Genomic DNA, 47256 nt, shown 5'->3' on the forward strand with positions numbered 1-47256 from the left:
ATCGATGCTCTGACTCTTCCGCTGGTCGGCTCCCCTCTCCCACTTGTGGGAGAGCAGCCGGGGGAGAGGGCGGGCGCTCGCAAGAGCGCGAGATCTCATTGACCGTGCCTCAATCTCCCTCTCCGGACGCCAGCACCTGCTGGCTCTCGCGTTTGGCCTCCGTGCCGCTCGCGTGCTCACGTCCCTCGCGCCGTGCCTGCCGCCGTTCCTTGCGGTTCATATACCAATAGTGCGCGCGATCCAGGTAGAGATACACCACGGGCGTGGTGAACAGCGTCAGCGCTTGCGACAGCACCAGTCCCCCCACCATCGCAAAGCCCAATGGCCGCCGCAGCTCCGAGCCAGCGCCATGCCCGAGCATCAGCGGCAGTCCGGACAGCAGCGCGCACATGGTGGTCATCATGATCGGCCGGAAGCGCAGCAGGCACGCCTGGTAGATGGCTTCTTCCGGTTTCATGCCGTGGTCGCGCTCGGCGGTGAGCGCGAAGTCGACCATCATGATGCCGTTCTTCTTGACGATGCCGATCAGCAAGATGATGCCGATCAGCGCGATCACGCTGAGGTCATAGCCGCCGGCCAGCAGGATCAGCAGCGCGCCCACGCCGGCAGACGGCAGGGTGGAGAGGATGGTGAGCGGGTGGATGTAGCTTTCGTACAGCAGCCCCAGCACGATATACACGGCGACCAGCGCGGCGGCGATCAGGTAGGGCTGCGAGGCAAGCGAGGCGCCGAAAGCCTGTGCCGTGCCTTGGAACGAGCCGGAGAGTGTCTGCGGGCGGCCCATGCCGGACAGCGTGCTGTTGATGGCCTTGACGGCATCGCCCAGCGCCACGCCCTTGGCCAGGTTGAATGAGATCGTGACGGCCGGGAACTGCCCCTGGTGGCTGATCGACAGGTAGGCGGTGCTGTCGGTGTCGATCTTGACGAAGGTGGACAGCGGCACTTGCTCGCCGGTCAGCGGCGAGGTCACATACAGCTTGCTGAACAAGCGCGGGTCGTCCTGCAGCGCTGGCGTGGCTTCCAGGATCACGTGGTAGCTGTTGATCTGGGTGAAGTACTGCGCGACCTGGCGCTGCCCGATCGCGTCGTACAGCGTGGAGTCGATCAGCGCGGGCGTGATGCCGAAGCTCGAGGCGCGTGCGCGGTCGATGGTCAGGCGCGCCGCTGCCGCGGCGTTCTGCTGGTCGGACGCCACGTCAGCGAGCTGGGGCAGGGCGCGCAGGCGCTCCAGGATGCGCGGCGCCCACTGGTTGAGCTCGTCCAGGTTGGAGTCCATCAGCGTGTACTGGTATTGCGTGCGCGACAGCCGCCCGCCCACGTTGATGTCCTGCCCGGCCTGCAGGAAGAGGTTGGCGCCCTGCACCTGCGCCAGCTTGGGCCGCAGCCGCGCGATCACTTCGTCGGCGCTGACGGTGCGGCCCGCGTCCTTGGGTTTCAGGCTGATGAAGAAGTTGCCGGTGTTGAGCGTATTCTGCCCGCCGGTCATGCCCACCGCGGCGACATCGGGGTCGGCACGCACGATATCGGCAAGCTGCACCATGCGCGCGTTCATCGACTTGAACGATGCGTCCTGCGCGGACTCCGCGATGCCAAACATAAAGCCGGTGTCCTGCTGCGGGAAGAAGCCCTTGGGTATGTAGATGAACAGCGCCACCGTGGTGGCGACCGTGGCGATGAACACGCACAGGGTGAAGAACTGGTGGCGCATCACCACGTCCAGTCCGCGCTTGTAGCTCGCCAGCATGGCGTCGAAGCCATGCTCGAACCACTGGTAGATGCGGCCGTGATGATGGCCGCGCGGCGGGGTCAGGTAGCGCGAGCACAGCATCGGCGTGAGCGTCAGCGAGACCAGCACCGATACCACGATGGTGAGCGTGACTGTCACGGCGAACTCGCGGAACAGCCGCCCCACGATGCCGCCCATCAGCAGCAGCGGTATGAACACCGCCACCAGCGAGACCGAGATCGACACGATGGTGAAGCTGATTTCGGCGGCGCCCTTGAGCGCGGCTTCCATGGGCTCCATGCCGTCTTCCACGTGGCGGTAGATGTTCTCCAGCATCACGATGGCATCGTCCACCACGAACCCCACCGCAATGGTGAGCGCCATCAGCGACAGGTTGTCGCGGCTGTAGCCCAGCAGGTACATGCCGCCGGCGGTGCCCATCAGCGCCAGCGGCACGGTCACACTGGGAATCACCGTGGCGGCCACGTTGCGCAGGAACACGAAGATGATCATCACCACCAGCGCGATGGTGAGCATCAGCGTGAACTCCACATCGGCCACCGAGGCGCGGATGGTCTGGGTGCGGTCGGCCAGTGTGTTGACGTTGACGGTGGGCGGGATCGCGGCCTGCAGGCGCGGCAGCGCGGCGCGGATGCGGTCCACGGTCTCGATCACGTTGGCGCCCGGCTGCTTGGTGATGGCCAGGATGATGGCGCGCCCGTTGTGAAAGGTGTTGTCCGCCGGCGCGGCGGCGCCGGCAAAGCCCCAGCCGGCCAGCTTGGCGTTCTCCGGCCCGTCCACCGCGACGCCGACATCGCGCACGCGCACCGGCGCGCCGTTGCGGTAGGCCAGCACCATGTCGTTCCACGCCGCCGCCTTGGTGACCTGGTCGTTGGTGTAGACGTTGAAGGCCTTGGTGGCGCCATCGGTGCTGCCGGTGGGCTGGTTGACCGTGGTGGCGGCAATCACGCCGCGCAGGTCTTCCAGGCTCATGCCCATGGCCGAGAGCTTCTGCGGATCCACCTGGATGCGCACCGACGGCTTTTGCTGGCCGCCGATGTTGACCAGCCCGACGCCGGAGATCTGCGAGATCTGCTGCGCCAGCACATTGTCGGCGAAGTCGTTGACCTCGGTCAGCGGCAGCGTGTCGGACTGCACCGCCAGCACCAGGATCGGCGAATCGGCCGGGTTGATCTTGCGGAAGGTGGGGGGCGTGGGCAGGTTGCTGGGCAACTGGCCGCTGGCGGCGTTGACGGCGGCCTGCACGTCCACGGCGGCGGCATCGATGCTGCGGTTGAGGTCGAACTGCAGCGTGATCTGGGCGTTGCCCTGCGCGCTGGTCGACGTCATCTGCGTGAGCCCGGCGATCAGCGAGAACTGCCGCTCCAGCGGCTGCGCCACGTTCGACGCCATGGTCTCCGGGCTGGCGCCGGGCAAGTTCGCCGACACCTGGATGGTGGGGAAATCCACCTGCGGCAGCGGCGCGATAGGCAGCAGCGGCCACGCGGCCACGCCGACCAGCAGCACGGCCAGCGCCAGCAGCGAGGTGCCGATCGGGCGCTTGATGAAGGTCGCGGAAATGCTCATGGCCGTGCATTCCCGGCGCGGTTTGCCGGGGCTGCGGCGGCAGGCGCGGAGGCGGGCGCTGCGCCGGCATCCGCTATGGTGGTGGCCGCGGTCGTCTCGTTCACGCGGGTGCCGGGCTTGAGCTTGTACTGCCCGTCCACCACGACCCGCTCGTCGACCGCCAGCCCCTTGGCCACGACGGCCTTGCCGTCCTGGGTCTCCGCCACCTCGATTGCCCGGGACGCAACCGTATGGTCCGCCTGCACCACATAGACATAGGTGCCGGTCTGGCCGCGTTGCACGGCGGCGGCCGGGATGGTCAGCGCCTGGTCGCGCTCGCCGAGCACCAGCCGCGCATTGACGTACTGGCCGGGCCACAGCGTGTGCGAGGGATTGGGAAAACGCCCTTTCAGCTGGATGGTGCCGGAGGTGGTGTCGATGGTGTTGTTGAGCAGGATCAGCTTGCCTTGTCCCAGCAACTGGCCGCTGGCGCGCTCGCTGGCCTCGACCGCGAGCGGCGCGCCGCTGGCCTGCATGGCGCGATTGATGCGCTGGAATTCGCCGTCGGGCAGCGTGAATACCACGTCGATCGGGTCGATCTGGCGGATCACCACCAGGCCGTTGGCGTCGGCGGCGTGGACGATATTGCCCGGGTCGACCAGGCGCGCGCCAACGCGCCCGGACAGCGGCGCGGTGATGGTGGTGTAGTCGAGCTGCACGCGAGCGACGTTGACCAGCGCTTCGTCGGTCTTCACCGCGGCGGCTAGCTGCGCTACCTGCGCGCGCTGGGTATCCAGCGTCTGCTGCGTGGTGGCGTTTTCCTTGATGAGGCCCTCGTAGCGTTGCAGGTCGAGGCGCGCATTGGCTAGCTGCGCTTCGTCACGCGACTTTTGCGCCATGGCTTGCTGCAGCTGCGCCTGGAACGTGCGCGGGTCGATCTGCGCCAGCAACTGCCCGGCCTTGACGTCCTCGCCTTCGACAAAGCCGACGCGGTCGAGCTGGCCGTCCACGCGTGGCTTGACCGTCACCGTGGCCATCGCCTGCACCGTGCCGACGCCAGCCAGGCCGATCGGCACGTCCTCGCGCTTGACCTGTGCGCTGGTCACGGATACCGCCGGCGCTGGCGGCGCTGCCCCGCGCGGCGCCACCATGCGCTTGAGCGGGCCGGCGGCGAACCACGCCACGGCTGCCAGCATGAGCACGGCCAGGCCGATCAGGACGGGGTTGCGGCGGGAGAACTGGGTCGCCATGGATTGCCTTGGATGTGGTCTGCCGATGTGGATCGGGGAATCAGGGAATCAGGGAATCAAGAGATCAGGGTTGCGCCAGCGCGTCGCTTTGCCAGCCGCCGCCGATCGCCTTGACCAGCGCCACGCTGGCTGCAAGCTCCCGGCCACGCAACTGGATCGCGGTCCGTTCGTTAGACAAGGAAAGGGCCTGTGCCGTTACCACCGAGAGGTAGGAAGCGGTGCCAGCGCGGTATTGCGCCAGGCTCACGCGCTCCGCCACGCGGGCGGCATCCACCGCATGGTCCTGCACCACCACTTCCTGGTCGAGCACGCGCAGCGCCGAGAGGTTGTCTTCCACCTCCTGCATGCCGCTGAGCACGGTTTGCCGGTACGCCGCGACCGCCCCGTCGTAGGCCGCCACGGCCTGGTCGTTTTGCGCGTTGCGCAGCCCGCCGTCGAAGATGGTGCCGGCCAGCGTCGCGCCCAGCGACCACACCCGGCCGGGCGGCCCGAACCAGTTGGCCAGGCTGCCGCTGCTGGCGCCGCCCACCGCGGAGAGCACCAGCGACGGGAAGTACGCAGCGCGCGCCACGCCGATATTGGCATTGGCCGCCGCCATGCGGCGCTCGGCCGCCGAGATGTCGGGGCGGCGCTCCAGCAGCGCCGAAGGCAGCCCCGGTGGCACAGCCAGCGGGCGCATCGAAAACGCCTCTGGCGCCAGCGTGAACTCGGCGGGCGCGCGCCCCAGCAGCACGGCGATGGCATGCTCCAGCTGGTTGCGCTGCACGTCGAGGTCGATCGCCTGCGCTTGCGCTGCGTTCAGCGTGACCTGCGCCAGCGCCACGTCGCCCGCGGTGGCCACTCCCGCGCGGAACTGGCTCTGGGTCAGCTTGAGGGAGTCCTCGTAGGCGGCCAGCGTGCGCGCATAGAGCGTCTTGAGTACATCGGTGACGCGCAACTGGATATAGTCCTGCACCAGCTCGCCCTGGATCGTCAGGCGCGCGGCGGCGAGGTCGGCGGCACTGGCCTGCGCGTTGTCGCGGGCCGCTTCGATGCTGCGCCGCACTTGGCCCCACAGGTCGATCTCCCAGCTGGCATCGAGGTTGGCCGAATGGGTGTTGGACACAGTCTGGATGCCCAGCGTGCTGGTGCGCGCGCGCCCCACTCCCACGCCAGCGCCGAGCGTGGGATACAAGCCGGCCCGCGCCGCCTGCGCCAGCGCGCGGGATTGCCGGTACTGGGCCTCGGCCTGGCGCAGGCTCTGGTTGGCTGCGTTGGCTTGCCCCACCAGCTCATTCAGGCGGGCATCGTCGAAGCCCGCCCACCACGCCTGTGTCAGATCCACCGGACGGGGCTCGGCGACCTTCCATTGGTGATCGTCCGGCACGGCCTCGCGATACGCGGCGGGGGTCTCGACCGGGGGGCGCTGATAGTCCGGCCCGACCGCGCAGCCGCCCACCCAGGCAGACGCCAGGGCGATGCAGAGCAGGCGCGGCGAGACCAAACGCGCGGCGTTCATGAGGGCGAGAAGCAAGCGATAGTCATGAAGGGCTTTTGTGAGGCGATGCCGTTGTTTGTCGTTTCCTGCTCGGGCTGGCGGGTTGGTTTCCGCGCGCACGCACGCCGCCTGAGCGGCGTCGCGCGGGCGGGTCTTATGGCAAGGATAGTGCGGCGCGGGAATGTGTGAAACGCGCTGCGCATTACTGAATATTTCACTCGCTTACGCCGATGCGCCGGGCGGCGCCACGGCTTGCGCCGCCAAGTGAAGCGCGAAATACACCCACGGATGCGGCAAGCGGCGGGCGCGCGTGCCTGTTACGGTATCTTGCAGCGGGTGGATGTCGGGTGGATGCCGGCTTGTGCAGCGCGGCAAAAGGCGAGCCAGCATCAGCGCCGCAGAGGACGCCACGGCGCCGCGCGAGCGGCCAAGGGCGGGCTGCCGCAGCCTGTTGTAATCTTGTGTAATTGTGCGCCAGCGAGCCCCGGCGGGTTGCATTTGCTGCGCCTGCCGCGTAGAAAGTAGGTGTCAGGCGGCCGCGGCGGAAGGACTGCGGCAATCCGCACGGCCGGCTGACGCATATATCGACATGACATCTGGACGACGAGCGGGAAGGCGTGGCCATGGAGACCGATCAAGAAAGCACACTGACGTACGCGCTGCTGACCGTGCCAGCGCGTGCCGCCATCTGCCGCGCGCTGCTGGAGGCGGGCGAAGCCGGCATGCCGGCGTTCGACCTGGCCGGCGTCGCAGGGCTGAGCCTGCCGCGCGCCAGTCACCATTTCAATGAGCTGATGCAGGCCGATGTGCTGGCCCTGGTCGTGCGTGACCGGCAGGTGATCTATGTGCTCAAGGCCCGCCGCGCGGTGAGCCTGGCGCTGGAGTATCTCGACAGCAGCGGGCTGTAACAGTCCGGCGGCCAGCATGGCTGCAGCCAGCGGCTGCTAAAATGCGCCCCTGCGCGCCAAGGGCCTCCTGTTGTCCAGGTGGCCCTTTTCGTTTTGACGTTTCCCCAGCACGAAGTCTCCCACCCATGTCAGCCCTGGAACGTTTGTTTGTTGCCCTGGAAGAGCACGGTTGGGCCGTGTCCGACGACCTCATCGACACCACGCTGGCGGCGCGGCTGCATGCCGAGAGCCGCGCGGCGTGGCAGGCCGGCCTGTTCCATCCGGCCCGCATCGGGCGGGGCGAAGCCACCGCCCGCGACGCGGGCATTCGCGGCGATTCGATCCTGTGGCTCGACGACGCGCCCGCCGGCGCGGCCAGGGCGGATTTCCAGGCCTGGGCTGCGGGTTTGCGCGAGGCCTTGAACGAGCGCTACTTCCTGGGCTTGAAGCGCGAGGAATTCCACTTCTCGCACTATCCGGTCGGCACCGCCTACAAGAAGCACATGGACCAGCATCGCGCGACACTGCATCGCAAGATTTCGCTGGTGCTCTACCTCAATCCTGAATGGAGCGAGCGCGATGGCGGCGAACTCGCGCTCTACGGACAGGACGACGGCGCCACCGAGTTGCACCGCGTGCTGCCGCAGCGCGCGCGGCTGGTCGTGTTTCGCAGCGACCTGGTTCCGCACGAAGTATTACCCTGCCACAAGACGCGCTGGGCACTCACCGGCTGGTTCCGTACCGATCAGGCCTGAACCGCCCGAGCGGCATCAGCAGCGTAACCAGCACCCCGGGGAAAAGGCATGAGCACACGACCGAAGCCGCACGAAGACGACACCGCCGCTGGACAGTTTTCGGCCGAGCTCGAAACACTGCTCCGGTCGCATGCCATGCGGCGGCAACTGGTCAAGGGCGAGGTGCTGTTTACCTACGGCTCCAACCCGGACGCGCTCTTCTGCGTCGAGCGCGGCGCCATCAAGGTCAGCAGCACGGCGCAGAACGGGCGCGAGGCCGTGGTCAGCCTGCTGGAGCCCGGGCAGTGGTTCGGGGAGGTCTCGCTCTTCATCGACGCGCATCGCGTGTACGACACACGCGCCGCAGAGGCTAGCGAACTATTGGTGATTCCCGCCGCCACCTTCCATACGCTCGTCGCGCGCGAGCCGCGCTGGCTGATGGAGTTCACGCAACTGATCTGCCGGCGCTACCGCAGCGCACTGGAGTGGATCGACGAGGTGATCCTGATGCCGTTTCCGGTGCGGCTGGCGCGGCGCCTGCTTGCCGTCGAGCATGCGCACGCGCTGTCCACCCACGGCATGCCGGGTGTGCGGACATCCGGTGCCCCCGCCGCGCTCAAGCTCTCCCAGGAAGACCTGGGCCATATGCTTGGCGTGTCCCGCCAGAGCGTCAACCGGCAGCTCAAGGACTGGGAGAAGCAGGGCGTGCTGCGCCTGGAATACGGGCGCCTGACGTTATCCGACAAGGCGGCGCTGCAGGCCATCGCCAGCGAGTCCGCGCCTGGCACGTAGCGTGGGAGCTTGCGCTTCGTCGCAAGACTGAAATAACCGGCGGCTAAGATTGTGGCGGGGCCGGCCGATACTTTTCCCTTCGCGGGGATGGCAGGTTTTTTGACGAAATCCGTGTCTGCACGGCCCCGTCCCGATTGGCGGCGATGGCTGCTTCCTCCCCTTCCTCTGCTTCCTCCCTTTCGCGCCGCTTGTCAAAATAAACGATATATACTGTTTTGATACCACTGCGATCAAAACAGGAGGATGCATGGCAACGGTTTCGAATGGGCGCACGCGTGCGCCCGCGCCCGCCGCGGCGCAGAAAAGGGCAGCCACCGCAGTGAAGCGGCCGGTCACGCGCGCCAGTAAGACGGAGACGGCAGGCAAGGCTGCCAAGGCTGAAGCGGTCAAGACCGTGGCTGCCGCACCGAAAGCCGAGAAAGCAGAGAAGACTGAGAAGGCACAGAAGCCTGCCAAGGCCAAGGTCGTGCGCGACAGCTTCACCATGCCGGAGTGGGACTATGCCAAGCTGGCGGAACTCAAGCGGCGCTGCCTGAACGGCGGCGCGCACGTGAAGAAGAGTGAGTTGCTGCGGGCCGGGCTCAAGATGCTGGAGTCGCTGCCGGAGCGGCAATTGCTGGCCGTCGTGGCTCAGGTCGAGACCGTCAAGACGGGCCGGCCCGCCAAGCGCAAGGCGCGCGATGCGGCTTCCGGGCAGTAAAGCTGCGGCGTATATTGCGTGGCCCCCGGACGTATTCCGTCCAGGGGCGCGCCGTATTTTGCGGGTTTCGTGAATAGTTGATGACAGCCTCAACCATCCGCCGATTCGGTCGTTAAGATGGGCAGGGCTTACCAATCCTGAAGCCGGACCGGCAGGGCGCTGCCTTGCTGGTCCTTCGCTTTTCAGAGCCTTCACCATTTCTTGCCGGCGCCATCGTCATCCGCAGAATGAGTCTCTTCAGGCCGTCTTTCTGGTGCCCGTTTTCTGTGTTCGCCGTCGTCACGGTGCCGCTGGCCGAGCCGCCGCGTGAGCGGCCTCCGGGCGATACGTCCGCGCGCGGTGAAGCGAATCCAGATGCGCGGCGGGACCTCCTCACGGTGCCCACGCCTGCGGTCCGCTAGCGGGGCAGCAGCGGCCCTGCCGAGGCATCGTTTCGTTGCGCCGCAAGGCGGCTCATCGCCCTCTATATATCTGGAAAGGACTCGCAAAGCGCCTATAATTATGGTGCGTCGCACCAATTCGCCCGCTGCCATCCGACTGTACAGGATGGAACCATGCCCCCTGTCAACCTGAGGTAAATCCATGTTGCCGTGTGAGCGATGCAAGCGCCAGGCCGGCAGGCCAGGACACCTGCCGCCGCACGAGGACCTCGAGGCCGCGCGCGCCAATGCGCAGGCCCAGGACGGCGCCGCCTATGCCTACCGCTGCCGCCAGTGCGGCTACACGCTGGTGCTGCGTAGTCCCAGCCGGGAAGCGCCTGACTACTGGGCTCTGGAAGGCTGGGCGCCTTCCGCCTGAAGTTGGCGGGATACCGGCCCGTGCCCGGCGTGCCCGTTATTGTTCCCGCCACACCGCCGTGCCATCATTGCCTAGCCGCCTGTGACTTGCCTGGCCGCGCTGAATCCGACACCTCCCAAACGTAACGTCAGTAACGTCAGCAAATTCCCCGGATGGATTGGAGCGATATCAAGATCTTCCTGGCGATCGCCCGCGCCGGCACCCTGGGCGGCGCCGCGCGCGCGATCGGGCAGACCCAGCCGACCATGGGGCGCAGGCTGAAGGCGCTGGAGGATGCCGTCGGGCATGCCTTGTTCCAGCGCACCAGCGACGGCTACGTGCTGACCGATGAAGGGGCTGCCGTGCTCGCCCACGCGCAGCGTATCGAGGCAGAGGCGATTGCTTTCGAGCGCCAGCTGTCCGGCCAGGCACGGGAACTGGATGGCATGCTGCGGATATCGTCGTCCGACTGGTTTGGCGTGCACATGCTGACGCCGGTGATCGCGGACTTTATCCGCGCCCATCCACGCGTCGCGGTGGAACTGGTCACCGATGCGCGCTTGCTCAGCCTGGCACGCCGCGAGGCGGACCTGGTCTTTCGCATCCGCGCGTTCGACGAGGCCGATATCGTGCAGCGCAAGCTGATGCACATGGACTACGCGCTCTACTCGGCGCCCGGCGTGGCACCGCCGCGCGCGGGCGATGGCGAGGGCCATGCCCTGCTGACGCTGGATGCGGGCTTCGCGGACCTGCCCGACGTGGCCTGGATGCGCAAGCAGCTGCCGAACGCCCGGGTGGCATTCGGCAGCAACAGCCGCGAGGCGCAGGCCAAGCTGTGCGCGGCCGGCGCGGGGCTGGCTGTCCTGCCCTGCGCGCTGGCCGAGTGCCTGGGCGGGCTGCAGGCCATCGAATTGGGCGAGGCGCCACCGGGGCGCGACGTCTGGGTGGGCTATCACCGCGACCTGCGCCGCCTGCGGCGGCTGCGCGCCTTCCTGGATGCAACCATCGAGCGCCTGGGCAATCGCGCAGACGCTTAGTCCCCGGCAATCTCCACCACCAGCTTGCCCTTGGCTGTGCCTGTCTCGATGGCGCGATGCGCATCGATGGCGCTGTCGAGCGTGAAGTGCCGCGCATCGAGCCGCACGAAGAGCTTGCCCGCATCGGCCAGCCGCGCCGCTTCGCGCAGGATCTCGCCGTGGTGCGCGCGGCCCTTGCCGGTGAGCATTGGCATCAGCGTGAACACGCCCGAATACGTGGCTGCGCGAAACGATAGCGGCGCCAGCGCGTGCACGCCCCAGCCAAGGCAGCTCACCACATGGCCGCCATAGGTGCGCGCCGCGAGGAACGCATTGTCCAGCACCGAGCCGCCCACCGTGTCGTAGACCACGTCGAAGCCCTCGCCCGCAGTGTATTGGTCGACATACTGCGCGACTGATGTCGCGGCATGGTCGATCGCGGTGGCGCCATAGCCTTCGATGATCGCCTTCTGCGCGGCCGAGCCCGTGGCATATACCTGCGCCCCAAGCGCGTGGGCGATCTGCACCGCGATATGCCCCACGCCGCCGGCGCCGCCATGCACCAGCACCTTCTGGCCAGGCTGCACGCGCGCCCGGTCGACCAGGCCTTCCCACGCGGTGATGAACACCAGCGGCAACGCGGCGGCTTCGCGCATCGACAGCGCGGCGGGCTTGCGCGCGAGCAGGTCGGCATCGACTGCCGCGTACTGCGCTAGCGATCCTTGCAGGCCACCCACGCCACCGGTCATGCCATAGACCTCGTCGCCGGGCGCGAAGGCCGTCACGCCCGCGCCCACGGCTTCGACCACGCCGGCCAGGTCCAGCCCCAGCACGGCGGGCAAGGGGTGGCGGGCGTGCCCCGCCTGGCCGGCGCGGATCTTGGTGTCGAGCGGGTTGACGCCGCTGGCCAGGATGCGCACCAGTACCTGGCCGGGGCCGGCCACTGGCCTGGGAAGCTGGACGGGCGTGAACGGCGCGCCCGCGGATTCGACGATGAGGGCCTGCATGGTGGGGTGGGACATGATGCGCTCCGGATGGGTTGGCGATGAACTAGCGAGGGGTTTGAGACGGGTTGGTGTGACCATTCTTGGCCAGGCCGGCGCGCTCGTAAATCAACGCTTCTGTACTCTTGCCATGCAGTTTTGAATGGGGTGGCTTCTTGTCACGTCGCCATGGATGTGGGTGACGTTGAGCATTGCGCAGCAGGCGAAAGTGCCGCAGGCAACACCATGGGTGGAATACGATGATCCGACCCGGAGACATTGGACTGGTGATTCATGGGTAACTTTCATGTCGGCGAAATCCGTCCGGATTCCATCAGGACGCGAATAAAGATTTCGGCGCGCGGCCAGGCCCCATAACGATTTTCACGACTCCAGGGTAAACACGTATCAAGTCGTTGACTTGAAAACGCTACCCCCCGTCCCTATAATTAGCACTCGTTGGGCATGAGTGCTAACAGACCTCTCCCAGCGTACTAATTCTGCTGGCCGTCAGTGCTGGCGGTCATTTTTGTGAACCTGAAATCACTTTTTGTACCAAGGAGTCCGTATGAATCTGCGTCCTTTGCACGACCGCGTGATCGTGAAGCGTCTGGACAATGAAACCAAGACCGCTTCCGGCATCGTGATTCCCGACAACGCTGCCGAAAAGCCTGATCAAGGTGAAGTGCTCGCCGTGGGCCCCGGCAAGAAGGACGACAAGGGCGCTTCGATCGTCCTCGACGTCAAGGTGGGTGACCGCGTGCTGTTCGGCAAGTATGCCGGCCAGGCCGTGAAGGTGGATGGCCAGGAACTGCTGGTCATGCGCGAAGAAGACATCATGGCTGTGGTGAACAAGTAATCCACGCACCCCATTCGTACAGATTTAGGAGATTCAGAACATGGCAGCTAAAGACGTAGTATTCGGCGACGCCGCCCGTGCCAAGATGGTCGAAGGCGTGAACATCCTCGCCAACGCAGTCAAGGTTACCCTGGGCCCGAAGGGTCGTAACGTGGTGCTGGAGCGCAGCTTCGGCGGCCCGACCGTGACCAAGGACGGCGTGTCCGTGGCCAAGGAAATCGAGCTGAAGGACAAGCTGCAGAACATGGGCGCGCAAATGGTCAAGGAAGTGGCTTCCAAGACCAGCGACAACGCCGGTGACGGTACCACCACCGCAACCGTGCTGGCCCAGTCGATCGTGCGCGAAGGCATGAAGTACGTTGCCGCCGGCATGAACCCGATGGACCTGAAGCGCGGCATCGACAAGGCTGTGGTGAACGCGGTTGAAGAGCTGAAGAAGCTGACCAAGACCACCACCACCAGCAAGGAAATCGCGCAAGTTGGCTCGATCTCGGCCAACAGCGACGAAGTGATCGGCAAGCTGATCGCTGAAGCGATGGACAAGGTTGGCAAGGAAGGCGTGATCACCGTGGAAGACGGCAAGTCGCTGGCCGACGAACTGGAAGTCGTGGAAGGCATGCAGTTCGACCGCGGCTACCTGTCGCCGTACTTCATCAACAACCCGGAAAAGCAAGTTGTCGCCCTGGACAACCCGTTCGTCCTGCTGTTCGACAAGAAGATCTCGAACATCCGTGACCTGCTGCCAGTGCTGGAACAAGTGGCAAAGTCGGGCCGCCCGCTGCTGATCATCGCTGAAGACGTCGAAGGCGAAGCCCTGGCGACCCTGGTGGTGAACAACATCCGTGGCATCCTGAAGACCGCTGCTGTCAAGGCTCCGGGCTTCGGCGACCGCCGCAAGGCCATGCTGGAAGACATCGCCATCCTGACCGGCGGTGCAGTGATCGCTGAAGAAATCGGCCTGACGCTGGAAAAGGCAACCCTGCAAGAACTGGGTCAAGCCAAGCGCATCGAAATCGGCAAGGAAAACACCATCATCATCGACGGCCACGGCGACGCAGCCTCGATCGAAGCACGCGTGAAGCAAATCCGTGCCCAGATCGAAGAAGCGACCTCGGACTACGACCGTGAAAAGCTGCAAGAACGCGTGGCCAAGCTGGCTGGCGGCGTTGCAGTGATCAAGGTTGGTGCAGCCACCGAAGTCGAAATGAAGGAAAAGAAGGCACGTGTGGAAGATGCACTGCACGCAACCCGTGCAGCCGTGGAAGAAGGCATTGTCCCCGGCGGCGGTGTGGCCCTGCTGCGCGCTCGCGCTGCCATCGCTAACCTGACCGGCGACAACGCTGACCAGAACGCTGGCATCAAGATCGTGCTGCGAGCCATGGAAGAGCCGCTGCGCCAGATCGTGCTGAACGCTGGCGAAGAAGCTTCGGTCGTCGTGGCCAAGGTTATCGCAGGCAACGGCAACTACGGCTACAACGCCGCCACCGGCGAGTACGGTGACCTGGTGGAAATGGGCGTGCTGGACCCGACCAAGGTGACCCGCACCGCGCTGCAGAACGCTGCTTCGGTCGCATCGCTGATGCTGACCACCGACTGCGCTGTTGCCGAACTGCCGAAGGATGACTCGGCTCCGGCAATGCCGGGCGGCATGGGCGGCATGGGCGGCATGGACGGCATGATGTAAATCTGCCGGCCTGCCAAACGGCAGCCTGCTGTACCCGCATCACCTGTAGTAGCAAAAACCCCCGCTGGCGCGAGCCGGCGGGGGTTTTTGTTTATGGGGCGACAGCACCGGCCGAAGGGGCGCCGTCGCGGGAAAGGCTTACAGCTCCACCGTGTAGCACCAGTCGAAGGCCGGGTTCTCCAGTTCGCCGGTCTTGCGGCGGATATAGCCGCGCGGGTTGCACACCACGCGCGCATCTTCCAGGCGGTAATCGAAGCCGGTATGCGTATGGCCGTGCACCCACAGGTCGGCCTGCGCGACCAGATCCGGCCTGCGCGAGATAAAGCCGGCGGAGACCAGATCGTGGGAGAAGCGCGGGTCGAGGCTGCCGAGATCCGGCGCATGGTGGGTCACCACCACCGTCTTGCCGGCAAAGGGCGTGGCGAGCTGCGCCGCCAGCCAGGCGCTGGCCGCTTCGTGCCGCGCCAGCGCGTCGGCCGTGGTGAAGCGGCGCCGCCGGCCGTCGCCATCCGCCACCTCGATCAGGCGGTGGTCGACCATCACGCCGGCGCAGGCCAGCATCGACTCCTCGCGCCGGTTGGCGCCAAACAGCGCGTAGTCGGTCCACCAGGTGGTGCCGATCACGCGCACCGGCTCGCCTGCCAGGTTGTCGAAACAAGCCACCGCGTCATTGAGCACGCGCACATGCGGCGCCGCCCCGGCGGCCTCCGCCATCGCCGCGTCCACTTGCTCGAAGGCGCTCTCGTAGTACTCGTGATTGCCCGGCACATAGACCACCGGCCCCGAAAAGGTGCGCGCGGCCCATTCGACGCCGGCACGGCCATTGGCGATATCGCCGGCCAGCACCACCAGGTCGGCGGGGCAGTCGGGTATCGCCGCCGGTATGTCGTGTTCGAGGTGCAGATCGCTGAGGATGCGGATCTTCATGGGGTCTCCATGCGAAATGCCGACGCGCCGACGGCAAGGGGCCTGCCTGTATTCTTCATGCGAGCGAAGACCTGGTCAAGCGTCATGGGCGCGTCGCGCCGTTCACCTCCCGCCGGCGGGCATACTAGCTATTAGTGCCACCAGCAAAAATGCCCGGACAAAGTCCGGGCAAGACTGGCTCCCTGGCATTGCACCGGGAGACAATCGAGGGAGCGACGTCCAGTCAGGCGAGGCTAGCTAACTTACTGGCCGGACATGGTCGGCAGCAAGACCCGATAAATCTGGATGAATGCGGGTCCAAGCAACACCAGCAGCAGTGTCGGGAAGATCATGAAGATCAAGGGGAACAGTAGTTTCAGCGCAATCTTCGCGGCCTGTTCCTCAGCACGCATGCGGCGCTTGGTTCGCAGCATGTCGGACAGCACCCGCAGCGACTCCCCCAGGCTCGTGCCGAAGCGATCGGCCTGGTTCAGCATGGATGCGAATTTGTCCACGTCATCCACACCGGTGCGCAGCGCCAGGTTGGTCAGCGCCTTGTCCTTGGCGAAGCCAGAGCGCAGTTCCAGCAGCATCAATTGCAGCTCGTCGGCCAGCACCGGGCAGCGCAGCGCAAGTTCATCCGCCACGCGCATCAGCGCCGCGTCGAGCCCGAGCCCGGCCTCCACGCAAACCGTGAGCAGATCAATCACGTCCGGAAACTCCTCGAACACCGCGCGCTTGCGGTTATCCACCTTGCGCGATAGCACGGCATTGGGCAGGTAGTAGCCAATCGCACCTAGTACTGCCAGGAGCGCTACGGTCTTGTACTGCCCCTGGAACGCCGGCATGCCGCTCACCGCTACCAACGCCAGCATGGGAAGCCCGATGGCCAGTACCGTCTTGGCGGCGAAGTAGAGATGCGGCGCAGCGCTGCTGCGCCAGCCGGCGTTCATGAAGCGCACGCGCATCTGCGAGCCTTCCCAACCCTCCTTGGGCAACGACAGGCGGGACACGGGCCTGGCCCACCGCACCAGGTTGTCGAGCCAGGCATTGTCCTGCCCCGTGCCGGCTCCCGTGGCCGTACCGACTATCTGCCCCAGTCTCTCGCGTGCCCGGCTTGGCGTGAATGTCAGCAGCAGACCGAACACCGCGCCGAACGCCGCCACGAAAATGAGAACCAGCATCAGGACCTGCTCTGTATGGACACCTTGCATGATCGCCTCCGGAATCGAGAATTCTGCCTGCTTCTGGGTCGCGTACATTCAGACCCGGATACGGATGATCCGGCGCATCCAGACGACGCCGAGCGTCATTCCTCCCAGCGCCATCCCGACCATCTTGAGGCCTATCGGGTCTTGCCATAGCACTGTCATGAAATCCGGATTCACCACGAGAATCAGTCCCGCGGTGGCGAACGGGAGCAGGCCCAGTATCCAGGCCGATAGGCGCCCCTCTGCCGAGAGCACCTTGATCTTGTCGAACAGCTTCAGGCGTTCACGCACCAGGTTGCCGATCGTGTCGAGAATTTCGGCAAGGTTGCCGCCGCTCTCGCGCTGTATCAGTACCGCGATCACGAAGTAGCGCAAGTCGTTGATCGGCACTCGCATTGCCATGTTTGTCATTGCCTCGTCGAGAGCGACTCCGTAATTGATCTCCTCAAAGGTAGTCCGGAATTCGCGGCCCATCGGGTCTTTTACCTCCTGCCCCACCATCCCCAGCGCACCCGAGAAGGAGTGCCCCGCACGTAGCGCGCGGCTGATCATGTCGACAGCATCGGGCAATTGCGTCTCCAGTTGCTTGAGGCGTTTATGCCGAAGTGCGATGACATGCCAGACAGGCAATGAGCCAACCAGTAACGCGCCCAGTACCACCAGTCCTGGTGGCACGGGCAGCAGCGGCACGAGCGCCAGCGTGCACAGCGCGACCAGCCCGCAATATCCGAGTAGCTGCGCAACCGACCACGTGCTCCCGGATTGCTCGAGCCATCGGTCGAGCCCGCCGACGCGAGGCAGCATCAGCAGCCAGCGCTGCAGCAACGGCGTGTTGCTCAGCATGCGCCCCTTCAGGATCGACAGGGTCTCCGCGCTCACCTGCCCGCCGGCCGACAGCGACCGCAGCCTGGCCTCGATCCGCTTCGCCGCCGGGCCGTGGTAATTGTTCCACCAAAGGTAGGCGCCTTCGATGCAAAGCACCACCGCAGCGAACAACAAGATGATGAAGGCATAAAATATGAAGCTCATTTTCTTCTCCCCGCATTCTCTGTGCCGCTGGCCGGTTCAGACGTCGAAGCGCTTTGCCGGGTCATAGGTTTCGTCGGGCAAGCCCACGCCGAACACGCGCAGGCGTTCGGCAAACTTCGGGTACACGCCTGTGGCGCGGAAGTGCCCGTTGACCGTGCCATCCTGGGCTACACCGGTACGCTGGAAGGTAAAGATCTCCTGCATGTTGATGATCTCGCCCTCCATGCCGGTGATCTCCTGGATGCTGACTATCTTCCTGCGCCCGTCAGTCAGCCGTGACGCCTGCACAATGACGGTGATTGCCGAGGATATCTGTTGCCGGATTGCCTTCGGTGGAAGATTGAGGCCGGCCATGCTGACCATGTTCTCCAGACGCGTAAGCGCATCGCGCGGTGTATTGGCGTGGATGGTGGTCAGCGAACCCTCATGGCCGGTATTCATTGCATTGAGCATGTCCAGCGCCTCACCACCTCGCACCTCGCCCAGGATGATGCGGTCAGGACGCATGCGCAGCGCGTTGCGTACCAGGGCGCGCTGCGTGATCTCACCCTTGCCTTCGATATTCGGTGGCCGGGTTTCCAGTCGCAGCACGTGCGGCTGGCGCAACTGGAGTTCTGCTGCATCCTCGATGGTGACGACGCGCTCGCTCTCGGGAATGAAGCCCGACAGGATGTTCAGCAGCGTGGTCTTGCCGCTGCCGGTTCCGCCTGACACCAGCACGTTCACCTTGGCGTGCGCTAGCGCTTGCAGGAGTTGCGCCATCGGCGGCGTGAGGCTCTTGAGTTCGACCAGGTTGGCTACCTGCAGGGGATTGACGGCGAACCGCCGGATCGATAGCAAGGGACCATCGATGGCAGAGGGGGGAATGATCGCATTGACGCGCGAGCCGTCCGGCAGCCGCGCGTCCACCATCGGACTGGTTTCGTCAATGCGCCTGCCGACCCGCGAAACGATCTTCTCGATGACTTTCATCAGGTGTGCATCGTCGTAGAACGTGACATCGGTGAGCTCCAGCTTGCCGCGCCGCTCCACGAAGGTCTGTTTCGCCGTGTTGACCAGGATGTCGGAAACCGTAGGGTCTTGCAGCAGTGGCTCAAGCGGCCCGAAGCCGAACATCTCGTCGTAGACCTCCGAAGTGAGCAGCCTGCGCTCGGCGTCATTGAGCAGGATCTTCTCTTCCTCGATGATGCTGCTCACCAGCATGTTGATTTCCTGCCGGACCTGCTCCTGGGGGAAGCGTGCCAGCCGTTCCAGCTCCACACGGTCCAGCACCGTCTCATGGATGGCCCGCTTGAACGAGCGGTAGTTCGCCGGAGTCGGCGGGAACTGGATTGCCCCATGGCCATTGGCGATGAAGGCAGGCTGGCTGGGGCTCGACAGTTGATCGCGGATTGACATGATGATCTCCGGTAAGGGAATCAGGAACTCGGTGGCTCAGGTTGCGCGCGTGCGCAGCATCAGCTTGCGCAACGGCGACACGCTGTCTTGTTGCGCACGGCGCTCGGCTCCGGTTGCGGCAACGAACTGCGTACCCAGTGCCAGGATCGCCTTGGCGATGGCGCTGCGTTTGTGGGATTTTGCGACCGGCTCTCCGTGGCTGATTGCCTCGTCGACAGCCGAGGAATCGTCGGGCAGCGCGTGGAAGATCTTCATGCCAAACACGTCGCCCAGGGCCGAGCGGGCCAGCGCATTGCGGCGGCCCTCGCGATTGAGCAAGATGTGGACCTTGTCGGCCGAGTAGTGCAGGGCGCGCAGGATATCAAGCAGGCGGCGTCCCGGGCGGGCAAAGGCAATGGTTGGTTCGACGACGACGCAGATGCGATCGCTGCGATCCAGCAGGCCGATGGACAGAGGGTCGAGCGCCTGTCCGATGTCCACGATCACAAAGTCGTAGACCGGCTGGACCACTGAGAGTATCCACTCGAGTTTCTCTTTCTGAATCTGGCTTGCCTTGATCGGGTCGGTGGCGCCGGCCAGGATGTCGAAATTGCTCTCGACATGCGTCAGGCAGGCATCCAGGAACGCCGCATCCATCCGCTCGATCTGACTGCAGATTTCCGGGAGGGTGGAGGGCGGTGGCTTGTCGCTGACAAGGTAGGTCAAGTCTCCGAACTGCCGGTTCAGGTCGATTACCAGGACGCGCTTTCCCAACTGGGCGCCAAGCGCATACCCGAGATTGCTGGCGAGGAAGCTGGTGCCCGCGCCGCCCTTGCATGAAATGAACGAGATCACTTGCGCCAACTCGCGATTCCTGGGCACATGGCTGGCCTCCACCCGCCGCAACGCTTCCGCCAGTTGCGTCCTGTCCAGCGGCCACGCGAGGACGTCGCGCACACCCGCGCGCAGGGCTTTGATCAGGCAGTCGGAGCTCGGGTTGGGCGTGACAAGAATGCAAGGCAGTTCGGGGTGCTGCTCGCGCAAGGCTTCGATGCTATGCATCTGCGATGCCCCGACGACGGCTTGCTCGATGATGAGGAGATCGGCCAGCTGCATCTGGCTGCCATGGAACGGAAAGCGGGCCGGTCCTTCCAGGAGCGACATGGTCTGGAAGTTCCCGATCCCTGCGCTCAGGCGGGAAATCTCGTCAAGTTTTTGGGCATCTTCCGATGCGATCAGGATCTTCAACATGGTGCGTTCTCCAATCTCGGGCAATCTAGCTGCAAACCGATCCACCGCTTGACGAGTTCATGCTCTCTCGGGACAGCGTGGATGTGAAGGGTGGCATGGTCAGCGTGATCGGAAGCAAGGGGATGAACGTGCGTACCGAGACGTTGGATATGCTGACGGTTGCGCTCTGGCAGGTGCCCCGCGCGGTGACCGCATCGGAGTCGCATCCCGTTGGCAGATAGTTGAGCTGGATGTTGGAGGCGCTGAGCAGTGGCAACAGTGAGCGCATCTTGGTCTTGATGATCGCGTCGTCGGCGTCGCAGACGATGGCCATGCGCGCGCCAAGCCGTGTGGCCTCGGCTGCGGTGTTCCAGTAGAACAGCACGCGGGAGAACTCCACGATGCCAATCAGCAGGGGGAAGAAGATGCCGGCTATCAAGGCGAACTCGACAGCAGTCGCGCCGCGCTGCCGCGTAGGCCGGAAGAGGGTTCGCGTTTTCATAGCACCTGCCTCATGACGGTAGCGATGTCGGTAAAGGTCAATCCGCTTGCATTGATGAAGGTCTGGATGGGCGAGTACGTATATCCGGTGATCTTTACCGTGACGAGGTTGATCGTGCCGGCCGGCGTGCCAGTGCCCGTACTGTTGTCGTAGGTGCTCACGTTGGCGAATGACATGCCGGGGCAGCCTGATGCGTCGACCCTATCGCAGATCACTACCATCGATGTAGTAAGGCCGGTCGCGAGCGCTGAGCCCGAGCAGCTCGTATTGCCGTAGACGGCCAGGCATTTCGCCGACCCCGTTGGATAGCTGATATCCAGCGGAGAGAACTGCGACAGGTAGCGGGCCGCGGAGCGCGTGCCTTTGGTCAGGGTGTCGAACTGGTAGATGGCGCGCCCGAATTCCGCCACGCCACAGACCATCAGCAGCATGGGGACCAGGAGAATGCCGAACTCGACGGCCGCCACGCCGCGATGGTGCGCCAGGAGCATTTTTCTTGTCTTCATGATCTCCTCCTATTGCACGAGAACCGGCACTAGCGGCCCTACGCCAGTACCTGCGCCAGGGATGCCTTGCGTCGCGCAGGGGCTGCCTGGCGCGCTTGAGTCGCCCCGGTACTCGAGCCGCACGGAATCGATGTTTCCGCCGGTTTGCATGGGCTCGATCATCAGCAGGCAGGCCCAGCTTATTACCGGTGCGCTATGGTTGCCGGGGTTGGCGAAACCGGAGCAGTCCACAATCGGTGCGAGCACGAGGCGACGATCCGCGCCGCTCTGGTACGAAGCTGCGGGGGCGGCATTGCCCTGTGTGCTCAGCCCGGTAACGGAGTCGCCCTGATAGGCACGATAGGCCTTGCGCGCGGCAAGGAAGTTCGGCTGGGTCTTGCCCGATGTATCCACGGAGCTGCCGTCGTAAGCGCTGCTCTTTGCCGTCCAGGTGGTGTCGTTGTATGTGAATCCCGTAAAGTCGGTCACGCCTAGCACTTTCGAGCCTTTGACGATGCCGAAGCGGCTGTTCCAGTCATCCGCCAGTGATGCCTTGTTGCCGGCAGATCCAATCAATGTCCCTTGGGCAGGCAGGTTGCACTGTCCCGCGCCGTCAAGTTGCTTCGCAATCTGGCTGGCACTGTTGCCTCCGCCCAGGTCCGCCCAGCCAAAGTTGCCACCTCCGTAGGTGCCCTTGTTGCTGGAGTCGAGCTTGGTCACCAGCCACTGCCCGGTGGTGTAGGGGGACTGTGGCGGGCTGATGGTGCTGGGTTTGCAGACAAAGACGGGGATGGCGCAGGTCGTCTGAGCAGAGCCGGTGGTTGCCACCGCGAACGAGGCGACGGTTGTGGGCCCGATACTCACGCCCGGCAGGAAGTTGAGCACCTGGGCGAACCAATTGGCAATGCCGGCGCGGCTGACAGAGCATTTGACGTACTTGATGCTGGCGAGCGGGTAGCTGACGCTGTTCTTGTCCAGGAAGGGGTCGGCCAATGCGTCGCTGTATGTCACGCTTTGGTTAGCGACAAGCTGTACCGACTCGCTCTGGAACAATGCCATGTTACGAAGGCCGGCGGTAATTCCCGCCGCTTCCGAGACGGTGAGCGGTGTCGCTCCCGTCAGGTCGCGCGCTGCAGCCAGCGCACAGGCATCCGCGCCGTTCTGCAGTTCGCTCTTGGCGACGTAGAGTTTGCCCAGGTCGAGCGCCAGGCCGAGGAAGCCTACCAGCATGACCAGCGCGATCGCAACGATGATCGCTACCGCCCCGCGCTGCCGGGCGCGATGGCTCGACAGCGCGGTCCTGCGAAGCGTTGATTTGGACATGATGAGTCTCCCCGAGCAAACCGATTTCAGCGCGTTCCCGCACCGCCCGCCATGCCGATGCCGCCGAAGCCCCCCGCACCGAAATCCATGCCACCTGCAGCGCCGGTGCCGGCGGGGCGCAGGCGTATCAGCGACCGCTCGTAGTTGGTCATTGCGGCCACGGCGGTCTTGCCATCGGTGCCCGTCAGCGACGGCAGTCCAGCGGGCGCATCGGGATTGATGATCTGGGAGCGCGTCACGGTGGTAACGGCCTCGCCAAAATGCTTGTCCCAGTTTGGCGTCGAAGTCATGCAGGCGGACAGGGTCAGATTGCCAAGCACTGCCAGCGTGACGGCGGCGCGGCGCGCGTACTTCAGGTTCTCTTTCATGGTGGTTCTCCTCGTGGACGGACGCTTCGGCAGCTCAGTTGGCGCTCGGTGTTTCGGCCGGGCGGGCTCTGTCCGGCGCCAGGCCGCTGGGGCTGGCAGTGGTAGCGGCGCGCGCCTGCGCCAGCCGTGCCGCGGTGGCTTCGATGCGCGCGATGCGCGTGGCGGCAGCGTCCGCCGGCGGAACGCCCGCAGTGCTCGCCCGGGGCGCGGGCGGGGAGATGACGGGCACGTCATCCAGCGGCTTGGCTGCCGGAACCATGCTCAGCGGAGCCTTTGGTGCCTGCGGAGCGGGCGCTGCCGGGACCGCTGCCGGCGCGGGAGCTGCCGGGGCAGGCAGCGAGGGCGTCGGGCTCGGTGCATCAGTCTTCTTGCCGGAGCCTTCCATATTGCCCATCAGGTAGAGCGCGAGCGGGTTCGGTGTCGAGAAGCTGTCGGTTGGCAGCGGATAAGATGCGCTTTGCATGGGTTGGACCAGGTGCGGGGTGATGATGAACACCAGTTCGGTCAGGTCCTGCTGGAAAGACGTGCTGCGAAACAGCGTGCCCAGCACGGGAACTTCGCCGGCGCCCGGCAATGCCTTTAGCGAGCCGCGTGCGCTGTTTTGCAGCAGGCCGCCAATGGCAAAGCTCTCTCCGTCCCGCATCTGCACGGTGGTGGAAGCGCGGCGGGTGGTGATCAAAGGCAGGATGGTCTGTCCCGTCAGGCTGCTGCCGCTGACCGTGGCGCCGGTGGGCGAGAGCTCGGAGACCTCGGGCGCCACCCTGAGATTGATGTGCCCATTTGCCAGTACGGTCGGCGTGAACTTCAGGCCAACGCCAAACTCCTCCTGTTGCAGGGTGATGGTGGATGCACCACCGAGGGCATTGCTTTGCGCCACCGGGATATAGATCTTGCCGCCAGCGAGGAAGCTTGCTTCCTGGCCGCTGATGGTGACCAGGTTCGGCTCGGCCAGGATCTTCACCAGACTGTCATTCTTCTGCGCATCGACGGCCACGTTGAAGGGCCGGTTGTTCGCCTTGTTGGCGAAGATGGCCCCGGACGCGCCGCTCAGCAGCGAGGTCACCAGGCCACCGCTCCAGGAGCCGAAGCCGCCCTGGAGGTTGACCGCCGAACCGAGTTGATTCAGCAACGTCTTCGACACTTCGGCCACCTTGACCTCGAGCATGACCTGCTGTGGCGTGTCAACAGACAGCATGTTGAGGACGCCGCCTTTCTTGTTGCCCTCGCCCTGCGCCGCCGCGGCGTACGCATAGGCGATCTCCATGGCCTGTTGCGCGGCCTGCGCGTTCGAAACGCTGCCTGAGAGCACCAGGTTGTCAGCGGCTGTCAGCACGCGGATCTGCGATTCGCCGGGCATCAGTTGCGCCAGCGAGGTCTGGAGGCCGCCGGCGTCTGCATTGACCACCACGTTGATGATGCTGCAACCGCCACTGCGTCCTTGCACGATCATGTTCGTGGTGCCGACGCTGCGGCCAAGCACGTAAAGGGTTTGCGGCGACACCATGGTGGCCTGGACTACATTGGGGTTGCCGAGCGTGCGGTTGCGTACCGGCTCTGGCAGGGGGATCAGCGATGACTTGCCGACCGGCACGATGATATTGCTCTCGTTGCGGATCGCGCCGGTGCAGTTCGGCCCACGGCTGTCCGCGGGCACGGCGGCAGCCGGCGCGGGCGCCATGCTGATGGTCATCTGCACCGGGCCGCCGGCAGGCGCGCCCATGGCCGCCTTGGCAGGCGCCGCGGTGGTAGATTTGGCGATGGCGCCGGCTTCGAGCGCCACCTGGGCAGCTGCACCCAACGGTACGCACAAGATTGCACCCGCGACGCTCGCGAGCGCAATGGCTCGGGCACCACTCAGGACTTCCGTATTGACGTTGTTCATTTCGTGTCTCCCCCCGGAGAGGCTGTACATCGCGCCTAGAGTTGCCAAATAGAATCTGGCTGGGCGGCCGCCCTGGCCATCAGAAACATTCAACACTGCCCTGGATGCCGGCCAGCACACCGATGCAATGGCCTGGCCTGGCCGGTGTCGCTACGAGCGGGCGCGGTCTTGCCGGCGCGTGCGGCGCATTGACCGTGACCACCTTGACGGGCTGTTCCGTCGGCGGCGTGCCGAGCAATGTGATCTTGGTGGCGCCACCGGTGCTGACCGCGGCGACGTCGACCTGGTTGCGCAGGACGAGCGACAGGGTGCCCACACTGCGGGCGACGTCGAGCTTCTCTGCCTGCTCGGGCGTGACTTCGAGCGTCACGGCATTGACGACTTTCGGCTGGGTGTCGTCGCGGCTGACTTGCTGGGCTACCGCCAGCACCAGGATTTTTTCCAGCACGATCTTGGAGATGCTGCCATTGCCCGCGCCCTTGGCCTCGGTCTCGTTCGTGTTGACAATCACGTCGACGTGATTGCCTGGCAGGGCAAAGCCCGCCACCCCGACCACATCATTGACGCGTACGGTGATGGCGCGCCTGCCCTGGCCAATCACGGCAGAGAGTCCACCTTTGGTGCCCAGCGGAGCGAGCTTGGCGTCGAGAATCGGCTCTCCGCGTTGGACACTGGTGCGAACCACGCGCCCCTCGAGGGATTTGAGGTCCTCAAACGCGCCAGGCGGCACGCTTCCAGCTGGCCAGCTCACCAGGCTAAGTTGCGCATTGGTGAGCGGTTGTCCGAGATTCAGGTCGCCGGTTGCCACTACGACCTGTTTGAGAGAGCTGGAAGATTGTTGCACCAGCCATCGCGAGGCGGAGACGACCGCCGCGACCCCCGCGACCAGGGCGATGAACAGCATCAGAATTGCTCGAGCGTTTTTCATGATGACTCCCCTTACCGTTGTTCGTTAGACAGCATGCCTGCACTCAGCTGGCGGCCTGAGGCGCGGCCTGCCATGCGATCCCCATGCCGCAGGGACGCGTGGATTCGGGTACTGCCTGCGCACCGAAATAGCACTTCCAGGCGCCGCGCAGCGCGTCCTGCGTCACCTGCGGCGGACCGCGGTGGTAGAGCACGCTGGACGCCACCAGCACAAGCAGGTCACGTGGAATGCAGGCCAGGAGCGGTGTCCTGCTGGGGAAGTGCAGTCCCTCCAACAGGAAGTCGAATGCCGCTTCGGTACTTTCCAGTCCGACGTCGCTGGTGGCGCGCAGGTACACCTCGCGGTAGTCATCGCTCGACAAGGGGCCGATGAAGAGCTTGCTGCCGAGCCGCCGCAGGAATGCCTCGTCGCCCAGCTGCTGGGGATCCAGGTTCGTCGAGAACACCGGCCACACATCGAACGGCACCGTGAATCGCACGCCGGTCTGCAGCGAGAACATGTCGACGCCGCGGTCCAGGGGCACAATCCAGCGGTTGAGCAACTCGCTCACGCCTACCAGTTGGCGCCCAAGGTCATCGACGATGTAGATGCCATTGTTGGCTTTCATATGCGGTGGCGCCTGGTAGAAGCCCGACATGGCGTCGTAGCGCAGGTCCAGCATGGACAGCGTCAACTCGCCCCCCGACAATACGGCGGGGCGGTGGCAGATGGTCCAGCGGCGATCGGTCGAGCGCTGCTGCAGCGCTGCGTCGGCGGTATCGAAAGGGACATGCACGAGCGGGTCAAAGACCTGGATGATCTCGCCGGCGACGGTAATCGCGTGCGGTACCGGCACGGCACCTGGCAGGAGCTTGCCAAGGCGCTGTGCCAGGTAAGTCTTGCCGCTGCCGGCGGGGCCATACAGCATCAGCGCCCGGCCGGTATTGACTGCCATGCCCACCTCGTCGAGCAGGTGAGAAGGGATGACCAGGTCGCCGAAGGCCGCAGTCATATCGTCCCTGGATACCGATGCCTGGCGCACGGAGTGACGCTGGACGGCAGCGAGATACGCGTCGAGGGTGACCGGCGCTGCGCCGACATAGCTGCTGCGCGCAACCAGTTCGGCGGCCCTGGCATACCCCGCATCGGTCAGGCGGAAGCGTACGTCAAGGTCGCTTGTGCCGCGGCGCGCCACCTCTAGCATGCGCTCTTGCACCGCGATGCTGGCGATCTCGTGGGTCACCATGGCGGGCAACTTGAGGGTGTCGGCCAACTGGGCGAGCATGGCGCTGCGATGCAGGTAGGCCGCCTTCATCAATAGTCCCACCAGCAGTGTGACGTCGATGCCGGTGTCGGCGACCGTCCTCGGCGCGGGATGCCACGGATGCATCTGTTCGCGCCTGGCATCGTCCGGGCTATCGGCTTCGATGCCTGGCGTGGGTGCCCGCTGCGCAGTTCCCGATGTTTTGTGTTCGATCATTGCTCCCCCCGTCTATTGGCTGGTACGGCCTTACAAGTCCAATTTCAGTTTCTTGTTCAGGTGAGTCATGGCGAATGGCTGTCGTTACACGGAGGCGAACAGCACGCTGATCGTGCCCGCGGCAATGGCCACGCCGTAGGGCAGCGACCCGACCGACCAGGACGATTCGTTGCTGGCACTGCTGTCCTGGGTGAGCGCAGGCCTGATCCGACCGAACGACGTCAGCATCAAGGCAAGGTTGTGGCGCAACTGACCAAGGCTGCCACGCCACAACGTCAGTGACAGCGCCCACACCCCACCGGCCACGAAGGTAGCCAGCGCAATCTCGAACGCCATCGGCGCGCCCAGCCAGGCACCCACCGCGGCCATCAATTTGACATCGCCGGCTGCCATGCCGCGCAGAAGGTAGAGGGGCAGGAACAGGGCGAACCCGGTGAGCCAGCCACTTGCCCAGGTCAGAGCTCCGGCGCTCCAGCCGTGCATGATGATCTGCACAGGCAGCGCGAGCAGCCACGCCCCGAAGGTCAGCCAGTTGGGAATGCGACGTTGCTGGGCATCGATGGCTGCTGCGGTCAGGACCAGCACGATCACCAATGGACCGACGCATTGCGGTAAGGCGGACTGGGCTAGCATGATGTTCCCTCTACTTTTTTTGTTCTGTCTGTGCCGGCCCGTTATTCGGACCTGGCATTCCTGCTCAAGCGGTGACTGCGGAAGCGATCTTCTGGTAAAGGTCAAACACGCTGGTGCCAACCGACGTGACCGAGAAGAGTATGGCGACGGCGATCAGGAGACCCAGCAACGCGTACTCGATGGAAGTCACCCCGGATTGATCACGATGTAGTTCCCTGAGCATTTGTCTTAGCTTTGGCATGGTGTCCGCCGTGTCGTCGTGGATCGTTGGATTGGGCAGGATGGCTCGTGTCGTGAAGCCCCCCTTTCCACCGTGTGCCATCGTGATTCCGCCTCGGCCAAGGCGGGGTGCGGACGGGCTGAAGAGCCCGTCCGCGTCGCTTTAGCCGTTAGCCGACGTGAGCGAAGTGCCAATCTTGTTGAAGGTGGTCGCGAGCTGCGTGCCGACGATCGTGACCGCACCAATGATCACGACGGCGATCAGTGCTGCGATCAGGCCGTACTCAATGGCGGTGACGCCATCTTCATCGTTGGCGAAGCGCTTGATGTTGTTGATCAGGGTATTCATGGCAATCTCCTTCGGTGTCGGGAAAAAACTTGATGCAATGAAAATCAACTACGGGCGAGGGTTGTTCGTTGCGGAGGGCCGCAGATTGCGAAGGCGTGGAACGGCCACTTACCACCCTTGTGTTCGCGACAAAGCCGAGAGATGGCGGCGCTATGCGTGGCGGCAATCCGGATCCCGTCCAGCATGCCCTTCACCAGCGCCTGCGAGGGTAGTCCTGGCAGGCGATTCGGTGTGCCGTCCCTCCAGATAGTCCTTGCGGCTTCCGGATGGACAGCGGGCACGGCGTGTTGGCGGTCAGCAGTCATGGCGTAAGTTCATTTAGCTGATTCGTTGTCGGGCTTCGGCGCCGTTGATGCGTGCCTCCGCTTCCTCGGCATCCAGCTGGAGCTGTCCAGGGGCCGTATGCCAGACCATAGGCAAAAGCTGGGCCACCCCACCGCGATTCGTTGAATTCAAAGGGTCTCCGGGAGGGCGGGCGCGCAGAGAGCGTGCCAGCCAGGGTCTGCGTCGGCATCGTCGTTGCTGCGTGGAAACGTGCGGCGCGGCGCCCGACGCGTTACGGCGGCCTATGGATGAGCCGTGACCGATCCGCCTAGTCCTAAGTCGCTAGGAAGGAAGGATGACTTTCCGAAAATGGGCATTGCAAAGGGCGTGCACAGCCTCTGCACGCGGACGCGAGGCCCGGCAGATCCGCCGAATGGTTGAGGTGACGGCGGCGAGGCTGGCGCCAAGTGGCATGTTTCCGGCGAGAAACGTCAAATGGCAGCCCGTCTTACGGAGATCTGGCACGTCCTCGGCGCCAGGCCTGGCTCTGGGAGCTATTCGCTTGCGATTCAAGGCTGAAACGTTGGGCCTTTATCGCCCTGGAAAGCCGCAAAACGCGGTGTTTTCCGGCAGGGGGCGCGCTTGTTTAATCTTGGGATTCAGACAAGACTAAAACCACGGCACCCGAAGAGAAACTGAGAGTGCGTGCCAGGAAGCAGCTAAAGATGCTCGGCAAATAGTGCGTCGAAAGCCAGAGGCAAACCGGCATCGCGCAGCGCCTTTTTCAACGCACGAGAAAAGCGCCATTGCGAGGACATGAACAGGAGCGAATTGTGAGGGCCAGAACGCGCGAAGGCAAGGAATCCCCGCAGTCCGGCGCGCTCGGCCTCGACCGGGTTCGCTTCTACAGCATTGTCGTGCTGGTGTTCTTCGGTCTATTTGTCGTCGCTTGGGGATGGGCCAGCAACGGCTTCATGAGCGGCCGTGCGGCGCGTCCCGGGGTGGATTTTTCCGTATTCTGGAGCGCGTCCTATCTAGCGCTGCAAGGGGCTGCGCAGGATGCCTATGTGTTTGAGTCGCTGGCCCCGGTAATGGCGGCGTTCGGCTCGCAGGCCTCAGGCGGCGATTTCTTTATGCCCTGGCTCTATCCGCCGACATTCCTGCTGGCTGTGCTGCCATTGGCGCTGCTGCCGTTCCCGGTCAGTTATTTCCTCTTCTCAGCCGGCACGGCGTATCTCTATGTAACGTCCCTGCTAAGGTTGCTTGGTTCCGCAACGAGCTGGAGGTCTGGGAATTGGCTGCCGATCGTCGCGTTTCCTGGGGTTTTGCTGACCCTCTTGCTGGGGCAGAATTCCATGCTGACAGCCAGCTTAGCGGCACTCTCGATGTGCTGGCTGCAGCGGCGCCCGGTGCTCGCCGGCATTTGTATTGGCCTGCTCTGTATCAAGCCGCAGCTCGGCCTCTTGTTTCCCATTGCCTTGATCGCGGCACAGGCGTGGAGGGCCCTCGCCGCCGCGGCCCTGACCGCACTAGCGTTGCTTGGCGCCAGCCTGGTGGCGTTTGGCTGGGAGACCATCCCGGCCTTTCTTGGCGCTGCCGAACTGGCGCGGGTGCAGCTGATCGAGCATAGCCCGCAGGGGTGGCTCATTTCGCCAACAGCGTTTGCGGCGGTGCGCCTGTCCGGCGGCAGCATCGCCCAGGCTTATCTGGCCCAGGGCCTGGTTGCCTTGTTTTCGATCTGTGGCCTGCTCTATGTCTGGTTGCGGCAGACTCCCACAGGGCTTCGCGTCGCCATGCTCGCCACGGCCACCATGCTGACGACCCCATATCTTCATGGCTATGAGCTGACCTGGATGGGGCTTGCCATCGTCGGCATGGTGAGCGACTGCCTTAGGCGAGGATGGCTGCGCGGCGAGCAGCAATTGCTGGTAGCCGTGTGGCTCTTGCCCTTGTATGAACTTCTCAATCCCTTCATGAAGCTCCCGCAGATCGGTCCCGTGATCCTGATCCTGGTGGCCGGCGCAATCCTGCGGCGGGCGGGCATCCAGGTGGCGTGGAGCGTGACATGCGCATGATGAGAGCCGCTGCCGCTGCCGCTGCCGCAGTCGATGGCGACCAGGTGCCGGACGAGCACTGGCTGAACCCCGAGCGGGTGCGCCTGTACTCAGCCGTGGCGCTCGTCGCCTACGTTCTCTTCTTCTCGATCTGGATCTGGCGTGCCTGTCTGTCGAGGCAAGGTGATGCGAGCCTGTTCGGTGGCGACTTTGTCGCCTTCTGGAGCGCTGCCCAGCTTGCCCTGAACGGAAACCCGACGGGTGCCTACGATGATGCCACCTTGCGGCTGGTCGAGATCGCCGCGATGCCGGCCCTTGCCTCCGCCGGGGGCACGCTTCCGTGGCTTTATCCGCCTAGCTTCCTGCTGCTGGTCTGTCCGTTGGCGCTGCTTTCATTCGGCGCAGCGTACGGGGCTTTTATCGGGACGACCGGTGCGCTCTACCTGTGGGCGGGGAGCCGCATTGTTTCCTGGCGCGGCGCATGGCTGCCAGGCATGGCTTTCCCCGGTATCGCCGTGGTGTGCGCGACGGGGCAGAATGCCCTGCTCACTGCCGGTCTGGCCGCGCTCTCGCTGACGATGGTGCGGCGTCACCCGGTTGCTGCCGGGCTGGTGATGGGAATCCTGACCATCAAGCCGCACCTGGCGTTGCTGTTCCCGCTTGCACTGGTTTGTGCCCGGGCCTGGAAGGCGCTGGCAGCCATGGTGGCTTCTTCAGCCGCGCTGCTGGCTTTGAGCGCTTCGGTGTTCGGCACGGAGACCTTTTTCTCATTCCTCGCCAATGCGGATATGGCACGCCTCGCGGTGGAGGGCGGCGAGGCAAAGCTCGTCCGGATGCCGACAGTGTTTGCCTTGATGAGATTGCTGGGCGGCAATCTCGCGCTCTCCTATGGCATCCATGCCATGGTGGCGGCCCTTGCCGCCGGCGTCGTGATCTATGCGTGGTGCAGGCCGGCCAGTTTCCCGCTGCGGGCGAGCGCTTTGATGGCGGCCACGCTGATGCTCAGTCCTTATCTCTACGACTACGACCTCGCATTTCTCGGTTTCGTGATTCTCTGGCTTACCGGTTATGCCATTGAGCGCGGATGGATGCGCTGGGAGAAGGAGTTGCTACTCGTCCTTTGGCTCACGCCACTGCTCGGGTTGCTTGTTGTCCAGGCGATCGGATTCCAGTTCATGCCGCTTGCGATCCTGGCAACGTTGTTTCATGTAGTCCGTCGAATCCGCACGGAGCGAGTTCAGAACCCGGAGCCGTGCCACAACAATGAAACGCGGGTGGGGGAGGTGGGTCATGATTGATCAATACGATAGCAAGCAGATCTCTCTGGTGGTGCCATTTTTCAATGAGCGCGATGCTATTCCAGGGTTCTTCAAATCTGTTGTGCCAGTACTCGAATCGATCGAGGCGGCCACGTTCGAGATCGTCTGCGTCAATGATGGCAGCAACGACGGCACGCTGGAAAGGCTGCTTGAGATCTCGCGGCGGGACGCTCGCGTGCGGGTGATCGACCTGACGCGGAATTTTGGCAAGGAAGCCGCGCTTACCGCGGGGATCGATGAGGCGCTTGGCGATGCGGTCATCCCGATCGATGCGGACCTGCAGGATCCGCCAAGCCTGATTCCCGTCCTGGTTGCGCGCTGGCGGGAGGGGGCCGAGGTCGTCCTCGCACAACGCGCGAGCCGCTCGTGCGATTCGTTTCTCAAGCGCACGGCGGCGCTGGCCTACTACCGGGTGCATAACTATCTGTCGGAACTGAAGCTGCCGGAGAACGTCGGCGATTTCCGGCTGATGGACCGCGTGGTCGTCAATGCGCTCAAGCAGTTGCCGGAGCGCAGGAGATTCATGAAAGGCTTGTTCGCCTGGGTGGGCTATCGGACCGTGATTGTGCCCTACGAGCGTGAGGCGCGTAACGCCGGGCATTCCAAGTTTTCCGGCTGGCGTCTGTGGAATCTCGCCCTGGAGGGCATTACCAGCTTCAGCACGCTGCCGTTGCGCGTATGGACGTATCTGGGGTTCCTGATCGCCTCCATCGCTTTCTGGTACGGCATCTTTATTATTGCGCGCACGATTGTGCTTGGCGTGGAGGTGCCCGGCTATGCCTCCTTGCTTTCGGTGCTGCTGTTCTTTGGCGGAGTTCAGCTCATCGGCATCGGTGTGGTAGGGGAGTATGTCGGCCGCATCTACTACGAAGCCAAGGGGCGGCCCATCTACCTGGTGCGCCGTCGCTATCAGGAACGGCGCCAGACGGGGCAGCTTGCCGCCGGCAAGCGGGTGGTCAACCTGGCCAGCGTGCGGCGAGTATCCCAGGAGCGGTGATGCATGTTGCTGGGGGCAGCTTATCGGTAGGTCCAGATCTTATGCATCAGGAAGCTGAAGGGCGTCACCACCATGACGATCACCAGCAAACCGATCCAGTAGCTGCCCCCCGTTGCCTGGACGGCCCAGGAGATGAGCACCGTGAGGATCAGCGCGAGCGCGGATACAACAAGAAAGCGCGCGAGGTTCTTGCGGTGCAGCCGGCTCGAGAAGCTCCACAGTGTATTGAGCAGGTAGGAGCAGCCCGTTGCCATGATGAAGGCAACACCGTTGGCCAGCATGGGTGACGCCGAGCCCCAGGCGATGAGTGTCGAGGCCGTTGTCACATGCAGCAGGGTCGCTGCGACACCTGACAAGGCGAAGCGCATAAGCCGGGTTGTACCGGCGCGATCGATCCGTGCGCTCACGGCAGCCGGGCAACAGCCAGCAGGGAGATGCCGAAGGGCAGAGGTGACATCGAGAGCCAATGCCGTTCCGCGGAGAATATCCGGTGCAGCAGGGCATTGAGCGGTGCTGCGGGCACCGCGCTGCCCGTCGAGGCAAGGCTGCCGCTGAGCCGGTCCTTGAGGCGTGCGGCAATGGCAAACGGGCACAGCAGCGCGTTGAAGTGCGATATCCGCTCGAGTTCCAGGCCCGCGGCGCTGACGGTTGCGCGCAACGCCTGCCGGCTGTAACGCCGCTGGTGGTGCAGGAATTCGTCGTGCTGGCTCCAGAGCCACTGATAGGCTGGCACGGTGATCAGCACCGCGCCGCCTGGCTTCAGAATGCGTCGTGCGCTCACAAGCGAGGCCGTATCCTCGGCGATATGCTCAAGGCAGTCCAGAAAGCAGATGAGGTCGAAGCCCTGCGCGGAAAATGGGATATCGTCGGGCCACCTGCCGCCGCGGATATCGAATTGGCCCGCCGTCTTCTGTTCGGCGATTTGCCGCGCGGTGGCATCCATTTCGACGGCGCTCACCTTGCCAAAGCGGGAAAGCATGGCGAGATTGCCGCCCGTGCCGGCCCCCACTTCGAGGATGGACGCGTCGGCCGGCAAGCGCAGGCGCTTGATCATGGCTGCGACGATATCCCGGCGGCCGCGGAACCACCAGTGAGCGGCTTCGGTTTGCGCCATTTCAAGATAGGCATTGGGCGACATGGCTTTGCTCCTGTACTAACGCGCTTTCTGGCATTGGACTAGCCTTGCAGGCAAACCATGCCCAACCCGCCCTTTCTCACCTGAAGCCTGTGCTCGCGCATCATCCGGAACAGTGTGACTCGCGAGATCCCTAGTTCGGCGGCCACGTCGATAAGCCGCTCGTGGTGCCGCTGCAAGGCCTCCTTGACGGCATTCAGCTCCGCCGCCTCGCGCACTTCCGCCAGTGTCTGGGGGCGGGTCTCGGGAGGTGGTTGCAGGTCCAGGTCGCACGGTGTGATGACGCCGTTCTCGCACATGGCTGCCGCATGCCGGATACGGTTGATCAGCTCGCGGACGTTTCCGGGCCAGTCATGCGCACTGAGGGCGCGCAGCGCCGCTGGCGAGAAGCCCTTGATATGATCCGGGGAATGCGAGCGGATATTGTTCAGGATATGCTCGGCCAGCAGCGTGATATCGCCTTCCCGTTCGCGCAACGGCGGCTGCTTCACGCGCAGCACGCACAGGCGGTGATAGAGGTCGCCGCGGAAGCGTTCTGCCGCAACTGCCGCGTCGAGATCGACGTGCGTAGCAGACACAATGCGCGCATCGACCGTGATCGACTCGGTGCTGCCCAGCCTTTCTATGCGGCCGGTTTCCAGAAAGCGCAGCAGGCTGGCCTGGCTTTCGAGCGGCATATCCCCGATCTCGTCGAGGAAGAGGGTGCCTCCGTGTGCCATCTCGATGCGCCCGGGCTTGCGCTTGAGGGCTCCGGTGAAGGCGCCGCGCTCGTAGCCGAACAGTTCCGACATGAGCAGGGTGGGGGGGATTGCCGCGCAGTTGACTGCCACGAAAGGCTGCCCGGCGCGCCGGGAGGCGCGGTGGATCGCCTGGGCGGCTAGCTCCTTGCCCGTGCCCGATTCGCCGGCGATGAGTACCGGCGTATCCCATCTGGAGACTTTCTCTACGCCGCGAAACAGGCTTTGCATGGCAGCGCAATTGCCGATCATGCCGTCGAGGCCGCTCGCCGGGATCGGTGGATGCGAGGCCTCCAGGCGCAGCTGCACCATGCCGACCGCGTGGCCCAGGGAATGGGCCAGCGCCGACATATCGCAAGGATCTCTGTAGTAGTCGACGAAGTGCAGCCCGAGCAAACGGCGCGCTGAATCCGAGAGCGCTTCCTTGCTCGTGACAGTGGCGACCCAACTCATGTTCGGCTGAGCGAGCCAAGGCTCGAACGACTCGAGTTCGGCGTCACTGAATCCACTGTGTATATCGAGGAGCCCGCTGATGGGCTGCGTGTCCTGGGCGAGTGCGTCGAGCTCTCGCTGGTTTGACGCGAAGATCAGCTTCCAGCCTTGTTGCGCCAGGAACCTGCAACGCATGGCGTCGTGATGCTGCGACAGATACAGCAGCGGACGATTGACGTACGCGGTCATATAACCCTCCCCCGATCTCTTCTTCTTGTTGCGAGCTAGTGTCCGTTCCGGACTTGTTCTAGTTCGCGGTCTTCTTGAAGGGCGATGCCTGATCCAGCGCATCGCGGCTTCGGGAATGGAGGGTCTTCAGTTTGCCAGCTGCGTGGCGCTCGGGGGCCGGACCACATCGGGCCCGGCTCGATCACCGCACCTGGCTAAGCACGAATGCCAGCTTGTCACGAACGAGGGTGAAAATTGAACGTCGGCATAATGCCGACAAGCTCCCCGGACCCGACTCGCATGGTGGACCTCCCGTCCCCACCTGACTTCAGGAACCCTGCCAACGGGCAAAGCCCGCCGGAGCACCCGCACCCGGCACGTCACGGACTGTGCATCGCGCCTTGCGCAGCTGCCGCGGGTCGATCCTGACCATTGACGGATCGACCCGCGCCTGAAATGACTGCAACTGCCTATCATCGGGCAGGCACGTTTGCGCATGCCTGTCCTGCCTGGGCCGTGTAGTTATCTGGCGCGGCCCTGCGCCTGAGCCCCTCCCCTGATCCCGCCTGGGCTTGCGGGGTTTTTTATAACCTTGTTGTCGGACTTGGTGGTTGCAAGGCGGTGCCGGTTGTTGTGGTCTGGCTTGCGGCTTTAGTCCGATCAGATGTTCTGCGAAGCATAAATGCGACGAACGTGCCAACGCTGCTAAGTCATTGATTTCACTAACAGGGCCGGTAATGAGCGCGTTGCTTGCCAACGCAAGTGTGTAACAGAATGTTTCTCCCGTGTTACTGCGCATCGGCCTGCGAATCTTGTGCTTCAGTATGCCCCCGACCGTGAAATGCGAAGTTCTAGCACCTTGAGCTTGTTGGATGGAACGGCTGCTTCGCATTTCCAAGCTCGTGCTTCCGTCCCGGATGCGTGCTCTCCCATTGCCGGCACGTGGCCTGCGGTAGCGCTATCCCGGCATCAGCGGGTCAAATGGTTGCATTTCTGAAAATGCGTATCTCCGGCGGTACTCGGTGCGAGGGCTGGAAAGAACTAGCAGTGGCACGTACCGATGAGAACGAAAGTACGAGAGATTCTTACTAACGACAAAGATCGTAGTCCGAAGGGTGGACGATATAGCGCGCGACGTACTTTTCACAAGCCAGAACGCGGGCCGGACTCATCTGTATGGATGAGTTGCGCATGCCTTACATAAATCGCCGGTATCACGCGGATCGGTTGCATTTGTGAAAACGGGCCCGGATCTGCAAAGGCACGGTGCCTCGGCGGAATTGCCCCAGGCAACCGGCGGTCAGGGAGCGATACTTGGGCGCCTAGTACTTTGGTAGTCCCACGTAGAGTCGATGCCGGACGCAGCCCGACTAAGCTATCTTGCATCCAGTACCTCGCCTGAGACGAGCGAGCGGGGCGCGCAGCTGGATGAGTCCGGGGAGGGGCTGCAAAATGAAAATTGGCGACAGGGTCTTCACGCGCGGTGACGCGATCAGATGGATGATCGTGCTCGGGTTTCTGGTTCTGGATTCGATCTGGCTCGCGGTAAGCGGGCGTTCCGTGGCCCATGCCAGCTTCGTTGCCATCTGCAGGGCCGTGGCGATGCTTGCCGCCATTGCGCTGATTCTCAGCTTGATCGCGGGCATGCCGCGCGTGACAGCAACATCGCGCGGGCTGCACTATCGGCGGCTGGCGCTAGTGGCGCAATGTGGCGCTCTGCTGGTGGCCTTCACCAATATCATGAGCGTGATGTCTTATTTGATGATCACGCTGGCCCCGCCTCTGGTGGATGCCAGGCTGGCCGAGTTGGATAAGCTGTTGGGTTTTGACTGGCCGCAGGTCTACAAATGGGTCAGGGCGCGGCCCGCAGTGACTCTCTTTCTGCAGTTGGCTTACGCCAGCGGCCTGGCTCAGCTGCTCCTGGTTCCCATGCTGACCGGTCTGGCGGGGCGGGCCGAACATTTGCGTGAGTTCATGTCAAACATGATTCTCTCGTGCACGCTGCTGTTGCTGATTGCCGCCCCTTGGCCAGCCGCCGGGGCTTACGTCTCGTTCGGCGTAGCAAGCGCCGCCGAGATGGCCAGCGTTTCACACTTCAACGTATTACGTGCCGGAGCGATGCAGGTATTCGATCTCGCGCACGTACAGGGGCTGGTGTCCATTCCGTCCTATCACACCGCCATGGCGCTGATCTTTGTGCAAACGATGCGCTGGACCCGCACCGGGTTCGTGGTCGCATGCCTGTTGAACCTGGCGATGATCCTGTCGACGCCGACGGAGGGGGGGCATTACCTCGTGGACGTCGTGGCTGGCGTGGGATTGTGGGCCCTTACGGCAGGCTTGCTGCGCGTATGCAGAGCGGCCAAACCACAAGTGCTCGACCAACACGTCGCCCAGCCGCAGCCTCTCTGACCTTCCGGAGCCGCGAGATAGTGCGGCGGGCCGGTTCCGCCGTCCCGCTGGAACCGAGCCCGCGCCTGAAAGAACTGCAAAGCAGATAGAAATCGCCGCACCGGCAGCGTTTCTGCTGCCGTGTGCGGCGTGGGCCATGGATTCTGAAAACTGCGCTGGCCCGGCGCTCAACCTCCCCCGCGAAGCAAGCCCTGTCACGGCCACTGCTCCACTCCCCGTTCAAGTTTGATTATCGTGATGCCGCGGCTGGTGGTTTTGCACCGCCTTGTCGCTGGCATCCCTGGCGTACCGTATTTGCTGACATCGACTATCTTTTCGGTCGCTCTGCTCTTTGTAACGAAGACAAGAGCGACGAACGTGCCATGGTTTGTAAGTTACTGATTTTTTTAAGAATGCAATTTACGAGCTTGTTACATTTTGCGTTTCTTGTAACAAAGTGTTTCCCTGTCGTTACTGCTTTCGGGGCCGTTGTGTGCGCCGCAGCACGGCAGGCATGGCAAAAAGCGACGCTCTGTCTTCTCTCAGATCACCATAAGTGGCGAAAGGGAGGGGCGAGGTGTACTTTGCTGCGTCGCCCGGGAACAATCCAAAGGGTATTCGTGAGAACGTATTCGGGTGGTGGAGCAGTCGTCGCACGAACGTGCGAATCGTTGCAGTGGTGATACAACCCCGCGCAAATAGGCTGTGCACAATGGTGCCCACCGACTGCCGGGGGGGAGGGCTAGCGGCGTACCGCACGCGCCAAAAGCATGCGCCGGCGACAAAAGATGTAGCCGGATCGGTGGGTGAATGTGGGCTAACTCACATTGGCCCAGGCTTTTCCTCGCCCTGTTGGATGAGTAGGGAACTTCCTACCATGCCGGGCGAATACGATCGATTTGGTTGCATTCCTGATACATTGCTGGCCGCTATGCCGGGATAAGAGATATCGTCGCGCGGCGTGCGGGCACCGCGGTTAGCCGGCGCATCGCCAATTTGCACAATTCACGGGAGAAAACAGGATGCAGCTAGACAACAACGCGTTCCACGCGCCGGCATATGAGCAGCCGGCCGCCACGGTGCGTCCTCTGCGGTTCGAGTTCATCGGCTCGGGCTCCGAGTTTTTCCGCATCTGGATCGTCAATACCTTGCTGACCATTGTCACGCTGGGCATTTATTCGGCCTGGGCCAAGGTTCGCACGATGCAGTACTTCTACCGCAACACGCGGCTGGACGGCGCGAGCTTCGACTACCACGGCCGTGCCTCGGCCATCCTCAAGGGCCGAGCCATTGTGTTTGGCCTGGCGATGGTGTTCCAGCTTGCCAGCCACATTTCCCCGTTCCTGGCATTGGCGCTGGGCCTGGCTGTGGCGGTGGTGTTTCCGCTGCTGCTGGTACGGTCCCTGCGTTTTCGCATGGCGAACTCCAGCTACCGCGGCCTGCGCTTCGCCTTCACCGGGAGCGATGCCCAGGCCTACAAGGTGTTCCTGCTCTGGCCCGTGCTCACGGTGCTCAGCCTCTATGCGCTGGCGCCGCTGGCGCACCAGCGCTTCAAGCAGTACCAGCATGACAACACCCGCTTCGGCACCGCGCCCTTCGGCATCAGCGCGAGCGCGGGCAGCTTCTATGGCGTCTACCTGCGCGCATTCGGCATGATGGTGGCGGTCGTGGTGGGGATGAGCGTGGTCGGCAGCATGCTGGGCATCGGCGCCGAGATTGGCGCTGGCGTGGGGGCGGGCATGGGCGGGCCGGTGGTGGGGGCGATCATGGCTGTCATTGGCTTTTTCGTGGCGATGATGGCGATCGGCCCCTTCTTCATGGCGCGGTTGCAGAACCTGGTATGGAATCACACCACGCTGGCGCCGCACGCGTTTCGCAGCGAGGTCAAGGCGGGCCGCCTGTTGTTTATCTTCGCCACCAACATGATCGCCAATGCACTGACGCTGGGCCTGTTCCTGCCGTTCGCGCGCGTGCGTTCGATGCGCTACCGTATCGAGAGCATGACCATGCTCGCGGCGGGGCCGCTGGACGCCTTCGTGGCCGGCGAGACGCAGCAGGTTGGCGCGCTGGGCGACGCCGCGGTGGACTGGTACGACATCGACATCGCACTGTGACCGCGCTGTGACCACAGTCATCGTAGTCATCGCCGTGCCAGCCTCGTTTACTTCGATACCAAGGCCTTGATGCAGGATATCCCCGACGCCACGGCCACCGCCCCGGTAGCCGCCACTTACTTCGACGGCCGCTCGTCGCGTGCCCATCGGGTGATGCTGTCCATCGAAGGGCGCGATGCGGTGCTGCGCGAAGCCGATGGCACGGTGCTGCGCCGCGCGCCGCTAGCCGCGCTGCGCGTCTCCGAACGGGTCAAGCGCGCGCCGCGCCTGGTCACGTTTGCCGACGGCGCCTTCTGCGAGGTCACCGACCACGCCGGCTTTGCCGCATTGCTGGGCGCCAGCGGCCACCGCGAGGGCTGGGTGGTGCGTGCGCAGAACAGCTGGCGGCTGGCGCTGCTGTCGGTGCTGGGTCTGGCCGCGGCGCTGCTGCTGGGATATTTCTACGTATTGCCTTGGGGCGCCGGCATGGTGGCGCGCAGCGTGCCGCCGGCGCTGGAAGCCCGCCTCGGCGAGGCCACGCTCGCCAGCATCGATCAGGGCCTGCTCATGCCCTCGGCCCTGCCGCAGGCGCAGCAGCAGCGGATTCGCGCCGACTTCGCCGCGCTGGAGCGCCCGGCCGATCCGGGCCACGAGTACAAGATCCTGTTCCGCCACGGCGGCAAGCTCGGGCCCAACGCGCTGGCCCTGCCGGGCGGCACCATCGTGGTTACCGATGAACTCGTCAAGCTGACCGGCGTGGGCCCGGGCCTCATGGGCGTGCTCGCCCACGAGGCCGGGCACGTGGCCGAGCGCCATGGCCTGCAGCAGATCCTCCAGGCCTCGGCGGTGGGCGCGCTGGCGGCCTATTTCTTTGGTGACTATTCCACCGTGCTGGCAGGCGTGCCCGCCGCGATCCTGACCCTGCGCTACTCGCGCGACCATGAGCGCGCGGCGGATGCGTATGCGGTGGAGGTCATGCAGCGCAACCACTTGCCGGTGTCGGCGTTTGCCGACGTCTTGCAGGCGCTGGAGGACGCCCACGCCCGGCAGGCGCAAGTCCAGGCGGCCAAGGCCGACGGCGGGGGTGACGCCAGCGCGCCAGCCGCCTCCGGCGAGCGCGAAACCAAGCGGGAGCGCCGCAGCCGGCGTGCCGCGGAGGATGGCGGCAACAACGGGGATGGCGACGATGGCGACAGTTTCTTCTCCACCCATCCGCTCACGCGAGAGCGCATCGAGGCGCTGCGGGCGGCCGGACGCTAAGTCTCAGGCGCCCGGCTGCGGTGCATTGGGCTGAGGTGCAGCAAGCGGCGCGCGCAGGGCGATGGCCGCCACCTGGCTTTGCAGCCAGCTATGGAACCGCAGGATGGCCTTCTCGCGCGGGTTGCCTTCGCGCCAGGTCACCCAGTAATGCAGGCTGGACGGGATGCGGGTGGTGCCGATCTGCACCAGTTCGCCGCTGGCAAGGTAGTCGCTGGCGAGTTGCAGGCGCGCGGTGGCCACGCCAAGTCCTGCCACTGCCGATTGCAGCATCATGCCGGCGTCCTGGAAGATCGGTCCGCGCTCGGGTTCCGTGCCAGGCAGGCCGGCGCTTTCCAGCCAGTCGCGCCACGGTCGCAGTGCGAAGCGCAGCATTGGCAGGCGCGGCAGGTCGGCCAGCGTGAAGCCGGGGTAGCGTGCGAGCAGTGCCGGGCTGGCGACCGCGATGACATGGTCTTCGATCAGGTTGTGACAGGCAAAGCCGGGCAGGTCCACGCGCTGGTGCCAGATCCCCACGTCCACCGAGTACGGATCAGGCGGCGTGATCTCGGCGTGTAGTCGCAGGTGCAAGTCCAGCCCCGGCAGGGCCGCGTGCAGGCTCGGCAGGCGGCGGATCAGCCACGCGTTGGCCAGGTCGGCCATGACGCTGACTTCCAGCCGCACCACCTGCGGGGCACCACCGTTGCTGGCCTCGCGCAGGCCGTCTTCCAGTTCCGCCAGCCCGTCGCGAATCCGCTCGGCCAGCCGCGCACCGACATTGGTCGGCATCATCAGGTGGCCGGTGCGCTGGAACAGCTTGGTGCCCAGCTTGTCCTCCAGCGCGCGCAGATGGTGGCTGATGGCGCTGTGGGTCAGCGCCAGTTCCTCCGCAGCGCGCGAGAAGCTGCGATGGCGGGCCGCGGCCTCGAGCGCCCGCAGTGCCTGCAGCGCGGGCAGGTGGGGGGCGCGCTGCGAGCGCAGCGGCTCGGGTGGCGGGGCGGGTTCAGCCGGGCGGGTGGGCAAGCTGGGCTGGCCGGACAGGCCAATCTTGGTAGGTTTGGGGTGTCGGGAGGTCATTGCCGTCAAATTCTACTCACAATTGCGGCGGGTATCTTTCGTTGGTGTTGCACGCGGCGACTGACGACAATGCAGGCATGAATTCTGCCAATGTATCCACCCCTGCCGCTGCGGCGCCGTCTCCTGCTTCCCAGACTGGCGATCCTGCGCTGGCGGCTGCCCGCTGGCGCGTGCTTTGCATCTTTTCGCTGGGTTTCCTGGTTTCCTATATCTTCCGGGGCGTCAACCTGGGCTTCGCGCCGCATTTGATCCGCGAGATGGGGCTGGGTGCCGCCGACCTGGGGCTGCTGACCAGCTTTTACTTCCTGGGGTTTGCCTGCGCCCAGTTACCGGCTGGGCTGATGCTCGACCGCTTTGGCCCGCGTCGCACCGAGGCGGCATTGCTGCTGGTGGCGGTGGCTGGCGCGCTGGTATTCGCCTCGGCGACCAGCATGGCCGCGCTGGCGGCAGGGCGCTTGATGATCGGCGTGGGCGTGTCGGTTTGCCTGGGGGCTGCCATCCAGGCCCTGTCGATCTGGTTCCCCCTGTCGCGCATGCCCTTGCTCAATGGGGTGGTGATGGCGATCGGTGGGCTGGGCGCCGTCGTGGTGGGCGCGCCGCTGGGCTGGCTGCTGTCGTGGACCGACTGGCGCACCGTCAGCTATGGGCTGGCCGGGTTGACGCTGGCCATGGCGGCGCTGCTGTGGCTCGGCGCCCCCGAGACCAGCCGCGCTGGCAAGCAGCGCCTTGCCGAACAGCTGCGCGGCACCTGGCAAGTCTTTCGCAATGCGCGCTTTTTGCGCGTGGTGCCGCTGGCCCTGCTCAATCAAGGTGTGTTCCTGGCGGTGCAGACGCTGTGGGTCGGTGCCTTCCTGCGGGACGTGGCCGGCTATTCGCCGGAGCAGGGCGCTCGCCTGGTGTCGGTGATCGGCTTTGCCATGATGGGCGGCTGCGTGTGCGCCGGCTGGGCCGCGCGCCATCTTGAGCGTGCCGGCGTGAGCCTTTACACCTTCGCCGGCGTCGGCATGAGCGGGTTCATCGTGATCCAGTGCCTGATCATGGCGGGTGTGCCGCTGCCGCCGGCGTTGCTGTGGGCGGCCTATGGCGTGTTCGGCTCCAGCGGCATCCTGGCCTATGCCGTGCTGGCGCGCAGCTTCCCCGATGCGCTGATCGGGCGCGCCACCACGGCGCTGACCTTGACGGTGTTCCTGTCCACCTTTGCCTGCCAGGTTGGCATCGGGCTGGTGCTGGACCTCTGGCCCGCCGATGCGGGCCGCTACCCGAAGGCGGCGCACCTGAGCGTGTGGGGCGGGCTGGTGGCGCTGCAGGTACTGGCCGCGCTGTGGTACATGCTGGGGGCGCGTCGCGCAAGCAGCGCTACAGCATGACCGGGCGGTCGTCGAGCTCGTTCGGATTGGGCCGGTCGCCCGAGGGGAAATGCTGCGCCAGCTGATGGTGGATCTTTTCCACCGCCGCCAGCACGGGTTTGACCGATAGCTCCCGGGCCAGCCCGCTCGCGAGTTCGCCGCAGATGGCGCGCCAGGTTTCCGGGGCCACGCGGGCATCGATGCCACGGTCGGCCAGCAGCTCTACCGCGTGATCCGCCAGGTTGATATAAAGCAGCACCCCGGTGTGGCCTTCGGTGTTCCACACCTCCAGCGCGCCGAACAGGGCGCGGGCACGGGCGCGCGGGCTGGTGCCGGAGAAGGCCAGCGCCAAGGGCAGGCTGGATTCGATCACGACACGGACTTCGCCGTGATGCCGCTGCTCGCCGGCGCGCACCGCCTGCTGCAGTTGCTGCTGGGCGTCGGCGGGGAAGAGTTTGCTGGCGGCGCCGGGGCGCGTGCCGAGATGGCGCAGGGCGCGTTTGAAGTGTGGCATGTGTCGTTACCAGTTGCCGGAGGCGCCGCCTCCGTCGAAGCCACCGCCGCCGCCGCCACCGAAGCCACCGCCACCACCTCCTCCGAAGCCACCGCCGCCGCCGCCACGTCCCCAGCCGCCACCCCCGAGACCGCCAAGGGTGCCGCCCAGTCCGCCGGCAGCCGCGTCCCAGCCGCGCCCGCGCGTCACGATCCGCGAGCCGCCCGAGCGGCGGGCCGCGGAGATGAAGAAGAACAGGATGATGGCGAGCGGGAACAGCACCGGCAGCCAGTCGGTCCACGAGCCGCTCTGGGCGGCCTTGGCGCCGGCCTGCGGGCCGGGCAGGGCTTCCTTGTCGATGGTGGCCTGGATCGCCGAGACGCCGGCCGCGATGCCGCCATAGAAATCATTCTGGCGGAAGTGCGGCGCCATCACGTCCTGCAGGATGCGCTTGGACATGGCGTCGGTCAGCGAGCCTTGCACGCCGCGCCCCACTTCCAGGCGCATCTTGCGCAGGCCGGGCGGGTTGTCCTTGGCGATCAGCAGGATCACGCCGTCGTCGATGCCCTTGCGCCCGGCGCGCCAGGCGTCGGCCACGCGGATGCTGTAGGCATCGATGGGCTCGGGATCCGTGGTGGGCACCATCAGCACGAAGATCTGGCTGCCGCGCTGCTGCTCGTACTCTGCCAGCACGTTTTCCAGCGCGCTGCGCTGGCTGGCGCTGAGCGTGCCGGTGAGGTCGGTGACCCGCTGCGTGAGCGGCGGCACCGCGACAAAGCCGTCGCCGGCGGCCATGGCCGGGAACGCCAGCAGCGCGCCCAGCCACAGCAGCAGCGCCAGCATGGCGGCTGTCCAGCCACTGCGCTCAGAGGGATTGCGCATAGGTATGTCCGGGGTCAGAACTTCACCGTGGGCGGTGCCGAGATGGCCTTCTCGTTCTCCACCGTGAACGACGGCTTGACCGGGTACTTGAAGATCATGGCGGTCAAGTTGGTGGGGAAGCTGCGCGCCAGGATGTTGTAGTCGCGCACCGCGGTGATATAGCGCTGGCGTGCCACCGTGATGCGGTTCTCGGTGCCCTCGAGTTGCGATTGCAGGTCGCGGAACGACGCATCGGCCTTGAGTTGCGGATAGTTCTCCGACACCGCCAGCAGGCGCGACAGCGCGCCGCTCAGCTCGCCCTGGGCTTGCTGGAAGCGCTTGAAGGCTTCGGGGTCGTTGAGGGTCTCGGGCGAGACCTGGATGCTGGTGGCCGCGGCGCGGGCCTTGGTCACGGCTTCCAGTGTCTCGCGCTCATGCGTGGCATAGCCCTTGACGGTATTGACCAGGTTGGGGATCAGGTCGGCGCGGCGCTGGTACTGGTTGATCACCTCGCCCCAGGCCGCCTTGACGGCCTCGTCCTTGGACTGGAAGTCGTTGTACCCGCAGGCGGACAGCAGGCTTGCGCACAGGGCCAGCATGAGCCAGCGCAGCACAGAGCGCCCGCAGGACAGTGACAGGGAAGGGGATGCGCGCATCGAAGACTCCGGAATTCGTGGAGTCCCCAGTGTAGCGCAGGGGCCGGCCGGCGCAAGCGAATCGGCCCGGGTGCGGTTGACGGCAGGCCGGCCGTCCCGGTAGATTGTCGTTTCTGCCGTGGTTGCCACGGTGTGCTCCCATTCAGCCCCAACCTGCCATGCGCGCTGTTTCGTCGATTTCCGCACTTGTTTGCCCTGCCTCGCAGCGGCAGGTGCCGGCGCGCGCCAAAGCCAAAAAACAGCCGCTCGTCTGACCGGGGCGCTGCTTCCGTCAGATGAGCGACGGAGCGGCACCTGCGTACCAGCGTACAGGGGCGAGGCCAGGTTTGAAGGTTCAGGCTTTCCCACTGCCCCACGCGGGCTCATCTGCCACCCGGCGCGCTTCTGCACGGTTTTTATTGACCGGTCGTACAGGAGTGATTCGATGCAAACAGTAGATCAAGCCCAAGCCCAACAAGTCCAACAGGATTCGCAGGCACAACACGTCTTTTCAGGAATCTGGCTGCCATTGGTGACGCCATTTGCCGACGGTTCGGTCGATTTTCCCGAGCTGGCCCGCCTGGTGGTGCACTACGCCGGCAGCGGCATCGCGGGGATCGTGGTGTGCGGCAGCACCGGTGAGGCGGCCGCGCTCGATGAGGCCGAGCAACTGGCCGTTCTGGATACGGTGCTGGCCAGCGCCGGCAGCTTGCCGGTGATGATGGGCGTGGCGGGCAGCCAGCTGAAGCAGGTGCAGGCGTGCGTGCGCCGGCTGGCTGGGAGGCCGCTGGCCGGGCTGCTGGCGCCCGCGCCTTATTACGTCCGTCCGTCGCAGGCCGGCCTGCTGGATTATTTCCGCATGCTGGCCGACAGCGCCCCCGCGCCGCTGGTGCTGTACGACATTCCCTACCGGACCGGCGTGAAGCTGGAGACGGAAACCATCCTGGCGCTGGCCGCGCATCCGAATATCCGCGCCATCAAGGATTGCGGCGGCGATTACCAGGGCACGCAGGCCGTCATTGCCGACGCTCGCTTGAGCGTGCTGGCGGGGGAGGATCACCAGTTACTGGGCACGCTGTGCCTGGGTGGCACGGGCGCGATCATCGCTTCTGCGCATCTGTATCCGGCGCTGTTCGTGGCACTCGCGCAGGCGGTGGCGGGGCAGCGGCTCGAGCATGCGCGCCGGCTTTTCCATGCCGTGATGCCGATGATCAAGCTGCTGTTCGCCGAGCCCAATCCGGGCCCGCTCAAGGCCATGCTGGCGCGCGAGGGATGGTTGCGCAATGAGCTGCGCGCGCCGATGACGCCCGCCAGCGCCGCCCTGGAGGTGGCGCTGGCGCGGGCCTGCGAGCGGCTTGGGGCGGCTGTTCCCGAGTTGCTTGGCTGACTTGGTGGGCGTTTGAGTTATCGAGTTTCAGGCTCTAGCGGTTAAGGGCGACTGCTTAACTGCAACTGCAACTGCAACTGCAACTGCAACTGCAACTGCAACTGCAACTGCAACTGCTGTTTCACCACCCCTTCGGGGCGGCAGACCTACTTTCTTGTCTTGCCAAGAAAGTAGGCAAAGAAGGCGCGCCGGATGGGGCGACTACCCCCTCGGGCTTCG

The 47256-nt window shown here is 64.7% G+C and carries 42 protein-coding genes; 16 read left to right on the forward strand and 26 right to left on the reverse strand.

Features of this window, described 5'->3' with window-relative positions; translation table 11 throughout:
* Positions 1-109: 109 nt before the first annotated feature.
* The 3 genes from AC1RQK_RS37960 to AC1RQK_RS37970 form a co-directional block, all read right to left on the reverse strand.
* Positions 110-3313 carry an efflux RND transporter permease subunit gene (locus AC1RQK_RS37960; RefSeq protein WP_492375027.1) on the reverse strand — a complete coding sequence of 1068 codons (3204 nt, stop codon included), beginning with the start codon at positions 3311-3313 and terminating at the stop codon, positions 110-112.
* The gene (locus AC1RQK_RS37965; RefSeq protein ID WP_492814611.1) at positions 3310-4542 is read right to left on the reverse strand and encodes an efflux RND transporter periplasmic adaptor subunit; all 1233 of its coding nucleotides are present in this window, start codon (positions 4540-4542) and stop codon (positions 3310-3312) included. The genes AC1RQK_RS37960 and AC1RQK_RS37965 overlap by 4 nt, the downstream gene beginning before the upstream one ends.
* A 64-nt stretch (positions 4543-4606) precedes the next feature.
* A complete protein-coding gene (locus AC1RQK_RS37970; RefSeq protein WP_492375051.1) occupies positions 4607-6040 on the reverse strand; it encodes an efflux transporter outer membrane subunit in 1434 nt (477 codons plus the stop codon).
* 602 nt (positions 6041-6642) lie between these two features.
* Here AC1RQK_RS37970 and AC1RQK_RS37975 point away from each other — a divergent pair.
* The 6 genes from AC1RQK_RS37975 (at position 6643) to AC1RQK_RS38000 (ending at position 10946) form a co-directional block, all read left to right on the forward strand.
* Positions 6643-6927: a helix-turn-helix domain-containing protein gene (locus tag AC1RQK_RS37975; protein ID WP_492375029.1), complete on the forward strand. Its 285-nt coding sequence runs from the start codon at positions 6643-6645 to the stop codon at positions 6925-6927.
* Positions 6928-7052: 125 nt separating this feature from the next.
* Complete coding sequence (locus tag AC1RQK_RS37980) at positions 7053-7661, forward strand: 2OG-Fe(II) oxygenase (RefSeq protein WP_492814613.1); 609 nt, start codon at positions 7053-7055, stop codon at positions 7659-7661.
* 48 nt (positions 7662-7709) lie between these two features.
* Complete coding sequence (locus AC1RQK_RS37985) at positions 7710-8432, forward strand: Crp/Fnr family transcriptional regulator (RefSeq protein WP_492814615.1); 723 nt, start codon at positions 7710-7712, stop codon at positions 8430-8432.
* 247 nt (positions 8433-8679) lie between these two features.
* Positions 8680-9132 carry a hypothetical protein gene (locus AC1RQK_RS37990; RefSeq protein WP_492375032.1) on the forward strand — a complete coding sequence of 151 codons (453 nt, stop codon included), beginning with the start codon at positions 8680-8682 and terminating at the stop codon, positions 9130-9132.
* A 582-nt stretch (positions 9133-9714) separates the two neighbouring features.
* The gene (locus AC1RQK_RS37995; RefSeq protein WP_492814617.1) at positions 9715-9930 is read left to right on the forward strand and encodes a hypothetical protein; all 216 of its coding nucleotides are present in this window, start codon (positions 9715-9717) and stop codon (positions 9928-9930) included.
* A gap of 152 nt (positions 9931-10082) precedes the next feature.
* Complete coding sequence (locus AC1RQK_RS38000) at positions 10083-10946, forward strand: LysR family transcriptional regulator (protein ID WP_492814619.1); 864 nt, start codon at positions 10083-10085, stop codon at positions 10944-10946.
* Here AC1RQK_RS38000 and AC1RQK_RS38005 read toward each other — a convergent pair.
* Positions 10943-11947 carry a zinc-dependent alcohol dehydrogenase family protein gene (locus AC1RQK_RS38005; RefSeq protein ID WP_492814621.1) on the reverse strand — a complete coding sequence of 335 codons (1005 nt, stop codon included), beginning with the start codon at positions 11945-11947 and terminating at the stop codon, positions 10943-10945. The genes AC1RQK_RS38000 and AC1RQK_RS38005 overlap by 4 nt on opposite strands.
* Before the next feature lie 529 nt (positions 11948-12476).
* On the opposite strand from AC1RQK_RS38005, the gene groES reads away from it, so the two are divergent.
* Both groES and groL read left to right on the forward strand, forming a co-directional pair.
* A complete protein-coding gene (gene groES / locus AC1RQK_RS38010) occupies positions 12477-12767 on the forward strand; it encodes a co-chaperone GroES (protein WP_006160236.1) in 291 nt (96 codons plus the stop codon).
* Positions 12768-12807: 40 nt separating this feature from the next.
* Positions 12808-14451: a chaperonin GroEL gene (gene groL, locus AC1RQK_RS38015; RefSeq protein WP_416047786.1), complete on the forward strand. Its 1644-nt coding sequence runs from the start codon at positions 12808-12810 to the stop codon at positions 14449-14451.
* A 138-nt stretch (positions 14452-14589) separates the two neighbouring features.
* Here the strand turns inward: groL and AC1RQK_RS38020 are convergent, their stop codons facing one another.
* From AC1RQK_RS38020 to AC1RQK_RS38090, 15 genes are all read right to left on the reverse strand, one after another.
* The gene (locus AC1RQK_RS38020) at positions 14590-15378 is read right to left on the reverse strand and encodes a metallophosphoesterase (RefSeq protein WP_492814624.1); all 789 of its coding nucleotides are present in this window, start codon (positions 15376-15378) and stop codon (positions 14590-14592) included.
* Positions 15379-15620: 242 nt separating this feature from the next.
* Complete coding sequence (locus AC1RQK_RS38025; protein ID WP_416047788.1) at positions 15621-16541, reverse strand: type II secretion system F family protein; 921 nt, start codon at positions 16539-16541, stop codon at positions 15621-15623.
* A 78-nt stretch (positions 16542-16619) separates the two neighbouring features.
* On the reverse strand, positions 16620-17597 hold the full coding sequence (locus tag AC1RQK_RS38030; RefSeq protein ID WP_416047789.1) for a type II secretion system F family protein: 978 nt from the start codon (positions 17595-17597) through the stop codon (positions 16620-16622).
* Between the two features lie 36 nt (positions 17598-17633).
* The gene (locus AC1RQK_RS38035; RefSeq protein ID WP_150988486.1) at positions 17634-18995 is read right to left on the reverse strand and encodes a TadA family conjugal transfer-associated ATPase; all 1362 of its coding nucleotides are present in this window, start codon (positions 18993-18995) and stop codon (positions 17634-17636) included.
* A gap of 36 nt (positions 18996-19031) precedes the next feature.
* Positions 19032-20225 carry a CpaE/TadZ family protein gene (locus AC1RQK_RS38040; protein ID WP_492375038.1) on the reverse strand — a complete coding sequence of 398 codons (1194 nt, stop codon included), beginning with the start codon at positions 20223-20225 and terminating at the stop codon, positions 19032-19034.
* A gap of 25 nt (positions 20226-20250) precedes the next feature.
* Positions 20251-20706 carry a TadE family protein gene (locus AC1RQK_RS38045; RefSeq protein ID WP_492375039.1) on the reverse strand — a complete coding sequence of 152 codons (456 nt, stop codon included), beginning with the start codon at positions 20704-20706 and terminating at the stop codon, positions 20251-20253.
* A complete protein-coding gene (locus tag AC1RQK_RS38050) occupies positions 20703-21212 on the reverse strand; it encodes a TadE/TadG family type IV pilus assembly protein (RefSeq protein WP_492375040.1) in 510 nt (169 codons plus the stop codon). Before AC1RQK_RS38050 ends, AC1RQK_RS38045 begins: the two co-directional genes overlap by 4 nt.
* A gap of 9 nt (positions 21213-21221) precedes the next feature.
* On the reverse strand, positions 21222-22514 hold the full coding sequence (locus tag AC1RQK_RS38055) for a pilus assembly protein TadG-related protein (RefSeq protein WP_492375041.1): 1293 nt from the start codon (positions 22512-22514) through the stop codon (positions 21222-21224).
* Positions 22515-22540: 26 nt separating this feature from the next.
* Entirely contained in the window at positions 22541-22882 is a 342-nt protein-coding gene (locus tag AC1RQK_RS38060; protein ID WP_492375042.1) for a hypothetical protein, read from the reverse strand.
* Between the two features lie 34 nt (positions 22883-22916).
* The gene (locus tag AC1RQK_RS38065; RefSeq protein ID WP_492814629.1) at positions 22917-24764 is read right to left on the reverse strand and encodes a type II and III secretion system protein family protein; all 1848 of its coding nucleotides are present in this window, start codon (positions 24762-24764) and stop codon (positions 22917-22919) included.
* Positions 24765-24843: 79 nt separating this feature from the next.
* Positions 24844-25692, reverse strand: coding sequence for a Flp pilus assembly protein CpaB (cpaB, locus tag AC1RQK_RS38070; RefSeq protein WP_492375044.1), 849 nt, complete (start codon positions 25690-25692; stop codon positions 24844-24846).
* 43 nt (positions 25693-25735) lie between these two features.
* Positions 25736-27061, reverse strand: a complete 1326-nt coding sequence (locus AC1RQK_RS38075) for a DUF8689 domain-containing protein (RefSeq protein WP_150988571.1) — start codon at positions 27059-27061, stop codon at positions 25736-25738.
* A gap of 174 nt (positions 27062-27235) precedes the next feature.
* On the reverse strand, positions 27236-27784 hold the full coding sequence (locus AC1RQK_RS38080) for an A24 family peptidase (RefSeq protein WP_492814631.1): 549 nt from the start codon (positions 27782-27784) through the stop codon (positions 27236-27238).
* Positions 27785-27848: 64 nt separating this feature from the next.
* A complete protein-coding gene (locus tag AC1RQK_RS38085) occupies positions 27849-28106 on the reverse strand; it encodes a Flp family type IVb pilin (protein ID WP_338404696.1) in 258 nt (85 codons plus the stop codon).
* Between the two features lie 60 nt (positions 28107-28166).
* Entirely contained in the window at positions 28167-28352 is a 186-nt protein-coding gene (locus AC1RQK_RS38090) for a Flp family type IVb pilin (RefSeq protein ID WP_043344388.1), read from the reverse strand.
* Positions 28353-29422: 1070 nt separating this feature from the next.
* Here AC1RQK_RS38090 and AC1RQK_RS38095 point away from each other — a divergent pair.
* Genes AC1RQK_RS38095 through AC1RQK_RS38105 form a run of 3 tightly spaced genes read left to right on the forward strand, consistent with a single transcriptional unit; the run spans position 29423 to position 32986 of the window.
* Positions 29423-30691 carry a glycosyltransferase family 87 protein gene (locus tag AC1RQK_RS38095; protein ID WP_492814634.1) on the forward strand — a complete coding sequence of 423 codons (1269 nt, stop codon included), beginning with the start codon at positions 29423-29425 and terminating at the stop codon, positions 30689-30691.
* The gene (locus tag AC1RQK_RS38100) at positions 30682-31968 is read left to right on the forward strand and encodes a glycosyltransferase family 87 protein (RefSeq protein ID WP_492814636.1); all 1287 of its coding nucleotides are present in this window, start codon (positions 30682-30684) and stop codon (positions 31966-31968) included. The genes AC1RQK_RS38095 and AC1RQK_RS38100 overlap by 10 nt, the downstream gene beginning before the upstream one ends.
* Positions 31961-32986 carry a glycosyltransferase family 2 protein gene (locus tag AC1RQK_RS38105; protein ID WP_150988510.1) on the forward strand — a complete coding sequence of 342 codons (1026 nt, stop codon included), beginning with the start codon at positions 31961-31963 and terminating at the stop codon, positions 32984-32986. Before AC1RQK_RS38100 ends, AC1RQK_RS38105 begins: the two co-directional genes overlap by 8 nt.
* A gap of 20 nt (positions 32987-33006) precedes the next feature.
* Here the strand turns inward: AC1RQK_RS38105 and AC1RQK_RS38110 are convergent, their stop codons facing one another.
* From AC1RQK_RS38110 to AC1RQK_RS38120, 3 genes are read right to left on the reverse strand one after another with little or no spacing between them, the layout of a single operon-like run.
* Complete coding sequence (locus AC1RQK_RS38110; RefSeq protein ID WP_492375047.1) at positions 33007-33342, reverse strand: GtrA family protein; 336 nt, start codon at positions 33340-33342, stop codon at positions 33007-33009.
* A gap of 47 nt (positions 33343-33389) precedes the next feature.
* On the reverse strand, positions 33390-34124 hold the full coding sequence (locus AC1RQK_RS38115) for a class I SAM-dependent methyltransferase (protein ID WP_150988516.1): 735 nt from the start codon (positions 34122-34124) through the stop codon (positions 33390-33392).
* Between the two features lie 38 nt (positions 34125-34162).
* Positions 34163-35539 carry a sigma-54 dependent transcriptional regulator gene (locus AC1RQK_RS38120; RefSeq protein ID WP_150988519.1) on the reverse strand — a complete coding sequence of 459 codons (1377 nt, stop codon included), beginning with the start codon at positions 35537-35539 and terminating at the stop codon, positions 34163-34165.
* A gap of 1431 nt (positions 35540-36970) precedes the next feature.
* Between AC1RQK_RS38120 and AC1RQK_RS38125 the strand changes: the two genes are divergently transcribed.
* The 3 genes from AC1RQK_RS38125 (at position 36971) to AC1RQK_RS38135 (ending at position 41262) form a co-directional block, all read left to right on the forward strand.
* The gene (locus AC1RQK_RS38125; RefSeq protein WP_150988522.1) at positions 36971-37930 is read left to right on the forward strand and encodes a phosphatase PAP2 family protein; all 960 of its coding nucleotides are present in this window, start codon (positions 36971-36973) and stop codon (positions 37928-37930) included.
* A 1001-nt stretch (positions 37931-38931) separates the two neighbouring features.
* The gene (locus AC1RQK_RS38130) at positions 38932-40023 is read left to right on the forward strand and encodes a YjgN family protein (protein ID WP_492814639.1); all 1092 of its coding nucleotides are present in this window, start codon (positions 38932-38934) and stop codon (positions 40021-40023) included.
* Between the two features lie 69 nt (positions 40024-40092).
* Positions 40093-41262, forward strand: coding sequence for a M48 family metallopeptidase (locus AC1RQK_RS38135; RefSeq protein WP_492814650.1), 1170 nt, complete (start codon positions 40093-40095; stop codon positions 41260-41262).
* 3 nt (positions 41263-41265) lie between these two features.
* Here the strand turns inward: AC1RQK_RS38135 and AC1RQK_RS38140 are convergent, their stop codons facing one another.
* Positions 41266-42315 carry a LysR substrate-binding domain-containing protein gene (locus tag AC1RQK_RS38140; protein WP_492814641.1) on the reverse strand — a complete coding sequence of 350 codons (1050 nt, stop codon included), beginning with the start codon at positions 42313-42315 and terminating at the stop codon, positions 41266-41268.
* Between the two features lie 77 nt (positions 42316-42392).
* Between AC1RQK_RS38140 and AC1RQK_RS38145 the strand changes: the two genes are divergently transcribed.
* Complete coding sequence (locus tag AC1RQK_RS38145) at positions 42393-43682, forward strand: MFS transporter (protein ID WP_492814643.1); 1290 nt, start codon at positions 42393-42395, stop codon at positions 43680-43682.
* Here the strand turns inward: AC1RQK_RS38145 and AC1RQK_RS38150 are convergent.
* The 3 genes from AC1RQK_RS38150 to AC1RQK_RS38160 are packed head-to-tail and all read right to left on the reverse strand — an operon-like array spanning position 43672 to position 45671.
* Positions 43672-44175, reverse strand: coding sequence for a TPM domain-containing protein (locus tag AC1RQK_RS38150; protein ID WP_492387222.1), 504 nt, complete (start codon positions 44173-44175; stop codon positions 43672-43674). The two genes, AC1RQK_RS38145 and AC1RQK_RS38150, sit on opposite strands and share 11 nt — an antisense overlap.
* Before the next feature lie 6 nt (positions 44176-44181).
* On the reverse strand, positions 44182-45036 hold the full coding sequence (locus tag AC1RQK_RS38155; protein ID WP_492814645.1) for a TPM domain-containing protein: 855 nt from the start codon (positions 45034-45036) through the stop codon (positions 44182-44184).
* A 14-nt stretch (positions 45037-45050) separates the two neighbouring features.
* Complete coding sequence (locus tag AC1RQK_RS38160) at positions 45051-45671, reverse strand: LemA family protein (RefSeq protein WP_183035167.1); 621 nt, start codon at positions 45669-45671, stop codon at positions 45051-45053.
* 424 nt (positions 45672-46095) lie between these two features.
* Between AC1RQK_RS38160 and dapA the strand changes: the two genes are divergently transcribed.
* Positions 46096-47037, forward strand: coding sequence for a 4-hydroxy-tetrahydrodipicolinate synthase (dapA, locus tag AC1RQK_RS38165; protein ID WP_492814647.1), 942 nt, complete (start codon positions 46096-46098; stop codon positions 47035-47037).
* Positions 47038-47256: the final 219 nt, after the last annotated feature.

It is taken from the genome of Cupriavidus sp. GW822-FHT02D05 (assembly GCF_058802485.1).

What these genes read in the sequence shown, in the direction of transcription:
- AC1RQK_RS37960 (WP_492375027.1), bottom strand. Translation starts at nt 3,313, where the DNA reads ATGAGCATTTCCGCGACCTTCATCAAGCGCCCGATCGGCACCTCGCTG.
- AC1RQK_RS37965 (WP_492814611.1), bottom strand. Translation starts at nt 4,542, where the DNA reads ATGGCGACCCAGTTCTCCCGCCGCAACCCCGTCCTGATCGGCCTGGCC.
- AC1RQK_RS37970 (WP_492375051.1), bottom strand. Translation starts at nt 6,040, where the DNA reads ATGAACGCCGCGCGTTTGGTCTCGCCGCGCCTGCTCTGCATCGCCCTG.
- AC1RQK_RS37975 (WP_492375029.1), top strand. Translation starts at nt 6,643, where the DNA reads ATGGAGACCGATCAAGAAAGCACACTGACGTACGCGCTGCTGACCGTG.
- AC1RQK_RS37980 (WP_492814613.1), top strand. Translation starts at nt 7,053, where the DNA reads ATGTCAGCCCTGGAACGTTTGTTTGTTGCCCTGGAAGAGCACGGTTGG.
- AC1RQK_RS37985 (WP_492814615.1), top strand. Translation starts at nt 7,710, where the DNA reads ATGAGCACACGACCGAAGCCGCACGAAGACGACACCGCCGCTGGACAG.
- AC1RQK_RS37990 (WP_492375032.1), top strand. Translation starts at nt 8,680, where the DNA reads ATGGCAACGGTTTCGAATGGGCGCACGCGTGCGCCCGCGCCCGCCGCG.
- AC1RQK_RS37995 (WP_492814617.1), top strand. Translation starts at nt 9,715, where the DNA reads ATGTTGCCGTGTGAGCGATGCAAGCGCCAGGCCGGCAGGCCAGGACAC.
- AC1RQK_RS38000 (WP_492814619.1), top strand. Translation starts at nt 10,083, where the DNA reads ATGGATTGGAGCGATATCAAGATCTTCCTGGCGATCGCCCGCGCCGGC.
- AC1RQK_RS38005 (WP_492814621.1), bottom strand. Translation starts at nt 11,947, where the DNA reads ATGTCCCACCCCACCATGCAGGCCCTCATCGTCGAATCCGCGGGCGCG.
- groES (WP_006160236.1), top strand. Translation starts at nt 12,477, where the DNA reads ATGAATCTGCGTCCTTTGCACGACCGCGTGATCGTGAAGCGTCTGGAC.
- groL (WP_416047786.1), top strand. Translation starts at nt 12,808, where the DNA reads ATGGCAGCTAAAGACGTAGTATTCGGCGACGCCGCCCGTGCCAAGATG.
- AC1RQK_RS38020 (WP_492814624.1), bottom strand. Translation starts at nt 15,378, where the DNA reads ATGAAGATCCGCATCCTCAGCGATCTGCACCTCGAACACGACATACCG.
- AC1RQK_RS38025 (WP_416047788.1), bottom strand. Translation starts at nt 16,541, where the DNA reads ATGCTGGTTCTCATTTTCGTGGCGGCGTTCGGCGCGGTGTTCGGTCTG.
- AC1RQK_RS38030 (WP_416047789.1), bottom strand. Translation starts at nt 17,597, where the DNA reads ATGAGCTTCATATTTTATGCCTTCATCATCTTGTTGTTCGCTGCGGTG.
- AC1RQK_RS38035 (WP_150988486.1), bottom strand. Translation starts at nt 18,995, where the DNA reads ATGTCAATCCGCGATCAACTGTCGAGCCCCAGCCAGCCTGCCTTCATC.
- AC1RQK_RS38040 (WP_492375038.1), bottom strand. Translation starts at nt 20,225, where the DNA reads ATGTTGAAGATCCTGATCGCATCGGAAGATGCCCAAAAACTTGACGAG.
- AC1RQK_RS38045 (WP_492375039.1), bottom strand. Translation starts at nt 20,706, where the DNA reads ATGAAAACGCGAACCCTCTTCCGGCCTACGCGGCAGCGCGGCGCGACT.
- AC1RQK_RS38050 (WP_492375040.1), bottom strand. Translation starts at nt 21,212, where the DNA reads ATGAAGACAAGAAAAATGCTCCTGGCGCACCATCGCGGCGTGGCGGCC.
- AC1RQK_RS38055 (WP_492375041.1), bottom strand. Translation starts at nt 22,514, where the DNA reads ATGTCCAAATCAACGCTTCGCAGGACCGCGCTGTCGAGCCATCGCGCC.
- AC1RQK_RS38060 (WP_492375042.1), bottom strand. Translation starts at nt 22,882, where the DNA reads ATGAAAGAGAACCTGAAGTACGCGCGCCGCGCCGCCGTCACGCTGGCA.
- AC1RQK_RS38065 (WP_492814629.1), bottom strand. Translation starts at nt 24,764, where the DNA reads ATGAACAACGTCAATACGGAAGTCCTGAGTGGTGCCCGAGCCATTGCG.
- cpaB (WP_492375044.1), bottom strand. Translation starts at nt 25,692, where the DNA reads ATGAAAAACGCTCGAGCAATTCTGATGCTGTTCATCGCCCTGGTCGCG.
- AC1RQK_RS38075 (WP_150988571.1), bottom strand. Translation starts at nt 27,061, where the DNA reads ATGCATCCGTGGCATCCCGCGCCGAGGACGGTCGCCGACACCGGCATC.
- AC1RQK_RS38080 (WP_492814631.1), bottom strand. Translation starts at nt 27,784, where the DNA reads ATGCTAGCCCAGTCCGCCTTACCGCAATGCGTCGGTCCATTGGTGATC.
- AC1RQK_RS38085 (WP_338404696.1), bottom strand. Translation starts at nt 28,106, where the DNA reads ATGGCACACGGTGGAAAGGGGGGCTTCACGACACGAGCCATCCTGCCC.
- AC1RQK_RS38090 (WP_043344388.1), bottom strand. Translation starts at nt 28,352, where the DNA reads ATGAATACCCTGATCAACAACATCAAGCGCTTCGCCAACGATGAAGAT.
- AC1RQK_RS38100 (WP_492814636.1), top strand. Translation starts at nt 30,682, where the DNA reads ATGCGCATGATGAGAGCCGCTGCCGCTGCCGCTGCCGCAGTCGATGGC.
- AC1RQK_RS38105 (WP_150988510.1), top strand. Translation starts at nt 31,961, where the DNA reads ATGATTGATCAATACGATAGCAAGCAGATCTCTCTGGTGGTGCCATTT.
- AC1RQK_RS38115 (WP_150988516.1), bottom strand. Translation starts at nt 34,124, where the DNA reads ATGTCGCCCAATGCCTATCTTGAAATGGCGCAAACCGAAGCCGCTCAC.
- AC1RQK_RS38120 (WP_150988519.1), bottom strand. Translation starts at nt 35,539, where the DNA reads ATGACCGCGTACGTCAATCGTCCGCTGCTGTATCTGTCGCAGCATCAC.
- AC1RQK_RS38125 (WP_150988522.1), top strand. Translation starts at nt 36,971, where the DNA reads ATGAAAATTGGCGACAGGGTCTTCACGCGCGGTGACGCGATCAGATGG.
- AC1RQK_RS38130 (WP_492814639.1), top strand. Translation starts at nt 38,932, where the DNA reads ATGCAGCTAGACAACAACGCGTTCCACGCGCCGGCATATGAGCAGCCG.
- AC1RQK_RS38135 (WP_492814650.1), top strand. Translation starts at nt 40,093, where the DNA reads ATGCAGGATATCCCCGACGCCACGGCCACCGCCCCGGTAGCCGCCACT.
- AC1RQK_RS38140 (WP_492814641.1), bottom strand. Translation starts at nt 42,315, where the DNA reads ATGACCTCCCGACACCCCAAACCTACCAAGATTGGCCTGTCCGGCCAG.
- AC1RQK_RS38145 (WP_492814643.1), top strand. Translation starts at nt 42,393, where the DNA reads ATGAATTCTGCCAATGTATCCACCCCTGCCGCTGCGGCGCCGTCTCCT.
- AC1RQK_RS38150 (WP_492387222.1), bottom strand. Translation starts at nt 44,175, where the DNA reads ATGCCACACTTCAAACGCGCCCTGCGCCATCTCGGCACGCGCCCCGGC.
- AC1RQK_RS38155 (WP_492814645.1), bottom strand. Translation starts at nt 45,036, where the DNA reads ATGCGCAATCCCTCTGAGCGCAGTGGCTGGACAGCCGCCATGCTGGCG.
- AC1RQK_RS38160 (WP_183035167.1), bottom strand. Translation starts at nt 45,671, where the DNA reads ATGCGCGCATCCCCTTCCCTGTCACTGTCCTGCGGGCGCTCTGTGCTG.
- dapA (WP_492814647.1), top strand. Translation starts at nt 46,096, where the DNA reads ATGCAAACAGTAGATCAAGCCCAAGCCCAACAAGTCCAACAGGATTCG.